We start from the raw sequence: 54,291 nt of genomic DNA on the forward strand, positions 1-54,291 counted from the left end.
GCTGAGTCAACCGGACGGTTCGGTGCTCTGGCACGGCCTGGTCACCGACATCACCGAACGCAAGGCCGAGCAACTCGAGCTGGACAAGCAGCAGGAGATGAACCGCCGCCTGCTCGAGGCGCTGTCCGAGGCCGTCATCGCCTGCGATGCCGCCGGCAATCTGACCCTGTTCAACGAAAAAGCCAAGCAGTGGCACCATGCCGATGTCCTGCCGATTTCGCCGGCGCAGTGGAGCGAGCGCTACAAGCTGTGCCTGGCCGATGGCGTGACGCCGATACCGGCCGAGCGGATTCCGCTGATGCGGGCACTGCACGGCGAGCACATCAGCAACGAGGAGATGGTGCTCAATGCCAGCGGCACCGCACGCCACGTGCTGGTCAACGCCGACCCGCTGTTCACCTCCGACGGCAAGCCGATGGGCGCGGTGGCGGTGCTGCACGACATCACCGAGCGCAAGCGCATCGAGCGGCTGCAGCGCGAGTTCATCTCCACCGTCAGCCACGAACTGCGCACGCCACTGACCTCCATCACCGGCTCGCTGGCGCTGATCGGCTCCAACGTCATGGGCGCCGTTCCGGGCGAGATGCGCGAACTGCTGGATATCGCCTACCAGAACAGCCAGCGACTCGGCGCGCTGATCGACGATCTACTCGACATGGACAAATTGGCTGCCGGCAAGATGCGTTTCGATCTGCAGTCGCAGCCGCTGCACCCGTTGCTGCAGCAAGCTCTGCGCAGCAACCAGAGTTATGCCGAGCATCATGGCGTGCGCTATCGGCTGAGCCACAGCGAGCCCGTGCGGGTTCGCGTCGATGGCATGCGCCTGCATCAGGTGCTGAGCAACCTGTTGTCCAACGCGGCGAAGTTTTCCCCGCCTGGGGAAACCATCGACCTGCGTGCCGATCTGCGTGACGATCGGGTACGTGTCAGCGTCCGAGACCGAGGGCCGGGAATCGCCGAGAACTTCCGCGAGCGGGTGTTCCAGAAGTTCGCCCAGGCCGACTCCTCCGACAGCCGTCAGCAGGGTGGCACCGGCCTGGGCCTGGCAATCAGCAAGGAGCTGATCGAACGCATGGGCGGGCGCATCGGCTTCGACTCCGTGCCCGGCCAAGGCGCCTGCTTCTGGTTCGAACTGCCTTGCGAGCGGCTCAACGCCGTCGATGGAAACGACCGATGAAACAGCTCAAGCGCATTCTGCATGTCGAGGACGTACCGTCGATCCAGGTGATCACCCGCATCGCCCTGGAGAAACTCGGCGGCTTCGAGGTGCTCAGCTGCCCCACCGGCCAGGCCGCGCTGGAGCAGGTCGAGGCTTTCGCCCCGCAGCTGATCCTGCTTGACGTCATGCTGCCGCAGATGGATGGCATCGAACTGTTGCGCCAGCTCGCCGAGCGCATCGACCTGAGCGAGGTGCCGGTGGTGTTCCTCACCGGCAACCTGCAACTGGACAACCGTGACGAACTGCAGCGGCTGGGCATGCGGGCGGTGCTGGGGAAACCCTTCGACCCGCTGCAACTGGCGAACCAGCTGCGCGAAATCTGGGAGGGCCGGGATGTCTGAGCATTCGCTCACCGAGCTGCAGCGCCAGCTGCAGCTGCAGAACGAGCAATTTGCCGAACGCCTGCGCAGCGAGCTGCCGGTGCTCGCCGAGCTGGCCAGCGAACTGCAGCAGACCCGCGCGCCCGAGTCGCGGCGCCTGCTGGTGGTGAAGATCCGCGAGCGGTTGCACAAGCTGGCCGGGGCTGCCGGCACCTTCGGCTTCGCCCGCCTCGGCGAGCGCGCCCGCGTGCTCGAACAGCGTGCCAGTCGCTGGCTCGACAGCAGCAAGCCCAGCGTCCAGGCCGTCGCCGCCTTTGCCCGCGCCACGCGCCAGTTCGCCAGCGCGGTACCGCTCGACGAACACACCGGAACCAGCCAGGAACCTCACGAACTGCCGGACGAACTGCAACCGGGCTGCCGCATCTACCTGCTCGGCAGCGATGCCAAGGCCGGCGCAAGCGTGACGCAGACCTTGCGCAACTTCGGCTACGAGGCGCTGCTCTATGCCGACTTCAGCGCCCTGCAAGAGGCCATCGCGCAGCAGTTGCCCGATGCGCTGATCGTCGGCGTGCAACACGACGACGAACTTGCACCGATCGCCGCCCTGCAACAGCAGCTGGACACCCCGCTGCCGCTGCTGGTGATCCATGATCGCTTCGATTTCTCCAGCCAGCTCGCCGCCGTGCGCGCCGGCGCCCAGGGCTTCTTCTGCCGGCCGCTGGACATCACCCAACTGGAAAACAGCTTGGAGCGCTGCCTCAACCGGCAACAGGGCGAACCGTACCGGGTGATGATCGTCGACGACGATGCCAGGCTGGCCGAACGCTACGGTCTGGTGCTACGCAACTCGCAGATGCAGGTGCAAACCCTGTCCGAACCGCAGCGCGCGCTGGACATGATGCATGCCTTCAACCCCGAGGTGCTGGTACTGGACGTGGACATGCCCGGCTGCAGCGGTCCGGAGCTGGCGCAGATGATCCGCCTGCATGACGAGTGGCTACGCGTGACGATCATCTACCTGTCCGCCGAGACCGACATCAACCGGCAGATGGCCGCCCTGCTCAAGGCCGGCGACGACTTCATCACCAAACCGATCAGCGACAGCGAGCTGATCGCCTCGGTGTATTCCCATGCCCAGCGCGCCCGATCGCTGAGCACCGCGCTCTCGCGTGACAGCCTGACCGGGCTGCTCAAGCACGCCGACATCAAGGACCAGCTGGCGCTCGAAGTACAGCGCGCCAGCCGCAGCAGCAAGCCGACCAGTGTGGTGATGCTCGACCTCGACCACTTCAAGCAGGTCAACGACCGCTACGGCCACGCCGCCGGTGACAACGTGATTCGCGCCCTCGCCAACCTGCTGCGCCAGCGCCTGCGGCGGATCGACAGCCTGGGCCGCTATGGCGGCGAGGAGTTCGTCGCGGTGCTGCCCGAGTGTTCGGCCGAGGAAGCCCGGCGCATCTTCGACGAGATCCGCGAGCGCTTCGCCGCCCTGAGCTTCAACGGCTTCAACGCCAGCGATGCGCGCACCTTCAGCGTGTCGTTCAGTGCCGGTATCAGCGAAACGGACGGCAAGACGGCGCCCGGCGCGCTGCTCGATCATGCCGACCAGGCGCTCTACGTTGCCAAGCACCACGGCCGCAACCGGGTACACCTGTACGTCGAATGAACCGGGCAGGCGCCACGCTGGCGCCAGCGTGGCTGTCCGTCAGAGCTTGATCCAGGTCGCCTTCAGCTCGGTGTACTTGTCGAAGGCATGCAGCGACTTGTCGCGGCCGTTGCCGGACTGCTTGAAGCCGCCGAACGGTGCGGTCATGTCGCCGCCGTCATACTGGTTGACCCATACGCTGCCGGCCCGCAGCGCCCGGGCGGTGCGGTGCGCCTTGGACAAGTCGGCAGTCCACACGGCAGCAGCCAGGCCGTAGGGCGTGTCGTTGGCGATGGCCACCGCTTCCTCGGCGCTGTCGAAGGTGATCACCGACAGCACCGGGCCGAAGATCTCCTCCTGGGCGATCTTCATCGCGTTGCTGACGCCGTCGAAGATGGTCGGCTCGACGTACAGCCCGCCGGTTTCCTCGAGCGTACGCTGACCGCCGATCAGCACCTGCGCCCCCGCCGCGCGGCCGGCCTCGATGTAGCCGAGCACGGTGTTGAGCTGCTGGGTGTCCACCAGCGCGCCGACATTGGTCGCCGGATCCAGCGGGTTGCCAGGCTTCCAGGCCTTGAGCGCCTCGACCACCAGCGGCAGGAAGCGCTCCTTGATCGAACGCTCCACCAGCAGCCGCGAGCCGGCGGTGCACACCTCGCCCTGGTTGAAGGCGATGGCGCCGGCCGCGGCCTGGGCCGCCGCCTGCAGGTCGGGCGCATCGGCGAAGACGATGTTCGGACTCTTGCCGCCGGCCTCCAGCCAGACGCGCTTCATGTTCGATTCGCCGGCATAGATCATCAGCTGCTTGGCCACCCGGGTGGAGCCGGTGAAGACCAGGGTATCGACATCCATGTGCAGCGCCAGCGCCTTGCCGACGGTATGGCCATAGCCCGGCAGCACATTCAGCACGCCGGCCGGGATGCCGGCGTCGATCGCCAGCTGGGCGATGCGGATCGCCGTCAGCGGCGACTTCTCGGACGGCTTGAGCACCACCGAGTTGCCGGTGGCCAGCGCCGGACCGAGCTTCCAGCACGCCATCATCAACGGGAAGTTCCACGGCACGATGGCCGCCACCACGCCGACCGGCTCGCGGGTAACCAGGCCGAGCTGGTCATGCGGCGTGGCCGCCACCTCGTCGTAGATCTTGTCGATCGCCTCGCCACTCCAGCGCAGCGCCCGCGCCGCGCCGGGGATGTCGACCGCCAGCGAATCGCCGATCGGCTTGCCCATGTCGAGGGTTTCCAGCAGCGCCAGCTCTTCGCGATTGGCTTCCAGCAGGTCGGCGAAGCGGATCAGCACTGCCTTGCGCTTGGCCGGTGCCAGCCGCGCCCACACCCCCGCCTCGAACGCCGCCCGCGCGCTGGCCACCGCACGCTCGGCATCGGCCTGCTCGCAACTGGCCACTTGCGCCAGCAGCCGCCCGTCGATCGGGCTCAGGCAGTCGAACTGGCCGCCGCCAGCCGCCGCGGTGTATTCGCCCTGGATGAAGGCGCGACCTTCGATGCGCAGGTCACGGGCACGCTGTTGCCAGTCGGCGAGGGTCAGGGTGGTCATGGAGCATCCTCTCGTAGGTCTTCGGCTGCGGGAAAAGGCACCCTAAACCAGCGGCGCAGGGCGTATCAATATTTTTTACGAACGCGGGCTTTTGAGCCTTGTTTTGTTCGTTTTATTAAACATAGACTCGAGTGACGTTGTGCGCGCGGTTCCGCCGCACGCCAGCCAGCCGCCGAACCTGTCGCCCTGCCGGAGCCCATCATGGCCAACGATTTTCATCCGACCGCTTCGCCCGATCACTTCTGGATGCCGTTCACCGCCAACCGCCAGTTCAAGGCCAGCCCGCGTCTGCTGGAGAGTGCCGAGGGCCTGTATTACACGGCCAGCGATGGTCGGCAGATTCTCGACGGCACCGCCGGTCTGTGGTGCTGCAACGCCGGCCACGGTCGCAAGGAGATCAGCGAGGCGGTGAGCCGGCAGATCGCCAAGATGGATTTCGCGCCGACCTTCCAGATGGGCCATCCGCTGCCGTTCGAGCTGGCGGAACAGCTGAGCACCATCACCCCGCCGGGGTTGAGCCGGGTGTTCTTCACCAACTCCGGCTCGGAATCGGTGGATACCGCCCTGAAGGTCGCCCTCGCCTACCAGCGCGCCATCGGCCAGGGCACCCGCACCCGGCTGATCGGTCGCGAGCTGGCCTACCACGGCGTCGGCTTCGGCGGCATCTCGGTCGGCGGCATGCCGAACAACCGCCGCGCCTTCGGTGCGCTGCTGCCGGGTGTCGACCACCTGCCGCACACCCTCGACCTGCAGCGCAACGCTTTCAGTCGCGGCCTGCCGCAGCATGGCGTTGAGCGCGCCGACGAGCTGGAGCGGCTGGTGACGCTGCATGGAGCGGAGAACATCGCCGCGGTGATCGTCGAACCGATGTCCGGCTCGGCTGGGGTGATCCTGCCGCCGGTGGGCTATCTGCAGCGCCTGCGCGAGATCACCGCCAAGCACGGCATCCTGCTGATCTTCGACGAGGTAATCACCGGCTTCGGCCGTGTCGGCAAGGCCTTCGCCGCCGAGCGCTGGGGCGTGACGCCGGACCTCATCACCTGCGCCAAGGGGCTGACCAACGGCTCGGTGCCGATGGGCGCGGTGTTTGTCGCCGATCACCTGTTCGAGGCCTTCATGAGCGGCCCGGAAAGCGCCATCGAGTTCTTCCACGGCTACACCTATTCCGGCCATCCGGTGGCCTGCGCGGCGGCGTTGGCGACCCTGGATATCTACCGCCGCGAGCAGCTGTTCGAGAAGGCCATCGCGCTGGAAAGCTATTGGCAGGACGCGCTGTTCAGCCTCAAGGACCTGCCCAACGTGATCGACATCCGCACTGTCGGTCTGGTGGGCGGCGTGCAGTTCGCGGCGCATGCCGACGGCGTCGGCAAGCGCGGCTACGAGGTGTTCCGCCAGTGCTTCGAGAATGGTCTGATGGTTCGCGCCAGTGGCGACACCATTGCGCTGTCGCCGGCGCTGATCATCGACAAACCGCAGATCGACGCGATGATCGAGCGCTTCGCCGATGGCATCCGCAAGGCCGGTTGAACCCACGTTCAGTCGTTGCCAGAAACGAAAAAACCCGCCGAATGGCGGGTTTTTTCTTCAAGGGCCGATCAATTACTTGATCTTGGCTTCCTTGTAGATCACGTGCTTGCGTACGACCGGATCGAATTTCTTGATTTCGATCTTGTCGGGGGTGGTGCGCTTGTTCTTGTCGGTGGTGTAGAAGTGGCCGGTACCGGCGCTGGACACCAAACGGATCAGGTCACGCATGATTGCTCTCCTTAAACCTTTTCGCCGCGGGCGCGCAGCTCGGCCAGAACGACGTCGATGCCACGCTTATCGATAACGCGCATGCCCTTGGCGGAAACGCGCAGACGCACGAAGCGCTTCTCGGACTCGACCCAGAAGCGGTGATGCTGCAGGTTCGGCAGGAAACGACGACGGGTTTTGTTGTTCGCGTGGGAAATGTTGTTCCCGGTTACCGGACCCTTACCGGTAACTTGACAGACTCTCGACATGCCTCAGCCCTCTAAAACCACATGCCCAACCCGGCATGGGTTGGCCGCTTGAATTCACTTGTCAGTTCGGCGCTCAGCGCCACGTTTCATGGGGGTCTTACCGGTCACGTTGCGAACGAAGATACCGGGCCCCTAGAAAAGAGCGCTGCTTTATATCAGAAACACCCCGGAGCAACAAGCGCGGAATCATTTTTCCGCCCGGCTGCCGCGGGTTTGCGGAGCGCGGCTTAGCGCCAGCGGCGGCCTCGCCGGGCAGCACACCATTCGTCGCGGAATCACCTTCATATATAGAGGTAGCGCTCAGCCCGCGGCCGCCTACCTCACGATGATCGCCAATGGCCGCACTGCCCGGCGTCGGGCGATCTGCTATCGTTCGCCACCGCTGCCCACTAGCCAGAAAGATCGACACCATGAGCGACGACATCGAAGACACCAGCCCCCCCAAGGACCGCAAGTTCGTCGAGGCGCTGGCCCGCGGGCTGGACGTGCTGCGCGCCTTCACCCACGGCTCGGTGGTGATGGGCAACCAGGACATCGCACGCATCACCGGGCTCCCCAAGCCCACGGTGTCGCGCATGACCTACACCCTGACCAAGCTCGGCTACCTCAGCTACTCCCAGCAGCTGGAGAAATACCAGCTCGACTCCGGCGTGCTGGCGCTCGGCTACGCCTACGTCTCCAACCTGCGGGTGCGCCAACTGGCCAAGCCGTACATGGACGAATTCGCCCGCCGCACCAACACCACCGTGGGCCTGACCTGCCGCGACCGGCTGTCGATGATCTACGTGGAAAACTGCCGTCCGGCCGAGGTCACAACCCTGCGCATGGACGCCGGCGTGCGCCTGCCACTGGCCACGACAGCCGCCGGCCGCGCCTTTCTGGCGGCCACCCCGGAGAAGGAACGCGAACACCTGATGGCCGCGCTGGCCACCAAGTACGGCGATGGCTGGGCGCCCATCCAGGCTTCGCTGCAGGCGTCGTTCGAGGAATTCGCCCAGCATGGCTTCTGCCTGTCGTTGGGCGACTGGGATCGCAACGTGATGGCGGCCGGCGTGCCGCTGCATCTGGCCGATGGCAGCATCATGGTGCTGACCTGCGGCGCGCCGTCGTTCCAGCTGACCGAGGAAACGCTGCGCACCTCACTGGCGCACCAGCTGGAAATGCTTGCCCGCGATATCGAAAGCCTCGGCGTCTGACCGTCAGGCACGCACGCTGTCCCAAGCGATCTGCGCCAGCAGATCGCGATATTCGGCCAGCGGCCGCTTGCTGCGTCCGGCCAGCCAGTTGCGCGCCATATCCTGCGCCGGACCGATCACCACAGAGACGAAGCATTCGCCCGGAATGGCTTTGAACGCCCCGGCTTCGCGGTGCCGCCGCAGAATGGCGGCGATGCAAGCGCCATGCGCCTGGTTGAACTCGCGCAAACGCTCGCCCATCTCCCCCGCCTCGACCCGTCCGCGGTTGTGCAGGATGAACCGGGCCCACTCGGGGTTGGCCACCACCCAGTCGATGTAACCAGTGACGAACAGCTTGACGCAGGCCTCGGCCTCCAGCGAGTCGAGCAGGCCGGCTTCGAGCAGCGCGGCGTATTCGCCGATGCCCTCCAGATAGAGCGCAGCGATGATCCGTTCACGATTGCCGAAGTGATGGTAAAGGCTGCCGATACTGGCCCCGGAGCGGTCACGAATCATCTCGATCGTGGTGGCGTCCACGCCGGATTCGGTGAAACAGGCGAGCGCTGCCTGGAGGATTTCCTGCTTGCGGGCACTACGGGCCATGCGGCCTCCATTCATACTAGAATATTTTTCTAGAATTATCTTCTGTCGTTCGTATACTGCACCAAGCGCGGTCAACCAAGCACAGCGGAGAACAACAAAAATGGCGACGATACAGCCTGAAGCCCGTGGGATCGACAACGGCAATGGCCACCTGCTGGCCAGCCACTGGTATCGACCGGCCGGCGATCCGCGCGGTGCCGTGCTGATCGCTCCGGCCATCGGCGTGAAGCAGCGCTTCTACAGCGATTTTGCCGCCTGGCTCGCCGAGCAGGGTTTCCTGGCGGTGACCTTCGACTACCTCGGCATCGGTCAGTCCCGCCGCACGCCCCTGCGCCGGCTCGATGTCGACATCTTCGCCTGGGCCCGCCACGACTGCAGTGCGGTACTCGCGCAAGTCGCCGATGCGGCCGATGGCGCGCCGCTTTACTGGCTCGGCCACAGCCTGGGCGCACAGGTGCTGCCGCTGGTCGAGGGTCATGAGCGGCTGACACGCATCATCACCATCGCTGCCGGCAGCGGCTACTGGCGAGAGAACAGCCCGCAGATTCGCCGCCAGGCCTGGCTGCTCTGGCGCGGCCTGGCCCCAGCGTTGACCGCCGTCGCGGGTTACTTTCCGGGTGAACGCATCGGTGCGGTTGGCGACCTGCCAGCCGGCGTGATTCGTCAATGGCGACGCTGGTGCCTGCATCCCGATTACCTCGTCGGCGCCGAGGGCGAGCCGGTGCAGCGCGCCTTCGCCGCGGTAAAGACGCCGCTGCTGTCGCTGTCCTTCACCGACGACGAGATGATGTCGGCACGCAATACCGAATCGCTGCATGGGTTCTACAGCGCGGCACCGAAAACCATGCGGCGCATCGCGCCTGAGGACGTCGGCGCACCGCGGATCGGCCATTTCGGCTTCTTCCGCCGCAGCTTTCAGCCCAGCCTGTGGGAAGACTGCCTGCTACCAGAGCTGCTCGGCCGACGAGAAAGTCTGATGACTACTCAACAGTAATTTCGCACAGCAGAACATAACCAGCATATTTCGAAACATATACGCAGGTTATTCACCTTGCCGGATGGCTGATCTCCGACAAAAGTGAGGACGGACTGGCTACAGTCCTCTCGCTAATCGGAGCTTGCCATGCACAACAATAACAATGGCTACCCCTCGAGCACCCGCGCCTGGTTGACGGTCGCCATCCTGATGCTCGCCTACGTGCTGTCCTTCGTCGACCGGCAGATTCTCAACCTGCTGGTGGAGCCGATCCGCCGCGATCTGGATATCACCGACACCCACATGAGCCTGCTCATGGGCTTCTCCTTCGCGGTGTTCTACACCATCTGCGGCGTGCCCATCGGACGCCTGGCCGACCGCAAGAGCCGCCGCGGCATCATCGCCATCGGCGTGCTGGTGTGGAGCCTGATGACCGCGCTGTGCGGCACGGCGCGGACCTTCTGGCAGTTTCTCGTATTCCGCATCGGCGTCGGGGTCGGGGAGGCAGCGCTATCGCCCTCGGCCTATTCGCTGATCGCCGACAGCTTCCCGCCCAAGCTGCGCGGCACTGCGATGAGCGTCTATTCGATGGGCATCTACATCGGCTCCGGCCTGGCCTTTCTGCTTGGCGGGCTGGTGGTCAAGTTTGCCTCGGCACAGGGCGACGTGGAGCTGCCGGTGCTCGGCATGGTGCGCCCCTGGCAGCTGATCTTCCTCGTACTCGGTGCAGCCGGCGTGCTGTTCACCGCCGTGCTCTTGCTGATCCGCGAACCATCGCGCAAAGGCGTCGGCGCCGGCGTCGAGGTCCCACTCAGCGAGGTGGCGGGCTATATCCGCCAGAACCGCCGCACCGTGCTGTGCCACAACTTCGGCTTCGCCTGCCTGGCGTTCGCCGCCTACGGCAGTTCGGCGTGGATTCCGACGTTCTTCATCCGCACCTACGGCTGGTCGGCCAGCGACGTCGGCGTGCTCTACGGCTCGGTGGTCGCAGTGGCCGGCTCGATCGGCATCATCGCCGGCGGGCGGCTGTCGGACCTGTTGCACCGCCGCGGCTATCGCGACGCACCGCTGCGTGTCGGCATCATCTCCGCCGCGCTGACCCTGCCGCTCAATCTCGCCTACCTGGCCGGCACCGGCGAACTGGCGCTAGCGCTGATCGCCCTGCACGTCTTCACCATCGCCATGCCCTTCGGCGTCGGCCCGGCGGCGATCCAGGAAATCATGCCCAACTCCATGCGCGGTCAGGCGTCGGCGGTGTACCTGTTCGTCATCACCCTGGTCGGCCTCGGCATCGGCCCGACCGCCGTGGCGCTGGGCACCGACTTCGTCTTCGGCGATGACAACGCCCTGCGCTACTCGCTGCTGATCGTCACCGGCGTTGCGCTGGTCGGCGCGATAGTCCTGCTCGGCATGGGGCTCAAGCATTACCGCGGCAGCCTGGACCGCCTGCAGGAGTGGAAGCCGCAGGGTACAGCGCCAGCCGGGGCAGAGGCGAAACCGGCCTGATCGGACGCGGGGCGTCCGGCGCAGGGTGGATCACGCTGCACCGATCCACCAAGCCACGGGCGCCGACCCAACCGCGTGGATGTGAACAGCGACATCCACCCTACGAACCCGAACCAGCAGCGTAGGGCGGATCACGCTCCACCGATCCACCAAACCACGGGCGCCGACCCAACCGCGTGGATGTGAACAGCGACATCCACCCTACGAACCCGAACCGGCAGCGTAGGGTGGATCACGCTCCACCGATCCACCGTGCCGACCCACCGCGTGGATGTGAAACGCGCCATCCACCCTACCGGGCTGTTCGCGTACCTGGCCCAACACCGGAGCCAGGAAGCTTCGCGAACAAATCCGCTGCCACAACACAACCACCGCTACGGTATCCAACCCCAAAAAAACCCGCTCCGGGGAGCGGGTTTTCGGGTTGCAGGCGGGACGATCAGGCCACCTGCAGCAGCTTCGCGTAGGCCTTCAGGTGATGGTCATCGTCGCCGAACTGGTGGGCGATCATCACCAGGCGCTTGGCGTGGTGGGCGAGGTTGTATTCCCAGGTCATGCCGATGCCGCCGTGCAGCTGGATGGCTTCCTCGGCGACCTTGCGCGCGGCGCGGGCGCAGATGTACTTGGCGGCGGCAATGATACGGCTGCGCTCGTCGTTGTCCTCGCCATCGGCAAAGGTCGCGGCGAGGATTGCCATGCTGGTGGCCTGTTCCAGCTCGGTCTGCATGTCCACCATGCGGTGCTGCAGGACCTGGAACTTGCCGATCGGCACGCCGAACTGCTTGCGCGTCTTCAGGTAGTCGAGGGTCAGCTTGCAGGCCTCATCCATGCTGCCGAGGGCATCGGCACACTGCGCGGCGATGGCGCGGCCCTGCTGGTAGCGCAGCGCCGGAAGCCCGTTGCCGATTTCGCCGAGCACGGCGTCAGCGCCGACCTGCACGTTGTCGAGGAACAAATCGCAGCCCTTGCGCCCGTCGATGGTCGGGTAGACGCGACGGCTGACGCCCTGGGCGTTCGGGTCGATGAGGAACAGGCTGATGCCGGCCTCGTCGCGGCTGTCGCCGGACGTGCGCGCCGACACGATGATCTGCCCGGCGCTGTGACCGCCGATGACCACGGCCTTGCGTCCGGAGAGCCGATAGCCGCCGTCGACCGCTTCGGCGCGGGTCTGTACATCGTTCAGGTTGTAGTGGCTCTGCGGCTCGTCGAACGCGACCGCCAGTTGCAGCGAACCGGCGGCGACCTGGGGCAGCAGGTCCTGCTTCTGCGCGTCGGAACCGAGCTGGTCGATCAGCCCACCGGCGAAGATCACTGATTGCAAGTAGGGTTCGAGCGTCAGACCGCGACCCAGTTCGGTCATGACCAGCATGGTTTCCACGCCGCCGCCACCGAAGCCGCCGATCTCTTCGGAGAACGGCACGGCGGTCAGGCCCAGCTCACCCAGCTGCGACCAGAATTCGGCGGAAAAGCCCAGTTCCGACTCGCTGAATTTCTCGCGCTGTTCGAACGGATAGGCGTCGCGCACCAGACGCGCCGCGGTGTCTTGCAGCATTTGCTGCTCTTCAGTCAGTTTGAAGTCCATGGCGGTGCCCCCTTACAGCTCGAGAATCATCTTCGAGACGATGTTCTTCTGGATTTCGTTGGAGCCGCCGAAGATCGACAGCTTGCGCATGTTGAAGTAGTCGCCGGCCAGCGACGCGCTGTAATCGGCGTGCAAAAGCTCACCGTCGTAGTCCAGCTGCATTTCCTCTTCGAGGAACGGCAACGCGTAAGGACCGATGACCTTGCGCAAGAGGTGAGTGATCGCCTGTCGGATCTCGGTGCCCTTGATCTTGAGGATCGAGGACTCGGCGCCGGGTACGCCGCCCTCCTTCGCCGCCGCGAGGATGCGCAGGGTGCTCATCTCGATGGTCATCAGCTGCATCTCGACCTCGGCGACCTGAGCGCGGAACAGCGGGTCTTCGAGCATCGGCTTGGCGTCGCAGACTTCCTTCATGGCGATGCGCTTGAGGTGCGCCAGCACCGCCTTGGACGAGCCGATGCCGGCCAGGCCCGTGCGCTCGTGGGTCAGCAGGTACTTGGCGCAGGTCCAACCCTGGTTTTCCTCACCGACAAGGTTTTCCACCGGCACGCGGACATTGTCGAAGAAGACCTCGTTGACCTCGTGGTCGCCGTCCAGGGTGATGATCGGCCGCACACTGATGCCCGGGCTCTTCATGTCGATCAGGAGGAAGCTGATGCCGCGCTGCTGCTGGGCCCCGGGGTCGGTGCGCACCAGGCAGAAGATCATGTTCGCGTGCTGACCAAGGGTGGTCCAGGTCTTCTGGCCGTTGACCACGTAGTGGTCGCCGTCACGCACGGCGCGGGTCTTGAGGCTGGCCAGGTCGGAACCGGCACCGGGCTCGGAATAGCCCTGGCACCACCAGTCCTCACCGGAGAGGATGCGCGGCAGGTAATAGTCGATCTGCTGCTGGGTGCCGAACTTGATGATCACCGGAGCGACCATGTTGACGCCGAAGGGCACGGTACGCGGTGCCCCGAAGGCGGAGCACTCCTCGTCGAAGATGTGCTTTTCCACCGGACCCCAGGTGGTGCCGCCCAGCTCCACCGGCCAGCCCGGCGCATACCAGCCGCGCTTGACCAGGATCTGCTGCCAGCGCTCATGATCCGCTTTGGACATGTGCTTGCCGAGCTTGACCTTGGCGGCGATATCCGCCGGCAGCTCGCTCTTCAGGAAGGCACGCACTTCGTCGCGGAAGGCGAGCTCTTCGGCCGTGTAGTTGACGTTCATGGGAAGGTCCTCATGCTGCGTTCGGTTTGCAGGCGGGCGGGGTTCATTGTCCGGCCTGCCAGTCGGTGAAGGTGCGGCCTTCGGCGGCCAGTTTTTCCAGCAGTGGCGCTGGCTTCCACCAGTCGCCGCAACGTGCGTGCAGTTCCCTGATCCGCGCCAGCACCCGGTCCAGACCGACGCAGTCGGCATAGAACATCGGCCCACCGCGGAAGGCCGGGAAGCCGTAGCCGTTCAGGTAGATGACGTCGATGTCGCTGGAGCGCTGGGCGATGCCCTCCTCGAGAATCTTCGCGCCCTCGTTGACCAGCGCGAAGATGCAGCGCTCGACGATGTACTGCTCGTCCAGCGTCTGCCGCTCGATGCCCTTTTCCCGCGACGCGGCTTCCAGCATGAGCGCAAGCTCGGAGTTCTCCTGCGGGGTGCGGTTGCCGGGTTCGTAGCGGTAGTAGCCGGCGCCGGTCTTCTGCCCGAGCATGCCGGCGGCGCAAAGCTTGTCGGAGACGGTGGGGAAATCCAGGTGCGCCGGCAACGTCGCGCGCTGGCGCTTGCGGATCGCCTGGCCGATATCCAGGCCGGACAGGTCACGCATGGCGAACGGCCCCATGGCCATACCGAAGTTGCGCAGGGCGCCGTCGACCTGTTGTGGCGTGGCGCCCTCCTCCAGCAGGAATTCCGCTTCGCGGCCGTACTGGAAAACCATGCGGTTGCCGACGAAGCCGTCGCAGACGCCGACCACCACCGAAACCTTCTTCAGCTGCTTGCCGATGGCCATGGCGGTGGCGAGCACTTCATTGCTGGTCTTCTCGCCGCGCACCACTTCCAGCAGGCGCATGACGTTGGCCGGGCTGAAGAAATGCTGGCCGACCACATCCTCGGGGCGTTTGGTGAAGCCGGCGATGGCGTTCAAATCGAGTGACGAGGTGTTGGAGGCGAGAATCGCACCCGGCTTGCACACCGCATCCAGTTGCTCGAAGACCTGCTGCTTGACGCCCATCTCTTCGAACACGGCCTCGACCACCACGTCGGCATCAGCCAGAGCGCCGTAGTCGGTGACGCCCGCGATCAGCGCAAGGCGCTGCTCCATTGCATCCTCGGTCAGGCTGCCGCGCTTGACGCTCGCCGCGTAGGTTTCGCGGGCGCGCTGCAGGCCGCGTTGCAACGCCTCGTCGTTGATTTCCAGCAGTTTCACCGGCACCCCGGCATTGGCGAAGCTCAGCGCGATACCGACCCCCATGGTGCCGCCGCCGATCACCGCGGCGGTCTTGATCGGGCGCGGTTTAACGTCTGCCGGCAGATCGTTGATCTTGCCCGCCTGGCGCTCGGCGAAGAACGAATGGACCAGTGCACCACGCTGAGGCGAGTTCAGACATTCGGCAAACAGTTCACGCTCGCGCTTGAGGCCTTCGGCCAGGGGCAGCTTCGTCGCCGCCTCGACCGCCGCGATGCAACGCAGCGGCGAGAACAGCCCCGGCATGCGCTTGGCCACTTCAGCGTGCTTGGCGCGGATCAGCGCCTCGTTGTCGGCGCTCACAAGGCCTTGGGTCTGCTCGCCGCTGCGGCGCGGGCCGCGGCGCTCGTCGAGCAGGCGACGCGCATAGGCCAGACCGGCGTCGATCAACTCGCCTTCGAACAGTTCGTCGACGATATGGTGCTCGACCGCCTCGGCAGCACTGATCGGCTGACCGCTGACGATCATCTCCAGCGCCATCTCGACACCGGCCAGCCGCGGCAGCCGCTGGGTGCCGCCGGCGCCCGGCAACAAACCCAGCTTCACTTCGGGCAGGCCGACCTTGGCATCCTTGCGGGCGATGCGGTAATGACAGCCCAGCGCGACTTCCAGCCCACCCCCCAGGGCGGTGCCATGAATGACCGCGACGCTCGGCTTGCTGCAACCTTCGATGACCTCGATCACCTCGGGCAGGCTCGGCGCCTGCGGCGGCTTGCCGAACTCCTTGATGTCAGCGCCGGCAATAAAGGTATTGCCCTCGCACACCAGCGCCACGGCGCGCACCTGCGGGTCCGCTTCAGCACGCTGAAAGGCCTTCAGCAGCCCCTCGCGCACCGCCTGGCCGAGGGCGTTGACCGGTGGATTGTTGACCGTGATCAGCGCGATTGCGCCCTGAACTTCGAGCCGTACGACATCTGTCATGACTGGCCTCCGCTGTGTGAAATCTGATTTGGAATTGTTGTTTCACGGAACCATGTTTCGCACAGCAGAATAAACAACTCGTTTATACGTGTCGATACAGCAGCGTGGGCGCGGAAAAATCACGGGAAATGCCCGTATAGCGGCGCCGGGCATGGCGCAGGCCGGTTGCTGCGCTCGGGAGGATCGCCACTATCAACCAGCGGAATATCGGCGCCAAAGCGGGCGCGGCAGCGTCAGCCCGGAATGGCGTGGCGCGGTGCGCGGGCGAGCAGCTCGGGATCGAGCCGCAACAGGCGCACCGTCCGCTCGCCGGCCAGGCTGGTCGGCGCGGCGTCGCATGGCAACTCGAGCAGCAGACGCGTCAGGTTGAGCACCAGCGCCTCACGGCTGAGCACGCCGGCGCCAAGCGCATAGTAGGCACTGATCACCTGGCGCAGCCCCAGCGGCAGGCGCCACTGCGTACGCAGCGCCGAGCCGAAGCCCGCGGCCCGCTCACGCAGGCAACGCTGCAGGCTCGGCTCATCCAGCTCGCCGCCACTGTCGAGCCAGTCCTGCAGGCTGCGCAGCAGTGCCAGTTCGCCGATGTTCTGCAGCAGTCCGGCGCTGAAACACAGCTCGCTGTCCAGTTTCAGCTGCTGCGCCAGCCAGCTCGCCAGGCGTGCGGTGCGCAGCGCCTGTGCGCCGAGCTGTGCGGCCAGCTCGGCGAGACGCGGCTCGGCCAGGCGGGCGTTGTGCTGCAGCGCCAGCTCGGTCACCAGCTGAAGGCTACGCGCAAGACCCAGGCGCTGTTGCGCCTGCGCCAGGCTCAGGCATGAGCCGCTCTGCTGCGACCCACTGCCGTTGGCGATGCTGATCAGCCGCGCCGTCACCTGCGGATCGCGCGTCAGCAACTCGTCCAGCTCGCCGAGATCCTGATCGCCACCCTGCAGACGGTGCAGCGCTGCCAGTACCGCGTCCTGCAGCGGCGCGCCGCGGTTGTGCTGGCGCATGCGCTCGAGGAAGTCGTCCAGGCTGTCCGCCGGCACGGCCAGCGGCGCCACACCACGCCCGGCCGAGCGCGGCAGCAGGCGGTCCAGGCGTCGGCGCAGGTCGTCGAGCTCGTAGGGTTTGCCGAGATAGGCCGCCGGGGCCAGCGGCAGCACCGTGCGCACACTGGCGGTATCGGTGCGCGCGCTGATCAGCACGCAGGGCAGCCGTTGTGTTGGTCCGTGTCGACGCAGCTCGCGCAGCAGCTGGCGACCATCGAGGCCGTCAAGCTCGCCGTCGACGATCAGCAGGCTGGGTACCTGGCGCTTACAGGTCGCCAGCGCCGCATGCCCGTCACCCACCGGCAGCACGCGCATGCCCGGGCGCAGTTCGCGCACCAGCTGGCAGAGCTGGTCCGCCCGCCAGGGTTCGTTGTAGGCGACGAGGACGAAGGAAACTTGGGCCGAGATGCTCACTGCGCTGCTCGCTGGACAAACCACTGCCAGCCTAGCAAGCGGACGGGCAGCTGCAGCGCGCCGCCGATGACAGGCAACGGCGCGCTGCGGGCGGCGATTCTGACCGGATGGATAGCAAAGTGCCAGCCCCGTGACCGGGACCGGCTGTCGCAGGGCTCAGATGCCCATGCAGAGATACTTGATCTCCAGGTAATCCTCGATGCCGTACTTGGAGCCTTCGCGGCCAAGGCCGGACGACTTCACGCCGCCGAACGGCGCCACTTCGGTGGAGATCAGTCCGGTGTTGATGCCGACCATGCCGTACTCCAGCGCCTCGGCGACGCGGAACACCCGGCCCAGATCGCGGGCATAGAAGTAGGAAGCCAGGCCGAACTCGGTGTCGTTGGCCTTGGCGATCACCTCGGCCTCGTCCTTGAAGCGGAACAGCGGCGCCAGCGGGCCGAAGGTCTCTTCCTTGGCCACCTTGGCGCTGTCCGGCACATCGACCAGCACGCTCGGCTCGAAATAGCTGCCGCCCAGCGCGTGCGCCTGACCACCGGCGACCAGCCGCGCGCCCTGGGCAACGGCATCCTCGATGTGCTCGCGGACCTTGGCAGCAGCGCGGTCGTCGATCAGCGGGCCGATGTCGGTGCCCTCTTCCAGGCCATTGCCGATCCGCAGCTTGGCCACCGCCGCCTGGAATTTCTCGGCGAAGGCGTCATACACGCCGTCCTGCACGTAGATGCGGTTGACGCACACGCAGGTCTGCCCGGCGTTGCGGTACTTGGACTGCATGGCGCCCTTCACCGCCTCGTCGAGGTCGGCGTCGTCAAAGACGATGAACGGCGCGTTGCCGCCCAGCTCCAGAGACACCTTCTTGATTCCCGGCGCGCACTGTTCCATCAGCTTGGCGCCGACTTCGGTGGAGCCGGTGAAGGAAATCTTGCGCACCTTGGGGTTGGCGGTCAGCTCGTTGCCGATGTCGCCGGCCGAGCCGGTGACCACGCTGAGCACGCCCTTAGGAATGCCGGCGCGCTCGGCCAGCGCGACCAGCGCCAGCGCCGAGAATGGCGTCTGCGAAGCCGGCTTGATCACCATGGTGCAACCGGCGGCCAGCGCCGGGCCGGCCTTGCGGGTGATCATCGCCGAGGGGAAGTTCCACGGGGTGATCGCCGCGGTCACGCCGATCGGCTGCTTGATGACGATGATGCGCTTGTCTTTCTGATGGCCGGGAATGGTGTCGCCGTAGATGCGCTTGGCTTCCTCGGCGAACCACTCGATGAAGGAGGCGGCGTAGGCGATCTCGCCCTTGGCCTCGGCCAGCGGCTTGCCCTGCTCCAGCGTCATCAGCCGGCCCAGGTCGTCCTGGTTCTCCATCAGCAGCTCGAACCAGCGCCGCAGCTTCTGCGAGCGCTCCTTGGCGGTCAGCTCGCGCCAGGCCGGCAGCGCGCGCTCGGCGGCATCGATGGCGCGGCGGGTTTCCGCAGCGCCCATCTTCGGCACCGTACCGAGCGTCTCGCCGGTGGCCGGATTGTTCACGTTGATGGTCTGGCCGCTGTCGGCATCCAGCCAGGCGCCATCGATATAGGCCTGCTGGCGGAACAGCGCGGGGTCTTTGAGTTGCATGGCAGTCTCCTCGGGCATCGTAGCGGCAGGCCCGCTGCGGAAAGTTTGGCTAACGCGACGATGATCTGAACCGTCCTCGGGCGTCCGGTTCCTGCCGCTTCGTTACGGCGAATGGTCATGCTAGGACCGCGGCCAGCCGGCCGGCAAGTTCATGGCGCACGGCGTTGTCCTGCCATTGACCGGTCTGATGCACGGGCGCGCCTGTTACGCCTTGTTACCCATTGCCCGCCACCCCGCACGGTATAGTCACGCGCCGGCGGCCAGGCCGCCGCATCCCGTTGACCGATAAAAGGAGCTATTCGTGAAAGCATTGATGACAGGCGTCGCGACTGCCGTTCTGCTGCTCAGCACCGCCGCGCAGGCGCAGTTGAAACCGGAAGAAATGGTCGAAACCCGCCAGGCCGGCTACCAGTTCATGGCGTGGAACATGGGCAAGATCAAGGCGCAGGTAGTCGACGGCAAAGAGCCCTACGACCAGGCCAAGGTGGCTGCCGCCGCCAATGCCATCGCCGCCATCGCCAACTCCGGCATGGGCAGCCTGTACAGCCCGGACACCACCACCGCGCAACTGGGCAAGGCGACCCGCCTGAAGCCGGAGTTCTTCCAGAACCTCGACGAAGCCGGGCAAATCGGCCGCAACTTCACCGCCGCCGCCAACCAGCTCGCCAAGGTGGCCGCGGAAGGCGATCAGGCCGCTATCAAGAAGGCCTTCGGTGACGTTGGCGGCAGCTGCAAATCCTGCCACGACAAATTCCGCGCCGAATAAGCGCTCCGGCCTGCCGGTCGCCTGCCGCGACCGGCCGTGCCCCCTACCAGTCCAGGCTGGGCGCCGCGGCGGCGGGTGCCGGCTTCATCCGCTCCGCCACCGCCTGCACCGCCCATACGCTCCCCACCGCCACGATAACCGCCAGCGCGGCCGCCAGCAGCGAGCCACCCCTGGCATCCTGCTGTGCCGGGTGCTCACGCCGTGCCCGCCCGCCGATCATCGCCCGCACCAGCGGCTTGCGCTTGATCAAGCCGTACCAGGCGATCGCCGCGAGATGCAGGCCGATCACTCCGAGCAGCAGCCACTTCGCCTGTCGATGCAGGCCGCTCAGCCAGTCACCGGTCTCGCTGCTGACCAGCGCATAAAGCGGCCCCTGAAAAGCGATGTCGTCGGTCGCCATCAGTCCGCCGACGACCTGGAAGCCCACCAGCGCCAGCATCGCCAGCACCGAAAGTGCCCCCAGCGGGTTATGCCCCGCCTCGCGCCAGTTGCCCTGCAGATAGTCCCGCACGCCCAGCGTCGCCGCAAAGATGCGCGACCAGCGCGCGTAGGTCGAACCGACGAAGCCCCACAACAGGCGGAACACCAGCAAGCCCAACACCAGCAAGCCGAGCCGCCCGTGCCAGGGCATCAGATTGCCGCCGATCCAGCCCGTGACGATGGCGGCGCTCACCGAAGCGGCGAACGCCCAGTGGAAGAGCCGAAGTGGCGCATCCCAGAGTTTGATATGACCCGACATTCCGTTCCCCCTGACGACTCGAACACGCACGGCCCAGGGCCGCGCGTCGGCAAGGGTAACAGCGGTCGGTACCGCTGGCAGCCGCTGAACCGCCGCACCAACGGCATCCGCCCCGCATTGACCAGGCGCCCGGCCGCCGGCATGGACGCCCGCAGACGACATGGGTATGATTGCGCCCCGCAACGCATCCGTAGCTCAGCTGGATAGAGTACTGCCCTCCGAAGGCAGGGGTCGTGGGTTCGAATCCCGCCGGATGCGCCAAATACCTGTTTCTACCTGTCTCCAGCAGTCTACGAAACCCCCTGAAAAGCCCGCCCCGTGCGGGCTTTCTTGTTTCTGGCTGTATCTCCCTGTCTACCCCTAGCGCTTCCCGCCGTGTATGCCAGCTTGTATGCTGGCCTAAAATTCGAACCGAGGCATACAAGGGATGAAGCGCAGCGATATCAAGCGCCGCCCGCTGGCGGATACCACCCTGGCTGGGCTGGAGCCAGAGCAGACGGCCTACAGGGAACATGACGGCCAAGGGCTTTACTTCCGGGTTAAGCCCAACGGCGGGAAGTCATGGGAGCTGAGGTACAAGAAACCTGACGGTAAGTGGTCATGGATCGGCCTAGGGAGCTACCCCACCGTTGGCGGATCGGTAGCCCGTGCCAAGGCTGCTGAGCTGCGGGCGGACGCCAGCGAGGGAAAGAACCCCATCACCACGAAGCAAGCCCGTCAGGCTTCATCCTTGGAGGCCGCTGGGCACACATTCGAGACGCTGGGCCGCGAGTGGATCGAGATTCGCCGGCCCGGCTGGGCCGACAGCACAGCGAAACGAACCATTGGTGCGCTGGAGCTGCATGCCTTCCCGGTGTTCGGCAAGCGACCCTTTGCCGAGATAACGCCCATCGAGTGGATGGAGTTCCTGCGTGGAATGGAGAAGCTGGGCATTGTCGAGCAGATGGGCCGAGTGCGCCGATCCTGCAAGGAAATCTATGACCTGGCCCGCGTCACAGGCCGCGCAGTGCATAACCCCCTGGACGGACTGAGCCGCTTTCTCCAAACCAAGCCAGCCGAGAACTATGCACACGTTTCGGCCAAGGATCTGCCCGCCCTGCTGCGATCGATCAGCGCCTATCCACACGCTGATGACCTGCGCCACGGCCTGCGCTTACTCATGCTTACCGGCGCCCGCCCCAGCGAACTGAGGGAAGCCACCTGGAGCGAGTTCGACCGCGAAGCCGGCCTATGGGTCGTGCCGGCCGAGCGCATGAAGAAGCGGAGAACACACACCGTCCCGCTTTCGCGCCAGGCCCTCGAAGCACTCAAGGCGCTGCATGCCATCACCGGCGCTTATCCATTGCTGTTCCCTGGCCGGAACGACCGCACTAAGCCGCGTAGCAACATGGCCTTCAACATGGCGCTTCGCCGCATGGGTTACGAAGGCCGGCAGACTGCCCACGGCTTCCGCCACATCGCTTCGACCACGCTGCGCGAACACGGCTTCGCCAAGGAGCATGTAGAGGCGCAGCTATCCCATGCGGAGGATGGGGTGGCCGGCGTCTACAACAAGGCCATCTACCTGGAGCAGCGGCGCACCATGATGCAGTGGTATGCCGATTACCTGGATGGCTTGGAGAACGGAACCGTGGTGCAAGGCCAGTTCGGGAAGGCAGTCTGACGATGCTTATCCAACCCACCCGAAAAACCGGTGTTCTTGGTGTTCTTGGTGTTCCTGAATCGCTGAAAGCCAGTAACGACGCGGCCTACAGCGATGGAACACGAACCGTAACCGGGCGGAACACATGGTGTGCAGAACACCTAATGTGTTCCGGGAATCAGCGAACACCGACCCCGCACTTACCTGCTGGCCCGGCGTGTTTGACGGCACGCTGGAGAACAAAAGCGCGCCTTGCCGCATTCATGGGTGCGTTTAATGGGGCGGGGGGTGACAGATGAGAGACAATCCGGGAGAGAGCCGGTCAGCGTTAATCGAGCTGCATGATATTGATTGGCTGATAGCTAATATCGAAGCGCACTGGGAGGCGCTATGTGGTGAATGTCCGGACGAAGTATTCCGGCGCGACTGGGTGTCGATGCCAAACCTTATCAGCCCAGCGCGGCATATCGTTGATGCCCTTATGCCGGCCTACGGGGCCAATGAGCAAGGCAGCACCGAATACGACTATGAAACGGAGGCCAAAAAAGCGGCGATTTCAACTGCGTTATTACTAGCCGCGCAGGCCTGCCGTGAACCGTTGACGGAATCAGACCTTAACCGTCTTGGATGGCAGTTGACCCGATTGGTCGCTCTGGATATTCAGCCTTTGAAAGATGGGCTTCGCGCTGCGCGCCAAGCCGGAGGTGTTGCCTCCGGCGAATCAAGGCGCGCAGCCAATGCTGCCCGTGACGCCGCTATCTGCTCCGAAGCCCGACGCTTACTAGCCGCTGGCCGCAACAAACGTGATCTGGTTGGGATTATCGCTACTCAGAAGTCAGGAGGGGGGCTATCGAAAAAGCGGATCAATCAAATCCTTGTAGCCGGAGGCATCAAAGGGAACTGAACAAAGCGCGGTTCCCGTCTGATTAATACCGTTATCCCTGTCTCAACCAGTACAGGGAACGCTCCATGACGACGCAAGCCAACCCGGCAGCCAACCTACTGCCGTTCTCTCCTTCCGATCTGCTCACAGCTGACCAAGTAGCCGCCGCGCTCGGTCTCTCGCATCGCACCCTTGCCGCCTGGCGCAGCACTCGCCGAGGAGGCCCCGCCTGGGTCAAGTGTGGGTCGGCGGTGCGCTACCGCCGCCAGGATGTGGCCGCCTGGCTGGAAAGCCAGACCCGCGCAGGTAAGCAGGCATGAAGGCCGTGCCGATGACCGGCAAGAACACCGCAGCGCCTGCCGGCCCGCTCCCGCTCGACCCCGCCACCACCCTGATTCGCATGCCCGAAGTCGTGGCAATCGTCGGGCTGGCGCGGCCGACGATTTACAAGCTGATGAAGCAGGCAGGCAGCGGCTTTCCCCAGCCGGTGAAGCTGAGCAACAGCACCGCGCGGGGTGCGCCGGTCGCGTGGGTGCTGGCCGAGGTGCAAGCCTGGGTCAAAAGCCGGATCGCCGCCCGTGGGAGTGCTGCCGCATGAGCTTCCCCCGCGTCCCTTTCGATACGCCTTACTTCGATCCAACCGGCCTCGGCTTCGCGCCGCCGAAGCTGGCGGGCCTTGTGTGGCGCGCCTTCACCATCGTCACGATCTGCTTTGACCCGCAGGAGCGCGAAGCGCTGTTCATCAACGCTGACGGCTACGCCGTGCCGCTGGAACCGCACCCGTACGAGCTGCGCCGGCTGCTGGAACACGCAATCGCCCGCGAGTACGGCCAGGTGTGTGGCGCCGGCCAATTCGCCATGAAGCCCGGGCGGATCTCTGCGCTGCAGAGTTCCGGCCAGCTCAAGCGCTGGGTGGTTTACCACCTGGAGCAGCCGGCGCACTACGCCAACGAGCCGACCGCTTGGCATGCCTACGTGGAAAGCGATCTCGCAGAAGAGCGGCGCGCCGCCGAAGCAACGGCCGATGCGGTTGCGCACCTGGTACGCCTGCCTTGGCAGGAGACGCCGGCGCCATGCGCTGCGCGCGTGGTCGAGGAACGCCGCGCCGAGCTGATGGCGCAGTACCGGAGGCGCAAGGCAGAGAACGATGCCGTAAACGCCTGGCTGCGCGGAGACGCGCCAAGCGCACCGTTGCTGCAGGCGCGCGCCAGCTAAGCGAGCCACAAACAAAAACGCCCCCGGCTGCAACCGGAGGCGTGGGGAGAACACAAAATGCCAACCGAATTTATTCCATGCCCTGTGTTCGCGCAAGCCTTGCGCACCCTCGAAGGGCTTGCACGCCTTCTGACAGGGCGCTACAGTCTGCCGGTCGCTGCCAATTCAGCGACCGGGTTTGACGGCCCGAGCAAATCAAGGCGCACAGGCGCCCCCATACCGATTGCAGGCGCTTTTTTTGCGTCTGCCGTTCCGTGTTATGGCGGCTGTGCGTGGGGCACCTTCGGGTGCGCCGGGTTCCTTGATTCCCGGTCCGTCAACCCGCGTACAGCTGCCACCCATAATCGTTTGACGGCGATTCGTGGCAGCTCCTCAAATCAAGGAGCCGCACCCATGAACCACCCGCACGCCCTCAGTCCGTCCGCAATTCAGCAACACGCCGCTGCCCTGAAGGCCCGCGCCTTCGCCGCGCTGCGCGCCGATTCTTCCCTTTCCGTCCGCCTGCGCCGCTACAACGAAGCGATGGCCAAGGCCCGCGCCCTGGAAGCGATCGGGGGTGCCCAATGAGCAGCCTCAATCAGTTGGTCATGACGCACGGCGACCAGATGATGAGCGCCGGTTATGCGCTGGAAACTCTCGCCGATCTGCTGGGCGGCGACGGGAGCGAACATCATCTGTCAGCGCAGGACCTGGACGGCCTCCGGCACGCTGTACGTGCCATCGGCTGCTATGCGCTGGCGGCCGGCGCAGAGCTACACCAAGCAGCGAGCAAAGGGGGTGCCCAATGAGCGCCACCCGACTTCGCACCGAGGCGCAGGACTTTTGCCACTTCCAGCGTCGCGCGCTTTTCTCGGTCAACAAGGGCTTCGATGTGATCGATGCGCTTGAGCATGCATCCTGTCTGCTCGATATCGCGAACAAGCTCACCTTGAACGTCGCCTGCGACACAGCCGGCTCTAACGAGGCGCATGCCGCGCAGCACCTAGGCGAGATGGCCAAGGCGCTGGTTGATGCGTGCATTGGCGGCGCCATTTCCGGCAAAAGGGGTGGCGTATGAGCGAGAGAAAGCCCAAGCGGCCAAGCTTTGCCGAAGTGAAGCGCGCTTCCCAGCTGGCTATCGACCAAGTGCTATCGCACTGGCTGCCCGGTGGCGAGCGGGTGGACGGCGGCAAGGAGTACACCGCGCCCAACCCGACCCGCGTCGACAAGCGTGCCGGCTCGCTGAAGGTGAACATCGCCAAGGGCACTTGGTGCGACTTCGCGACCGGCGACAAGGGCGGCGATCTGATTGACCTGGTGCACTATCTGGACGGCGGCAGCGAGGTTGATGCCTGCAACAAGCTGGCTGACTTCCTCAACGTCACGGCCGGCAGCCAGCCAGCGGCGGCAACGACCAGCAGCAAGGCACCGGAATGGGTGGCGATCCAGCCCATACCGGAAGCCGCGATGTCGAAGATTCCGTACAAGCACCGCACCCACGGCAAGCCCTCGAAGGTGTGGATCTACCGCGACGCTACCGGCGCGGCGCTGATGGTGCTGTATCGCTTCGACCTTGGCACAGACGCAAACGGCAAGCTGAAAAAGGCGTTCGCGCCGCTGACCTGGTGCCGATGCTCGTCCGATCAGTCCTTCCAGTGGCGCTGGCTGGGGCTGCCCGAACCGCGCCCGCTGCTGCGCCTGGATGAACTGGCGCAAAAGCCCGCTGCGCCGGTGGTGCTATGCGAAGGCGAGAAGTCCGCCGATGCCGCCGCCGAGCTGCTGCCGCACTACGTCGCGACCTGCTGGCCGAACGGGGCGCAGTCCCACCACAAGGCAGATTTTGCGCCGCTGGCCGGACGCGATGTGCTGCTCTGGCCAGATAACGACGCGGGCGGGCTGAGCTGCATGCAGGCCATCGCCGGCCAGCTCCAGCAGCTTGGCGCTACCGTTCGCACGGTGGCAATCGAGACGTTCGCACCGGCAGACGGCGAAGACGCGGCCGACGCTCTAGCCGCTGGCTGGACCGCCGAGCGGCTGGCAGAGCTGGAGGCCAGCGGACGCCTGTTCGCCAAGGCTGACACAGCCCCGATGCCGACGCAGGCGGAAAAGCCAGCTGCCGCGAAGAAGGACGCTCGCAAGCCAAAGCAGGCAAGCCGGTCGGGCGGGTTCAAGGTGAAAGCCGATGGCGTGTACTTCGCCGGCGAAGATGGCGAGTCTCGGATGGTCTGCTCACGCTTGGAAATCCTGGCTCGCACCCGCGACGAGAAGGGCCATAGCTGGGGCCTGCTGGTTGAGTTCGATGACCCGGACGGGGCGCCCAAGCGCTGGAACATTCCGGCGCGCTGCATGGCCGGCGAGTTCTCGAAAGAGGTGCTTGGGCCGCTGGTTGATATGGGGCTGCGCCTGGCGCCGACCCGTGACGTGCGCCATTCCCGCAACGACCTGCAGAGCTATCTGCAGAGCTACGACAGTGGCGAGCGGGCGCGGCTGGTTAGCCGTCTTGGCTGGCACGGCGCGGCCTTTCTGCTGCCCGATCAGCAGATTGGCAGCAGCGATGAACGCCTGCACTTCTACGAAGCCGGCGCGCAGCTCCCTCCGATCAGCCAGGGCGGCACGCTTGAGGAGTGGCAGCAGCATATTGGCGCGCTCTGCGTGGGCAATCATCGGGTCGCCTTTGCGGTGTGCATCGCGCTGGCGGGGCCGCTGCTGCATCTGCTTGGCTTGGAGTCGGGTGGCTTTCACTTCTACGGCGTGAGTTCCAGCGGCAAGAGCACGACCGGGCGCGTGGCGTGCTCGGTGTACGGCCCGCCAGCGTTCGAACGCTCGTGGCGCTCGACAGACAATGCGCTTGAATCCATCGCGGCGGCGCACTCGGACGGGCTGTTGGTGCTGGATGAAATCAGCCAGTGCGACCCGCGCATCGTCGGCGAAACCGTGTACATGCTGGGCAATGGCATCGGCAAGGCGCGCGCCAATGACCGGGGCCAGTCAGGCCGGCAGGTACAGGAATGGCGCTTGCTGTTCCTCTCGAGCGGGGAATACACCCTGGCGCAGCACATGGCCGAGGCGAACAAGGAGCTGAAGGCCGGTATGGATATTCGGATGCTCGCCGTCCCGGCCGACGCCGGCAAGGGCCTCGGCGTGTTCGACACGCTGCATGACTTCGACAGTGGGCAGGCGTTGGCCGACGAGCTGAAAGCGCGGGTGGGCATGTACTACGGCACGCCGCTGCTGGCCTTCCTGGTGGCGCTGTGCAATCCGGCCAAGCAGCGCGGTTATCTATCCATCATCCGGCGAAGCCTTGAGCAGTTCGCGCGCGAGGCGCTGCCGGCCAGCGCAAGCGGGCAGGCGCACCGCGCCGCTACTCGATTCGGGCTGGCTGCCGTGGCCGGTGAACTGGCGACGGGCCTCGGCGTCACGGGCTGGCCTGAGGGCACCGCAACGGCTGCGGCGCGCGCCTGTCTGGACGCTTGGCTGGCTGAGCGTGGCGGCGCTGGAAACCTCGAAGGTGAAGCCATCGTGCAACGGCTGCGCCTGGTGGTGGAGCGCTATGGCGAAAGCCGCTTCACGCGCTGGGACGGTATCGCTGCGAAAACCGACGACCATGCGCCGCGCACAGGCGACCGCCTGGGCTTCCGCCGAACGATAGAACACGGCTGCGGCGATCAGCTTTATACCAGCGTGACCTATTACTTCCTTGCAACGGCCTGGCGTGACGAAGTGTTCAAGGGCATGAACTTGCGCAACGTGAATCGGGAGTTGGTCAGCCGGGGGATTCTTGAGCGTGGAAGCGACGGCAAGGCAGCACAGGCACTGACGCTGCCAGGTATGCCGAAGAGCCGGGCTTATGTTGTTTCTGCATCTGCCCTTCTCGATGAACATACAAATTAACAGCCGTTTGCCGCATAACAAAAGTTCGTTTATATCTTGCGCTCAGGGCGCTCATGTTGATAATGGGATATATGCAGTGCGTGACGCGCTGCACTCCGTCCCAGATGCGCGTGATGCGTTCCCTGAGCGGCAAATGTTCCTATTTGCTACTTCTGGAGATACGTGCATGCGCACTTTCCGCACCGCCCCAATTCAATTCAAATTTTCCAGCGCAGATGAAGTCGGCAGCTTTTCAGGGATTGCATCGCCTTATGGCGGAGACCCTGATTCGTATGGCGATCTAATCGCGCCTGGCGCCTATACAAAATCATTAACTCACCACGAGAAAAGCGGCACACGCCCCGCGCTTTTATGGCAACACGACCAAACCAATCCGGTAGGCGTCTGGATAAAGTTTGAAGACTCTACCGAGGGGCTTATTGCCCACGGCAAACTGACAATGGAAGTCCCCCAAGCTAAAGCTGCCCATGCGCTAATGAAAGACGGCGCACTGGCCCTGAGTATTGGTTATTCCATCCCTTACGGCGGTGCAGAGCTTGTTGATGGGGCGCGCCTCCTCAAGGAAATCGACCTTCATGAAATATCCTTGGTTGCGATGCCAGCAAACCCTAGCGCCAAGATTACCAGCATGAAGTGCTTCGATCCTGATAACCCGAATCCGCGAGAATTTGAACGCGCCGCGCGTGATGCGCTGGGGCTTTCTGCCCGCGAAGCCAAAAGGCTAATGGCGGGAGGCTGGAGCGGCCTTGTTCGAGAAGAACAGCCTAACAACAGCACAGAACTAGCCGCTATAGCGGCAAAACTCCAAAACATCACCGCGTCTCTTATCGGGCGCTGAGGTAACTAATATGTCACTTGAATTGCTTACGAAATCTATTGAAGATCACAGCCGCGCAGTCGAATCGCTCAAGGGATCATTCGAGAAGGATATTCGCGAAGTTAAAACGCATCTGAGCGAGCTGGAACAAGAGTTTGCCCGTATTCCTGCTGGCGGTATTCGCACATCGCAACAAAAAGGCAGTGACATAGCAAATCGCTTCATTGAGTCCGATCAGTTTCAAGCGCTCACGAAAGGCGCGCCATCGACTGGCCGAGTTGCAATGAGTGATATTGCTATCAAGTCGATTACCAACTCCGGGGCTGGGATTGCCGGATCAACTGACTACGACATTGCCCCTCAGCGCGCGCAAGGGCTTTATAACGCACCGCTACAACCTCTTAGTTTGCTCGCTGCACTCCCGTCGTTGCCGGTCAGCTCTGGAGTCTTTGAGTATCTTCAACTAGGGGCATATACCAACGCGGCTGCGTTCCAAACTGAAGAAGGCCAGCTCAAGGCCGAAGCCGCAATGCCAACCGAACTGGAGCAGGCTCAGGTTGCGACCATTGCGCACTGGATTAAAGCGAGTCAGCAGGTATTGGACGATGCCCCTGCCCTCAGCCAGCAAATTGGAAACCTTCTCCAATATGGCCTAATGGCCAAGCTCGAAGCGTCCATTGTTGGCGGTGCTGGCGGCAAGGGGGAAATTAAGGGTCTTTTGTCCCACGCGGTGGCTTATACACCAACCGGAACACCCAAGGCGGCTGACGCTATTGGACAAGCGGCGCTTAGTCTTCAGGCTGCTGGCTGGAACGCTGGACTCATCATTCTTAATCCAACCGACTGGTTTTCGGTTGCGAGCGAGCGTGACGCAGCTGGCCAATACATTCTTGGTAGCCCACGCGACCCATCCCCGGCTGGTCTTTGGGGGATTCAAGTAGTCCTCACGCCAAGCCTGCCGACTGGAACCGCGCTTGTTATGGATCCGAAGCAAGTTGCGGTCCTTGATCGAATGCAACCGACTCTGGTTGCTAGCCGTGATGACGACAAGAACCTGACCAGTAACCTGGTAACGATCCTGGCTGAAATGCGGGCCGGGCTTGCGGTGTTTGCCAAAGGCGCTGTGCTCAGCGTCGCCATCTAACCCAGCCTGGAGCAGTTCAGTATGAGCAATCCGACCGATAAGCCTTTGACCCTGAAGGAGTTGCGACATCGGGTGTTCGGTGTTCTATCCGAGTACTACAGAATCGCCGCACAGGCTGAGCGCCAGAAGACCTAACGTGTAAAGCAACCACAAGAAGGCCCATCCACGGATGGGCCTTCTTGCATCTGCGAGAACACAATCAGCGCGATGAACACCAAGTGTTCCGGGTTCGATGGCTTGGTGTTCCTTGGCCCGAGGCCGCGCCATTCGTGGGCTGTAGCGATTCGGGAACACCAAGAACACCAAGAACACCGAATAACTTAGGACATGAGCGCTTATCGTCCCGCGCCCGGTTTTAGATGCGAACCATCAGCGATGCAATCAGCGCGAGCGCCACCGGGTAGGGTGGGTGAAAAGCTCAGAGCTTTTAACCTCCGAACGACGGGGGGAGCCATGTTTACCGTGAGTGCTGAAATCAAATAGGGGGGGTCAACTGTCATAGTGGGCTGTAGCCTGTATGCCCACATGTATGCCTGAGAATATTGAATTTATATTTTCCGAGTAATATCAGTAGTTTACTGAACAGGTTAGAGGCCCGCCGGAGCGCCATCTTCCTCGTCGAGGCTTGCTGAAAGCCCGTCGATCCGCTGCAGGGCTCAGCCCTTCTCCACTGAATATCCCCCGCTCGCGTCTTTCTCCGCTTGGCTGTCTGCGCTGGCCTTTGTGCTGCTCGACTTGGTCTCCGCGTAACGCACCGCGCCCAAGTACGCCATGAGCGGGGCGGTGGCTGCACCATTCCAGTTAGCTGCAGACCCGGTTGCGGCCTTGCCCTTTGGCCTGATAGAGCGCGCGGTCGGCGCGCTCTATCACCGTCGATACCGCCTCGCCGGCGACGAACTGGGCGACGCCCAGCGACAGGGTGATCCGGCCCACGTCCGGCAGCGACGTCCGCTCGATACGCTCGCGAATGCGTTCGGCCTGCTCGGCAGCCGCACGCAGTTCGCAATGCGGCAGGATGATCATGAACTCCTCGCCACCCCAGCGCACCACGCCGTCGGTCGAACGCACACAGGCGCGCAACAGGCGGCCGACGCGCTCCAGCACCCGGTCACCCGCTGGATGCCCCCAGTTGTCGTTGATGGCCTTGAAGTGATCGATATCCGCCAGGATCAGGCAGAAGGGCGCGCCACCTTCCCGCGCGCCGATGTAGGCGCGCTCCAGCAGGCCTTCTCCGCCACGACGGTTGTACAGGCCGGTCAGCGCGTCCAGCGACGCCGCCTCGCGCAGCGCCTGTTCGTCATGCACGCGCGCGGTCAGGTCGCGGATGATGCTGACGTAATGGGTACGGCGGTCATCGCGGCTGCGTACCGGTGAGATGGTCTGGTCGGCATGGAAGATATGCCCGTCCTTGTGCCGGTCGGCAAAGGTCGCGTGAAACGGCCGGCCGGCGCCGAGCGAGGCGTAGAGGTCGGCATAGAAGGCATCGTCATGTTCGCCGGAACGCAGAAAGGCCGGCGTGCGGCCCAGGATTTCAGCGATCCGGTAGCCGGTGATGGACTCGAAGGCGGGATTGGCGAATTCGATGATGCCGTTCTCGTCGGTGATCAGCACCCCATCATGCGAGGCGGCCAGCGCTTCGGAAAGCAGCAGGCTGGTGCTCTGCGCCGCGACCAGTTCGGAGAAGCTCCTCTGCACCGAAACGTAATGGGTGATCGTTCCCTGCGCGTCGCGGATCGGCGAGATGTTCCATTCGACCCAGTACGGCTCGCCGTCCTTGCGGTAATTGACCGTCGAGCCATGAAACAGGCGCCCCTCGTCCAGGCACTGGCGTAGCTCGTCGAGCACTTCGCGGTCCGTCAGCGGGCCCTGCAGGATGCGCGGCGTCTGGCCGAGCAGTTCCGTCGCGCTGTAGCCGGACAGTGTGCGGAACGCTGCGTTGGCATAGAGGATCCGCGGCCCCAGCGGCGCCGGCTGGGCGTCGGTGATGAGTACCGCATTGAAGGCCTGCTCGACTGCCTGGTAAAGCAACTCGAGGGAGAGATTGTCCGGAACGGCGCTCATAGAAGACGCTCTGCTGGGCCCAGAGGGACGCACATTCTAGAGGCAACCTGCAGCAACATGCTTGATCGAAATGAAGTTGCCTCGACGGTGCAGGCCGCAGGCGCCGCGCGCTTCAGCGGCGATGAATCGCCCGCGCCGCGTTGAGGATGCAGCGGGTCAGTTCCGGCGCCGAGAATTTGGTGAGGATCTCATCGGCGCCAGCCGCCTTCGCCTTCTCGGTACTGATGGTGCTGTCCAGCGAGGTGTGCAGCAGCACGTAGAGGCTGGCGTAGGTCGGATGCTTGCGCAGCGCCTGGGTAAACGCGTAACCGTCCATCTCCGGCATCTCGATATCGGAAACCACCACGTTGATCTCTTCGGGACCGCCGTGCAACGCATCGAGCTTGGCCAGCGCCGCCCGCGCGCCGGTGACGGCGTGGCAAGTCACGCCCATCTGGCTCAGCGCGGCCACCGACATGTTCCGCGCGACCTGGCTGTCATCGACGATCAGTGCACGCGTCTCGGTGAGCAGCTGCGCATCCTCGATGTCCAGACCGGAGAGATCGGCCTCGGCCGATACCGGCGAGATGTTGTGCAGCACCTTCTCGATGTCCAGCACCTGGATCAGCTCGCCGTCGACCTCGGCAGTGCCGGTGATGAACGAGCGTACCTTGGCGCCGTAGGGCGGCGGCAGGATCTTCGAGGTATCACAGGTGACGATCTTCGCCACCGCCTGCACGTGCAAGCCCTGCTTCTGCCGGCTGATCTCGGTGACGATAAGGCAGCCGCCGCGCGGGTCTTCCAGCGGCGCCATGCCGATCGCCTGGCTCAGATCGATCACCGACAGCGGCTCGCCGCGCAGCGTCGCGACGCCTTCCACGTGCGGATGCGCCTCGGGCAGACGCGTCAGCCGCGGCATCGGAATGATCTCGCTGACCTTCAGCAGATTGATCGCCATCTGCTTGCCGCTACGTAGGGTGAAGAGAAGAAGCGACAACGGATCGGCGGTGTATGAATTGGTCATGGCTTGCCCTGCAACTTCGATGGCCTTCGGCCGTTCGGCGGGTTATCGGCAGCATTCGAATTTCTTGCAGCCGTCGTGCGTCGATGGGCGCAGTAACGCACCAGGACCTGCCGTTCGGCGGCTGCTGGCGGCCGGACGATGAGTGGTCGGTCTCGCGGCCCGCCTAAATGTCACAATGACATCACGGCTGCAAAGTTCAAGAGCAGCCTCCCGCGATGACACGAGTCTTTCCGCCATGCAGTCCGCCACCCGCTATTCCATCATTCTCGAACGCACCGGGCAGGTTCTCCTCGCCCAGGCCAGCCTGTCTCAGCTCGAAGCGTTCTGGGACGCCCATGACGCGCAGTATTACGGCCTGCGCATCGAGGATGAACAAAGCCCGCACGCACGGGTGATCGTCACCGATGAGCTGCCCGACGACGATGACGCCGACCTGGCCTGACGGCCGGCGACTAGCGAATGCCCAGCCAGCGATCCAGTGCGACCCGGCCGGCGCCGCGGCCGATCAGCAGTAGCAGCAGTGCCGCCCAGCTCAAATGGGTCGGCCAGGCGTCGGGGTAGACGAACAGCTGGATCACCAGCGTCATCAGCAGCAACGCCAGCGCCGACAGCCGCGTGAACAGGCCGAGCACCAGCAATAGCGGAAACAGGTGCTCGGCATAGGTCGCCAGGTGCGCCGCGATAGACGGCGGTAGCAACGGCAACGCGTATTCGCTGCGAAACAGCTCGAAAGTGGCCGGGGTGATGTCCAGCACGCCGCTCACCTTGGTGCGTCCGGAGAGCAGGAAGATCGCCGCGATGGCCAGGCGTGCCGTCAGGCTAAGCAGCGAATCGCCGAGCAGCTGCTGCAAGTGCTGCGCGACCCCGTTCCATTGTTGACGCAGACGCAGCGGCACGCTGTGCATGGCGGTCATGGCGGTTTCCTCAGGTGGCTTGGGTCGACGGCACCAGCGCGGCGAACGCGCCCGCCGCCAGCAACCGGCCAAGCAGGTCGTTGAAGTCCAGTTGCGGCTGGATCGCCAGCGCCAGCTCCGCTGCCTGCTCCAGCGACCGGCCAGCGGCGCAGGCATCGAGAAAGACACACCCGGCGCGCTCCAGTGGCTGCCAGCCGATACGGCCGGCACCTCGGCTCAGCAGCACCCCTTCGCCCTGCCAGACCAGCGCCGTTGGCACCTCGCGCTGCTCGCGGGTGCAGCTCCAGATGCTGTACACCGGCAGTCCGGCGAACCACCGCCAACGCAGCGCCGCGCGCGGCACGAGCGTCTGCCGCGCCAGCCGCTCCGGGTTCTGTGTTGCCAAGGCGGCGAGGGCCACAACGGGTTGTTCCACGGCGCTGAATACCTCTAACCAGAGCCGGTCCAGCTGCGCGACGCCAGCCAGATAGGGCAGCGCGCGCGCCGGTTCGAAACCCTGCAGAAAGGCCGGAAAATCTTCACCGTACTCAAGCAACGGGCCACTACGCGGCGGCTTCTCGCGCGCGTACAGCGCCGCGGCGGCGGCAAACCACTCCTGCCCTACCAGCCTTTCGACGGCAGGGAAATTGGCGCGCAGCGCATCGACGCAGCCCTTGATCAGCGTGTTGCGGTACACCGCGAAACCGGGCTGCGCGACCAGCTCAGCGAGCGCGCCCGCCGCGCTGTCAGGCACGTCGGTCAGCGCCGCGACGAAGGCGTCCTGAAATGCCGCCAGCGAGCCGTTCATTGCCAGCCTCCCGCTTCATCGAGCACCTGCTGGGCACGGGTACGCTCGGCCAGCAGCGTCTCGAAGGCCGGCAGCTTGTCGTCGCGCTCGATCAGCGTCGGGCGTGGGCCGATACGCTCGATCAGTTGCCGATAGAGCGCCCACACCGCCGCGTCCACCGGCGCATCGTGGGAGTCGATCAGCAGCGAAGACGCGTCATCCTGGCTGTGCCCGGCCAGGTGGATCTCCATGATCGGCGCGGCCGGAAAGCGCTTCAGATAGGCCGCAGCATCGAAACCCAGGTTGTGCGCGCTGACCTGCACGTTGTTGACGTCCAGCAGCAGGCCGCAGCCGCTGCGTTGGCTGAGTTCGGCGAGAAAGTCGATCTCGTCCCACTCGTGCTGCTCGAAGCGCAGGTAGTGGCTGGGATTCTCGATGGCGATACGCCGTGCAAGCACCTCCTGGGCCCGCTCGATGTTCGCCGCGATTCGCCGCAGCGCCGCCGTGGTGCGCGGAAACGGCAACAGGTCGGGATGGTAATGGCCGCGCCAGCTCGACCAGGCCAGGTGTTCGGACATCAGCGCCGGCCGCACACGCTCGGCCAGCGCCTTGAGTCGCTGCAGATGCGCCTCGTCCGGTGCACAGTCGGCGGCCAGCGACAGCGATACCCCATGCAGCGACAGCGGGTGCCGCGCGCCCACCGCCTCCAGCCAGTCGAGCCGCGGACCACCGCCGACCATGTAGTTCTCCGGATGGACCTCGAACCACAGCCCGTCCGCCCCGCAGGCGCAGGCGTCCGCGTAATGCTCGGGTTTGAGCCCGAGGCCCGCTCCGAGAATCCTCATGGTCGGCACCGCTGCACTCAGCGCTCGACCGGGGTCAGCGAGCCCATGCCCTTGGGCGTCTCGATCGAAGTGCAGGTGCCGGCCGGCACCAGCTTCCAGGCGTTGCCCTGGTAATCACGCTTGGCAGTACCGGCGCAGCTGGTACCGGCACCGGCCTTGCAATCGTTCTGCCCGGCCAGCGCGACGCCATAGCATTTTTCCATGTCGCCTTTGTCGCTTTCGCCAGCCTGAGCGCCCGCAGCAATCGAAGCCAGGGCGAGGACGGCAGCCGCAAGGTTGAGAGTCTTCATGTTGGGTTCTCCGCAATCGTTGAGCGGCCATCGGCGAATCTGCAGATGGCTCGTCAGGTAATTCGCGGCACCAGCGACCCCGGTTACAGCGCAGAAGAATTTATTTCGGGATTTTCCGACTACACCTATCTGACCATCCCCGACGGGCGGCACGCCCGCGATGGTTCCTTCTGTAACCAGAGCAGCCGATGGAACGAACTACCTCTCAGGAGACACTCCAGGCCCGCGAGAACCAGCTCCGCGCGCTGCTGCTGCGCGGGCTCGATGGCGATGCGGGCGCCTATCGGGCATTTCTCGACCAGCTCGGCGGCCATCTGCGCGGTTTTCTGCGGCGCCGCCTGCAACAGTCGGGCGAGCTGGAAGACGTGCTGCAGGAGGTGCTGCTGGCCGTGCACAATGCGCGGCAGACCTATCGCGCGGAGCAGCCGCTGACGGTGTGGGTGCAGGCGATCTGTCGCTACAAGCTGGCCGACCACTACCGCGCCCGTGGTCGCCAAGCCGCGCAGACGGACTGGCTGGACGAGGCCGACGAGCTGCTCGCCGTCCAGGACAATGAGCACGCCGAGGCCCGCCGCGACCTGGGCAAGCTGCTGCAGCAGCTGCCGCCACGCCAGCGGCTACCCATCGTTCACGTCAAGCTGGAGGGCCGCTCGGTGGAAGAAACCGCACGTCTGACCGGGCTTTCCAGCTCGGCGATCAAGATCGGCATCCATCGCGGGCTCAAGGCCCTGGCGGCGAAGATTCGAGGTGGCGCATGAAAACCGATGACCTGATTGCCCTGCTTGCCAGCGAGGTTGCGCCGGTGGACCGCCACGTCGTTGCCAAGCGCTTCGCCACAGCGCTGCTGTGTGGGCTGGCCGGTGCGCTGTTGCTGATCGTGACCGCTTACGGCATTCGCGCCGACCTGGCGGTGATCGCCACCACGCCGCTGTTCTGGGCCAAGTTGGCCTTGCCGGCGACCCTGCTCGCCGGTGCGCTACTGCTGACCACACGCCTGGCGCGCCCCGGCACGCGGGTGGGTCGCAGCTGGGCGCTGCTGGCGGCGCCGGTGGTGATCGTCTGGGTCGCCGCGCTGGCGATCCTGATTGCCGCCCCGGCCGACGCGCGCATGCCGCTGCTGCTCGGCGACACCTGGCGCGAGTGCCTGGCGAATATCACGCTGCTGTCGATCCCCGCCTTCATCGCCGCGTTCTGGGCGTTGCGCGGGCTGGCACCGACGCGCCCGCGCCTGGCCGGCGGCGCGGCCGGTCTGCTCGCCGGCAGCGTCGCCGCGCTCGCCTACAGCCTGCACTGCCCGGAGATGGCGGTGCCGTTCTGGGCGCTCTGGTACCTGCTCGGCATGTGGCTGCCTGGCGTGCTCGGCGCCCTGCTCGGGCCGCGCCTGCTGCGCTGGTGAGGCGGCGCGGTGCACCCTCGTCCGGCATAATCGTCGACCCGCCCGCGGAGCCAAGGCCATGCAGATCGACGAAGAACTGACCCTGAAGAAGCTGGAAGTGTTTCTGGCCTTCATGCGCAGCGGCAATCTGGGCAAGGCGGCGGTGGAGCTGAACACCAGCAACGTCAGCGTGCACCGCGCCATCCACTCGCTGGAAAGCGCGCTGCGCTGTCCGCTGTTCAAGCACGAGGGGCGCAACCTGATTCCGCTGGAAAGCGCCTACGTGCTCGAGGAGCGCGCCCAGCAGCTGGTCAAGGACGTGCTCGAAACCGTACGCCAGACCCGCGAGGCCGCCGGTTTCTCGGCCGAGCGCTTCAAGCTCGGCGCGCTGTACTCGCTGACGGTCAAGACCGTGCCGCAGCTGATCATGGGCCTGAAGCTGCGCCGCAGCGAACTCAACATCGACCTGATCCTCGGCTCCAACGTCGACCTGCTCTACAAGCTGAAGAACATGGAGCTGGACGCGATCCTGGTGTCGCTCAACGAGAGCGTGGTCGACCCGGATTGCGAGCAGGTGCCGCTGTTCTCCGACGACATCTTCCTCGCCACGCCCATCGATTCACCGTTCGCCAACCAGCCGGAGGTGGATCTGAGCGACCTGCGCGACGCCACTTTCATCACCCTCACCCAGGGTTTCGCCACGCATCAGGACGGCAAGCGGGTGTTCGAACTGGCGGGCTTCGAGCCGAAGGTGGCGATGCAGGTGAACGACATCTTCACCCTGCTCAGCATGGTCAATTCCGGCGTCGGCTACGCGCTGCTGCCGGGACGCGTGGGCATGGTCTACGAATCGCGCGTGCGGCTGATTCCGCTGCAGGCGCGCTATCACCTGCAGCAGCATATCGGCGTGGTCTTTCTCAAGGCCAAGGAGCGCGACCCCAACCTGCTGGCGCTGCTCGCCGAATGCCGGATGTACAGCCTGAAACACCCGAGCTGAAGCGACGTAGGGTGGAAAACCCGCGCAGCGGTTTTCCACGCGTTGGCATATGGCCAGTCGGATCGGGATGATCGGCGCCGCAAAGGTGGAAGAGGCTTCGCCGTCTTCCACCCTACGACTGCATGACTAGGCGACGGCTGTCTGCCCGGACGCAACCGCTGCCGGCCGGCCCAGGCTTTGCGCCACCACGTCGCCGATCATGTCCGCGGTGATCGCGCTCAGCGTCCAGCCCAGATGACCGTGGCCGGTGTTGTAGAACACACACGGCGCGCTGCCGCGACCCACCTTGGGCATCATGTTCGGCATCATCGGCCGCAGCCCGGCCCAGGGCACCACGCTGCGGGTGTTCACGCCGGGGAAGCACTGGTTGACCCACTCCACCAGCGGGCGGATGCGATCGGCGCGGATGTCGCGGTTGTAACCGTTGAACTCGGCGGTGCCGGCGACGCGGAAACGATCATCGCCGAGGCGGCTGCTGACCAGCTTGGTTTCGTCGTCGAGCAGGCTGACGATGGGTGCCGAGGCGCGGCTGAGCTCGTCGGTCAGGTTGACCGTGATCGAGTAGCCCTTGACCGGGTAGATGTTCACCCGGTCGCCCAGCTGCGCTGCCAGAGCGCGGCTGGCGGTGCCGGCGCAGATCACCAGGCCGTCGAAATCCAGACGCTCGCTGCCGCCAACGCCACCCAGCGTCACGGTCGCGCGCTTGCCGTCAGTGGCCACCGCCTGCACGTCCTCGCCATACAGGCAGCGCACGCCGAGCCGCTCGATCGCCATGGCCAGGCCATAGGTGAACTTGTGGATGTCGCCGGTAGAGTCGCACTCGGTGAAGTAGCCACCGTAATAGCTGCCGGCCAGGGTTGGCTCGATGGCGCGCATCTCCTCCGGCGTCACGCTGCGCCGCGGCAGGCCGCCTTCGGCAAGCAGGCGTGAAACCTCAGCGGCATGCTCGAAGCCAGCCTTGTCGCGGTAGATGTGCAGGATGCCCTTCTTCTTCAGGTCGAAGTCGATGCCTTCGGCCTCGGCCCAGGCGAACAGGTGCTCGCGCGCGGCGATCGCCAGGCGTGCGGTTTCGATGGTGTTCTGCCGGTAATTGGGAATCGAGCCGATGAACTCGGCGAACCAGGACAGTTTGTGCCAGCTGGGCTTGGGATTGACCAAGAGCGGCGCATCACTCTTGAGCATCCACTTGAGGCCCTTGACGATGGTCGACCAGTGGTTCCAGACCTCGGCATTGGACGCCGACAGCTGGCCGCCGTTGGCGAACGAGGTTTCCATTGCCGCGTAGCGGTGCTTTTCCAGCAGGGTAACGGAGAAACCGCGCTTGGCCAGGGCATAGGCGGTGGTAACGCCGGTGATGCCGCCACCGATGACTGCGATTGTTTTCATTGTTGTCGCTCCAGAACGTCAGAGGGTCATAGCCCGTGCGCCCAACGCGCGGCGGGCGCCCCCTCTGTTCTGGACCTGAGAGATTCACGAGCGCATGACGGCTCGCTTGCTCCTTCGGTGCGCCCGGCGACGAAAACCGGGCGGCTCTTCAGAGTGTCAGCAGTGTTAGCGGTCCTTTTGCCTGAGAGTTTCCGGGGCGGTTGCTCCTTCGGCGCTGCCATACGGCAGTCTCTCCCGCTAGCACATCGATGCGCGCCAAATGCCTGCGGCAATCGGTCGCGAATCGAGGGTTACCCTGCCAGAAAAAAACGTTGCTGTAACCCCCGACTTTTGCCCGGGGCCACGCGGCGCTCTGGCGGGCCTTTGCCAGGGCGTGTAGCCGCCGGAGGGTGGATGGCCGCAGCCATCCACGCGGTGAGATGGTGGAGAGGATACGCGGTGCCTCAGGCTCGTTCCGGGTTCCGCGTGGAAAATCGCTTTGCGAGTTTTCCACCCCACGCATTCGTAGGGTGGAAAACGGCGGAGCCTTTTCCACCTTGGGCGATCAGCCCAGCAGCCCGCGCATGACGAAGAACAGCAGCGACGGCCCGAGCAGGCAGCCCAGCGCGGTGTAGAACGCCGCGGTCAGGCAGCCGTAGGGCACCAGCTTCGGATCGGTAGCCGCCAGACCGCCGGCGACGCCGCTGGAGGTGCCGATCAGGCCGCCGAAAATGACCGCCGAGCGCGGGTTGTTCAGGCCGATCATCGGCGCGACGAAGGGCGTGGCCACCATCACCAGGATCGCCTTGACCAGGCCGGCGGCGATCGACAGCGCCATGACCTCGGAGCTGGCGCCGATCGCCGCGCCGGTGACCGGGCCGACGATGTAGGTCACCGCACCGGTGCCGATGGTGGTCAGGCTGACCGCATCGGTGTAGCCGAAGGCGATGGCCACCGCGACACCGGCGATGAACGAGGAGAACACGCCGACGAACAGCGCCAGCACGCCCACCATCCCGGCGCGCTTGAGCTCTTCCACGCTGACACCGAAACCGGTGGCGACGATGGCGAAGTCACGCAGCATGGCGCCCCCGAGCAGGCCGATGCCGGAGAACAGCGCGATATCCACCAGGCCTTTCTGCCCGCCGGTCACCACGCCGCCGATGTAGGACAGCAAGAGGCCGATGAGGATGGCGACTGCCGAGCCGTGCAGACGGCCCTTGGTGAGCTTGTCCGACAGCCAGTAGGACAGCCACATGGTTGCGCCGATGAGGGCGAAGCCGCTGATCATGCCGTAGCCGGTGACCACTTTCATGAGCGATTCGTACATGGCCATTACCCCCGTGCGCTGCTGGTGGTGGGCTTGGCGGTGGCAACCGGCTCGGCCTCAGACTTTTTTCGGCCGATGCGGTCCAGCACCGGGACCAGGGCGAAGGCCAGGACCACCGCGGCGATGCCCGCGAGAATCGCCATCGGGCCGCCGGACAGCGCGCCGTAAACATTCTGCTGCGCGGCCATGGCGACCACGATCGGGATGTAGACGGCGCTCCAGAACTTCACACCCTGTTCGGTTTCCGGCTTGAACAGGCCGCGGTTCTTCAGATAACTGCCGACGAGGATGAGCAGCACCATGGCGATGCCGACGCCACCGACGTTGGCCGGTACGCCGATCAGCTTGCCGAGCAGCTCGCCGACGAAGATGCCGGTGAGGGTACACAAGGCCAGGAAGGCCACACCAAAGATGATCATTGTTCTTGTCCTTTTGGTTGCGCCGGCCTGCAGAGGGCGTGGCGCGTGTTGTCGAGGTCGTTGTTGTTATCCATCGATCAGCCGCGAGTAAGGCTTGCTCGCGCTGAATGTGCACGCGGTCTATTGGCTCTGGCTGCCCTCCTGACGCAGCAAGGCGTCCAGTGTGTCGAGCCGGGCGCCGTCGAAGGCGGCCAGCGTACCCTGTTCGAAAACCCGCCGCGCCAGGCCGGTGAGCACCTGGCCCGGGGGCAGTTCGATCTGCAGGCGCACACCACGTTCGTAGGCGGTGCGCAGGGTGCCGTGCCAGTCGACGACGCGGCACATGTTGAAGGCCAGGTCGTCGCGCAGGCGCGCCGGATCGGCGACGGGGCGCGCACTGCTGCTGCTCAGATAACGCAGGCGCGGCGCGCGCAGCTCAACCGTGGCGAACGCCTCGGCCAGCTGCCGCGCCGGCTGCTCGAGCAGCGCGCAGTGCGACGGCACGCTCATCGCCAGGCGCCGCGCGCAGGAGGCGCCCATGGCCTTGGCCCGCGCGGCGACCGCGGCCATGGCGGCGTCGTTGCCGGCGATGACGTACTGGTTGTCGGCGTTGATGTTGCCCAGGTACACCGGCCCCTCGGCTTCGGCCAGTAGCGACTCGACCGTGTCCAGCGACAGGCCGAGGATCGCGGTCATGCCGTAGCCCTCGGGGTAGGCCCGCTGCATCAGCTCGCCACGAAGGGCGACCAGGCGCAGGGCGTCGGCGAAGTCCAGCGACTCGGCGACCACCGCCGCGGCATAGGCGCCGATGGACAGCCCGGCAACATAGTCCGGCCGCACACCACCACGCATCAGCAGGCGCGCCCCGGCGACCCCGGCGATCAGCAGGCAGAGCTGCACGGCGCGGGTCGATTGCAACGCGTCGGCCGAATCGAGCAGCAGCGCATCCTCGCCCAGCACCGCACTCGCCTGCGCCAGGCATTCGTGCACTTCAGGCTCCTGCGGCAGACGCTGGAGCATGCCGGGCTTCTGCGCGCCCTGGCCGGGAAAGGCGAACAGGCTGCTCATGCGGCACGCTCCGCGACCCAGGGATCGCTGACCAGGCGCGGCCCGGCGGCGGTCTTGAGCAGCACCCGCGCCGCGCCGCCGGCCCATTCGCTGAGCGCCACACCGCCGAGCGGGGTTTGCAGTTGCAGGTCGACACGGCAGGCACGGCCGTCCAGCAGCTGCAACAGCGGCCGTGCCTCGCTGCGTGGCAGTGGGCGCTCGGCTCTGAGCAGCAGATCGAGATCGCTGTCCGCGTGCGCCGCCGGCAGTCCGCTGGCCAGCTGGAAGCCCGCCGAGCCGGTGACGCCCCAGCGATGGCCGAGGGCGTCGAGCAGCGGCCGCAGTTCGGCCAGCACGCGGAACACCGGCAGGTCCTCGCCAGCCTGGCGCCCGCGCAGATCCTCCGGCGCAAGCCGGCGGCTGATCGCCGTGAGCGGCAGCGTTGCGGCCAGACGCTGATCGCGTGTGGCACCACGCAGGCCGACCGCCACCCGTCCCGGCGCGACGACCGCACGCCGCACCACCACCGGCTGGCCGGCAGCGAGCACCGCGAGCGCCCAGGCCGGGGCATCGGCGGGCAACTGCTCGGGGCGCATGCCCCAGAGCAGGTCGTGGGGCCGCGGATGTTCAGGCTGGTACATGGCAGTCTCCTGCTCTTGTTGTTGGTTGCCGGGTTACCGACGGGGCCGGCGGCCGCTTCGACGGCCGCCAGCCGTTACCACTGCGCGCGCAACAGCTCGCGCACCCTGGACGACGCGGCGCGGTTCGCCGCACCGAGGCGGCCGCGCAGGTCGGTGCTGCTGCCAATGTCCTCGACGGCCTTGATCAGGCAGTCGCGCACACGCTGCAGGTCGTCCGCCGCGGGCTGCTCGATGTTCGCCACCGAAAGGGTTTCCCAGAGCAGGCCGAGGGTCGCGTAGTTGTCGATGTCGTAAGCCATGGGCGGCACCGATTCGGCCAGCGCTTCCAGCTCCTCGACGCTGCGCAGGGTGATGCGCGCCGCGGCGGCCTTGCCCATGGCGTGCACCATCACGCCCGGATCGCGCAGGGCGATGATCCGCTGGGCCTGATAGCCATGAGCGAGAAAGGCGCCGGACATGGCCTTGCCCACCAGCAGCGCGATCACCGGGTGCCCGGCCAGCCGCGCACGGGCATAGCCGTCCACGGCACCGGCTAGCGCCTGGTGAATGCCCAGCGCCTCCTCGCGGCGGCCATAGGCCTGGCTCGGCACGTCGACCACGGCGACCACCACACGCTTGTCCGCCTTGTCGCGATCGGCGGCGATCACCTCGTCCAGCGCCTGGCCCAGGGCCCAGCCTTCGAGCAGACCAACCTCGCCATTGCGCGCGCGCGGGAAGGGATTCTCGGCGTCCGGCACCACGGCGATATAGCGGGCGGCGCGCTCACCGAGCGTGCCGTCGACCACCTTCACCGAGGCCGGATAGCCCGCCAGTGCCTGGCCGCCGGCCAGGGCTTGCAACCAGTTCAGTCCACGGCTCATTGGGCATCTCCTTCGTAGAGGGCACGCACGGCGGCGGCATCGAGCTGCGTGCGGGTGTCGACGTCGGCCAGGCGCTGGAGGTACCAGGCGTGGCGGCGGCTGCGCAGCTGCGGCGGCTTGCCGAGGGCGAACAGTTCGTGCAGTTGCGCGCGGATGGCGTCGGTGTCGTCGGCGACGTAGGCGTCCACCAGATCCGAGGCGTAGCGTTGCTCGCCACCGGTCAGGCTCCAGATGAACGGGCGGTCGCGCGAGTCGTACTCGTCGAGCCCGGCTTCCTGCTCGATCACCTGCGGGCCATTGAGGCCGACGCGGGCTTCGCGGGTGACGACCAGGTAGCTGCACAGCCCGGCGGCGATGGACATGCCACCGAAGCAGCCGACGGAACCGGCGACCACGCCGATCACCGGCTGGTAGTCGCGCAACTCGACGATGGCCGCCTGGATCTCGGCGATGGCAGCCAGGCCCAGGTTGGCTTCCTGCAGACGTACGCCACCGGTTTCCAGCAGGAGCACGGCGCGGGTCGGGATGCCGTTGCGGTTGTCTTCGGCAGCCAGTTCCAGCGCGCCGGCGATCTTCGCGCCGCCGACTTCGCCCATGCTGCCGCCCTGAAAGGCGCCTTCGATGGCGGCGATCACCGCTGGCTGGCCGTCAATGGTGCCCTTGGCGACCACCACGCCGTCGTCGGCCTGGGTGACGATGCCCTGCTTGGGCAGCCACGGCGAGGTGACGCGATCGAACGGATCGAGCAGTTCGCGGAAGCTGCCTTCGTCCAGCAGTGCGCGGGCACGCTGGCGGGCACCGAGTTCGACGAAGCTGCGCGACTCGAGTAAACGGGCCACGGTGTTAGCGGACACATCAGTCATGGCCGACCTCCTCCAGTCCCTGCTCCAGGCGCAGACGCACTACGCCGGGTGTGGCCCCAAAATCGTGAATATCGATGTTCAATGCCGGTGGCGTCTGCTCGCGGAACATCCGCTCGAACAGGCTCTTCCAGCGCTGCTCGGCGCCATTGACCGAGGTGACTACCTGGATCGCCAGCTTGCCGGCCTGGCCGGGTTCCAGCAGCACCTCCAGATCGCCCGAGCCGACCACGCCGACCAGGGCCTTGCCGCGGGCGGGTTGCCCGGCGGCGAATTCGAAAGACAGAGTTTCCACGTTCAGTTGCTCCCAGTCGGCGCCGGCGCATGCGGCGCCAGACGGTCGAGGAAAAGGGTGGCGGCCAGGAGGTCGGCGGCGCCCCCCGGCGAGGCGTTGAGGGCGAGCATGTCGCGATCGAGCAGGCGCAGCTGGCGACGACCGGCGAGGCTGGCGGCACCACCGGCTTCGAGCACGGCGCGGGCACCGGCCTGCATGCGGGTCAGCCCTTCCAGACCGGCGCGATGCAGCACGCAGGTGTCGGTCAGGCTGCTCATGATCGCCAGCAGTGCATCGAGCCTGGCGTTCTGCTCGCCGGCGCCGGCGCGGCGACTGGCCAGGAGTTGCGGCAAGCCGTGCTCGATGACCGCGGGAAAGCCGTATTGCGCCTGCTCGCGGGCGCCGAGCACGCCGTAGCGACGGCAGACCCGCGCGCCGTGGCTGTCCGGGTTGCGCGGCGCGGTCGGGTCGTCCAGCCGTGCCAGGGCGGCCGCGCTGGCGGCGATCCCGCCGGCCGAAGCGCCGCTTTCCAGCATGGCCGCCGCGCTGAGCAGCCCCAGCGCCCAGATCGCGCCGCGATGGGTGTTGACCCCGGCGGTGACGCGCAGCATCTCCGCTTCGCCGTCGCGGCCCAGCTGGCCGAGGGTTTCACGCAGCGCCTGGCTGACCCGACCTTCGCTCCGCGCGGCATCGGCCATGGCGGCGAACGCCGGCCACAGCGACTGCGCCGAGGCGTGCATCAGCCCCAAGTGCAGATCGCTGTGCGCGCCACTGCCGCGCCGGTCGACCAGCCCCGGCTTGGGCGACAGGTCGGCCTCGTCGACCAGCGCCTGCACCGCCAGATCGGCCAGGCGCTCGGCCGCGGACGGCGCCTGTCGTGCAATGAGTGCGCTCATCACCAGCTCCTGAACTTGGCAGGCGGGTTGTAGAGGCCGCCGGACCACTCCACCAGCTCGGCGATGCTCTTAGCGGCGAGCAGCTCGCGGGTGGCGTCGTTGCGGCGGATGCCGAGGTCTTCCGGCAGGGCGATCAGCCCTTCGCGGCGCATGCGCTCGGTGTCCTTCGGGTTGTGCCGCAAGCCGATGCTGGTGACGCCGGCCACCGCGGCGATCATCGCCTGGCGTTCCTCCAGCGAGCGGGCCTTGTACAGGTAGGCGATGCCTTCCTCGGTGAGCAGATGGGTGACGTCATCGCCGTAGATCATGATCGGCGCCAGCGGCATGCCGCTCTTCTTCGCCACCTCCACCGCATCGAGCTGCTCGACGAAGGTGGGTTTGCCGCCTTCCTGGAAGGTCTCGACCATCTGCACCACGAGCTTCTTGCCGCGCTCGAGCATGGTCACCGGGGCTTCGCCGCCGGGCATGGCCATGTCCAGCCAGGCCGGGGTCGGGTGACGACGGCCGCGCGGGTCGTGGCCCATGTTCGGCGCGCCGCCGAAGCCGGCCAGGCGGCCGCGGGTGACGGTAGAGGAATGGCCGTCGCCATCGACCTGCAGGGTGGCGCCGATGAACAGGTCCACGGCGTACTGCCCGGCCAGCTGGCACATCATGCGATTGGAGCGCATCGAGCCGTCGCGGCCGGTGAAGAACACGTCCGGGCGCTGGGCGATGTAGTTCTCCATGCCCAGCTCGGTGCCGAAGCAGTGCACGCTCTCGACCCAGCCGGTCTCGATCGCCGGGATCAGCGTCGGGTGCGGGTTGAGCGTCCAGTTGCGGCAGATCTTGCCTTTCAGGCCGAGGGATTCGCCGTAGGTCGGCAGGATCAGCTCGATGGCCGCGGTGTTGAAACCGATGCCGTGGTTGAGCGACTGCACGTTGTGTTTTTCGTAGATGCCGCGGATCGCCATCATCGCCATCAGCACGTGCACCGGCTTGATGTGGCGCGGGTCGCGGGTGAACAGCGGCTCGATGTAGAAGGGCTTGTCCGCCACCACGACGAAATCGACCCAGCTCGCCGGGATGTCCACCCGCGGCAGTTCGTCGACGATCTCGTTGACCTGGACGATGACGATGCCGTCGCTGAAGGCGGTCGGCTCGACCAGCGCCGGGGTGTCTTCGGTGCTGGGGCCGGTGTAGATGTTGCCGTGGCGGTCGGCCTGGAAGCCGGCCACCAGCGCGACGTTGGGGATCAGGTCCACCAAGAGGCGCGAGTAGAGTTCGATGTAGGTGTGGATGGCGCCGACTTCCAGCAGGCCGTCTTCGAGCAGCTGGCTGATGCGCAGGCTCTGCGGGCCGGCGAAGGAGAAGTCGAGCTTGCGCGCGATCTGCCGCTCGAACAGATCCAGGTGCTCGGCGCGGCTGACGCTCGGCATGATCATGTGCAGGTCATGCAGCTTGCCGGGGTCGGCCTTGGCCAGGGAGCGGGAGAGAAAGTCCGCCTGCTTCTGGTTGTTGCCCTCGAGCACCACCCGGTCCCCAGGGGCGATCAGCAGTTCCAGGGCCTCGACGATCCGCTCGCTGGGCAGCACCACGCCATCGGCGAGGCTGCGCACCTGATCGAGACGACGGGCTTTTTCAGCGCGACGACGCGACCACTGCGGCGGTGGGGAGATTGTTGTTGTCATGGCGACTCCACAGTTTTTCCGCTTGTGGAGCGCACAGTAGGGACGTGACCGAAGGGTCATCAATCAAGCAGCGGATGCAATCGTTACGCTTGGGTTAACGATACGTCTGAACGGCCGGTTTGCAAGGCATGCAGGAGGCGCGGCGCGTTGCACGCCACGCCTCCTGGAGCCGATTACTTGTCGCGATCGATGTTGAACGGCGACCAGGCCTGGCGCGTCGGCATCACTTCCAGACGGTTGATATTGATGTGATCCGGCAGCGTGGCGACGTAGAAGATCTGCTCGGCGATGTCTTCGGCGGTCAGCGGCGTGGTGCCGCGATAGAGCTTGTCGCTGGCGGCCTGATCGCCCTTGGTGCGAACCAGGGTGAATTCGGTTTCGGCCATGCCCGGGGCGATGTCGGTGACGCGCACGCCGGTGCCGAGCAGGTCGCAGCGCAGGTTGTAGCCGAACTGCTCGACGAAGGCCTTGGTCGCACCGTAGACGTGGCCGCCCGGATACGGCCAGTGGCCGGCCACCGAGCCGATGTTGACGATGCTGGCGCCCTTGCCGGTGGCGATCAGCGTCGGCAGCAGCGCGTGGGTGACGTTGACCAGGCCGGTGATGTTGGTGTCGATCATGGTGTGCCAGTCCTGCAGGTCGACCTGCTGCGCCGGCTGCGGCGCCAGCGCCAGGCCGGCGTTGTTGACCAGGCAATCGATCTGGCGGAACTCGGCGGGCAGCTGCTCGACCACCTCCTTCACCGCGCCGGCATGGCGCACGTCGAGGGTGGCGATGTGCACCGGCACCTTCGCCGACAGCTCGCTCTGCAGCGCTTCCAGGCGCTCGCTGCGCCGCCCGGTGAGGACCAGCGCCCAGCCGGCCTCGGCGAAGCGGCGGGCAGTGGCGCGGCCGAAGCCGGAGGTGGCGCCGGTGATGAATACGATCTTCTGTTTCATGCTCTTCCTCTTTTCTGACAGGCCCGACCGTCGTGTAGGCGACGCGGCAGCTCGCTGACCAGCTTAGGGGCGCGCGCCGCGAAGGCAAAGCCTTGCGTGCGCCGACTGGCCGCCGCGCTCACCGTCGAAGCTTCACCGAATGGTCATCGCAGGTTCACGGACGCTTAGCGGGACTGCAACAGAGCCTGACTACCTTCTCGTCTAGACAAGTTGGCCGACCTCCCCGGCCGCGCAAACGAGAGGGCAAGACATGAATGCGGCTATTCGAGTCGAGCGACTGAACAAGACCTTCGCCGGCAAGCAGGCGCTGTTCGACCTGGGCCTGGCGGTGCAGCCGGGTGAAATGGTGGCGCTGATCGGTGCTTCCGGTTCCGGCAAGTCCACCCTGTTGCGCCATCTGGCCGGGCTGGCCTGCTGCGACCGCACCGCGGGTGGACGCATCGAGGTGCTCGGCCGCGAGGTGCAGGCCACCGGCCAGCTGCATGGCGAGGTGCGCCGCCTGCGTGCCGACATCGGCTACATCTTCCAGCAGTTCAACCTGGTCACCCGGCTCAGCGTACTGGACAACGTGCTGCTCGGCTTTCTCGGCCGCATGCCGCGCTGGCGCGGTTCGCTGGGCATGTTCAGCGACGAGCAGAAGCGTCAGGCCATGGCCGCACTGGAGCGCGTCGGCCTTGGCGAACGCGCCGCGCAGCGCGCCTCGACGCTCTCCGGCGGCCAGCAGCAGCGGGTGGCGATCGCCCGTGCGCTGACCCAGCAGGCCGAGGTGATCCTCGCCGACGAACCCATCGCCTCGCTCGACCCGGAGTCGGCGCGCAAGGTCATGGAAATCCTCGCCGACATCAACCGCCAGGACGGCAAGACCGTGGTGGTGACCCTGCATCAGGTCGACTACGCCCTGCGCTACTGCTCCCGCGCCGTGGCGCTCAAGGGCGGCCGCATCCATTACGACGGCCCCTCGGCGGCACTCAGCGACCACCTGCTCAACGATCTCTACGGCGCCGATCTGGACGCCAGCCTGCTGTTCTCCGACCGCGCCCGCAGCGCCGAGCCGCGGCAGCTGCAGCTGGTCAACGGCTGAGCCGCAGGTCAACCCGACAACCAACGCCACACCTCAGGAGTGACCTCCATGTTGAAACGCTTCAGCCGCGCCCTCGCCGCCTCCACACTGCTTGCCGGTGCGATGTTCGGCACCGCGCAGGCCGCCGAGACCATCACCTTCGGCATCATCTCCACCGAGTCCTCGCAGAACCTGCGCAGCGTCTGGGACCCCTTCCTCGCCGATATGAGCAAGCAGACCGGCTACGAGGTGAAAGCCTTCTTCGCCCCCGATTACGCCGGGGTGATCCAGGGCATGCGCTTCGACAAGGTCGACCTGGCCTGGTACGGCAACAAGTCGGCGATGGAAGCGGTGGACCGCGCCGGCGGTGAAGTCTTCGCCCAGACCGTCGCCGCCAACGGCAGCCCGGGCTACTACAGCCACCTGATCGTGCACAAGGACAGCGCCCTGAACTCGGTCGAGGACGTGCTGAAGAACGCCAAGAGCCTGACCTTTGCCAACGGTGACCCGAACTCCACCTCCGGCTACCTGGTGCCCGGCTATTACGTTTTCGCCAAGAACAAGGTCGACGCCAGCCTGGCCTTCAAGCGCAGCCTCAACGGCAGCCATGAAGTGAACGCGCTGTCGGTGGCGAACAAGCAGGTCGATGTCGGCACCTTCAACAGCGAAGGCATGGAGCGTCTTGAGATCACCGCGCCGGACAAGGCCGCGCAACTGAAGATCGTCTGGACCTCCCCGCTGATCCCGGCCGACCCGCTGGTGTGGCGCAAGAACCTGAGCGACGAGCAGAAGAACAGGCTGCGCGAGTTCTTCATGAGCTACGGCGCCCAGCCGGCCGAGAAGGAAATCCTCGCCGGCCTGCAGTGGGCACCGTTCCGCGCCTCCGACAACGACCAGCTGTTGCCGATCCGCCAGCTGGAGCTGTTCAAGAAGCGCAGCGAAGTCGCCGCCGACAGCAAGCTCTCCGACAGCGACCGCCAGGCACAGCTGCAAGGCATCGACCAGGAGCTGGCCAAGCTGGAGCAGCGCATGGCCGAGCGCGAGCAGAAGAACGCCGCCGTCAAGGCCAGCTGATCCCGCCGCCGGGCGTGGTGCTGCGGCGCCACGCCCGCGTCGTCCATGCCGCGAGAGAACGACATGAGCACTCTGACTACCACACCGCCGCTGGCGGGCAACGACAAGCGCAGCTGGTTGCGCCTGCTCGGCTGGGGCCTGTGCCTGGCCGTACTGGCCTGGTCCTGGCAGGGCGCGGAGATGAATCCGCTGCTGCTGATCCGCGACAGCGCCAACATGGCCACCTTCGCCGCCGACTTCTTCCCGCCGGACTTCAGCAACTGGCAGCTGTACCTCAGGGAGATGGTCACCACGGTGCACATCGCCCTCTGGGGCACCCTGCTGGCGATCGTCTGCGCCATCCCGCTGGGCATCCTCAGCTCCGAGAACATCGTGCCCTGGTGGGTCTACCAGCCGGTGCGCCGGCTGATGGACGCCTGCCGCTCGATCAACGAAATGGTCTTCGCCATGCTCTTCGTCGTCGCCGTCGGCCTCGGCCCCTTCGCCGGCGTGCTGGCGCTGTGGATCAGCACCACCGGCGTGCTCGCCAAGCTGTTCGCCGAGGCGGTGGAAGCCATCGAGCCGGGCCCGGTGGAAGGCGTGCGTGCCACCGGCGCCAGCGCATTGCAGGAAGTCATCTTCGGGGTGATTCCGCAGGTGCTGCCGCTGTGGATTTCCTACTCGCTGTATCGCTTCGAATCCAACGTGCGCTCGGCCACGGTGGTCGGCATGGTCGGCGCCGGCGGCATCGGCGTGATCCTCTGGGAAGCCATCCGCGGTTTCCAGTTCGGCCAGACCGCCGCCCTGCTGCTGATCATCATCGCCGTGGTGAGCCTGATCGACCTGCTCTCCCAGCGCCTGCGCAAGCTCTTCATCTGACGGAGTGAGGGCCTGCGCGGCCTTCGAAAAAACCATGCAGTTGTCTAGACAACCCAGCGAACCGCTCTACCTCGAACTGGCCCAGGTGCTGCGCGGCGAGTTGCGCCACTACCGAATCGGCGACTTCCTCCCCGGCGAGATTCAGCTGGCGCGCCGCTTCGCGGTCAACCGCCACACCCTGCGCCGCGCCGTCGACGAGCTGGTACAGGAAGGCCGCCTGCTGCGCCGCCAGGGCAAGGGCACCCAGGTGCTGCGACGCCCGCTGGTCTACCCGCTGCAGGCCGACAGTGCCTACAGCGATGCATTGGCCGCCCTCGGCGTGCGCACCGAAGCGCGGCTGCTCGCGCGTCGCCAGCTCAGCGCCAGCGCCGAGGAAGCACGCCACCTGCAACTGGCCGAAGGCGCCGCGCTGATCGAGCTGAGCACCCTGCGCCTGCTCGACGGCGAGCCGGTCAGCCTGATCCGCCACCGCTACTGCGCCAGCCACGCCGAACGCCTCGCCGACTATCAGGGCGGCTCGCTGCGCCGCTACCTCGGCGAACGCGGCCTGCCGCTGACGCGCCGTTTCAGCCTGATCGGCGCACGCCTGGCCGATCGCGACGAGGCCGCACAGCTGCTGATGCCCCTGCGCATGCCGCTGCTGTCGGTATTCACCCTGTCCTGCGATGCCGCCGGGCGACCGGTGGAGATCGCCCTCTCGGCCAGCCGTTCCGACCGCTTCCAGTACCAGGTCGCCACCTGATGGAGAACCCCATGCACACCCGCGAACAATCCCCACGCCAGCGCTGGATGGCCGTGCTGGCCCGCGCCAGCGCCGCCGACCTGGCGCCTTTCGAGAGCGCCCTGCGCGACTGCGCCTACCAGTTGATCCGTCCCGCGGAAATCGGCATGACCCTGGTGCGCGGCCGCATGGGCGGCACCGGCGCGCCGTTCAACCTCGGCGAGATGAGCGTCACCCGCTGCGTGGTGCGCCTGGCCGACGGCAGCACCGGCTACAGCTACCGCGCCGGCCGTGACAAGCGCCAGGCCGAGCTCGCCGCCCTCGCCGATGCCCATCTGCAAGGCCCGCAACAAAGCCGCTGGCTCGCCGAGCTGATCGAACCGCTGGCCGCCGCGCAGGCCCGACGCGCCGCGCAAAAGGCAGCCGAAACCGCCACTACCCGCGTGGAGTTCTTCACGCTGCTGCGAGGAGAAGACTGATGAATCGCGCCCCATCCGACCTGTTGCAAGCCGCCTTCGCCGACCCGGTGCTGGACGCGCAGAAGTGCTTTCGCGCCGCGCTCAAGGCGTTGTCCGAACCGGGCACGCACCAGCCGCTGGTCAGCGTCGCCGCCATCGAGCCGCTGCAGGCCGCCGGCTATGCGCTGTGCCTGAGCCTGCTGGATAACGACACGCCGCTGTGGCTGGCGCCGGCCTTCGACACCCCGGCGATTCGCGCCAACCTGGCCTTCCACTGTGGCTGTCCGATCGTCGACGCACGCGAGGAGGCGATGTTCGCCCTGCTTGATGCCGCTGCGCTGGACGACCTCTCCGGCTTCTACGCCGGCAGCGAACGCTACCCGGACCAGTCCTGCACGCTGCTGATCCAGCTCGACCGCCTCGACCGCGGCCCGGCGCTGAGCTGGCAGGGCCCGGGCATCGACGGCAGCCGCCTGGTCGGCCTGCCGCTGAAACCGGCCTTCTGGCAGCAGCGCGCCGCACGCAACGACTTCCCGCGCGGGCTGGATGCGCTGTTCTGCGCCGACGGCGAAGTGCTCGGCCTGCCGCGCAGCACCCGCATCGGCGATTCGCTCAAGGAGGTGGCCTGATGTACGTCGCGGTCAAGGGTGGCGAACAGGCGATCGACAACGCCCACGCGCTGCTGGCGATGAAGCGCCGCGGTGACACCGGCATCGCCGAACTCGGCGTCGAGCAGATCCGCCAGCAGCTCCCGCTCGCCGTGGCGCGGGTGATGAGCGAAGGCTCGCTGTATGACGAGGAACTCGCCGCGCTGGCGATCAAGCAGGCTGCCGGCGATCTGGTCGAGGCGATCTTCCTCCTGCGCGCCTACCGCACCACGCTGCCGCGCTTCGCCGAAAGCCTGCCGCTGGACACCGGCGCCATGCAGCTCAGCCGGCGCATCTCGGCGACCTTCAAGGACGTGCCCGGCGGCCAGCTGCTCGGCCCGACCTTCGACTACACCCACCGCCTGCTCGATTTCGCCCTGCTCGCCGAAGGCGAACGCCCCGGCCCGCCGGTGGACGAAAGCGCCACGCTGAACCACTGCCCGCGGGTACTCGGCCTGCTCGGCGAGGAAGGCCTGATGACCCCGGAAATCGACCGCGGCGAGCCGGTGCCGGACCTCACCCGCGAACCGCTGGAGCTGCCCTGCAGCCGCGCCGAGCGCCTTCAGGCGCTGGCCCGTGGCGACGAGGGCTTTCTCCTGGCGCTGGGCTATTCGACCCAGCGCGGCTACGGCCGCAACCACCCGTTCGCCGGCGAGATTCGCATCGGCACCGCCGAGGTGTGGATCGAGCCACAGGAGCTGGGCTTCCCGATCTGCCTCGGCGAGATCGAGCTGACCGAGTGCGAGATGGTCAACCAGTTCGTCGGCGAGAGCGCCGCACAGGCGCAGTTCACCCGCGGCTACGGCCTGGCCTTCGGCTACGCGGAGCGCAAGGCGATGGGCATGGCGCTGGTCGACCGCGCGCTGCGTGCCGGCGAGTACG

Annotated in this window: 57 protein-coding genes, 1 tRNA gene and 1 riboswitch (2 of these 59 running past the window's edge); of the genes, 31 read left to right on the top strand and 27 right to left on the bottom strand. The window is 65.9% G+C overall.

All coding sequences use genetic code 11. From position 1 onward, the window contains the following. The 3 genes in view from N8H22_RS03490 to N8H22_RS03500 are tightly spaced (each overlapping or abutting the next) and all read left to right on the top strand, a layout consistent with a single transcriptional unit that may run on beyond the window. Positions 1-1,177, top strand: partial view of a PAS domain S-box protein gene (locus N8H22_RS03490; RefSeq protein WP_264589219.1) — the 3' end only. Its footprint begins 1,244 nt before the window's first position; the window shows 1,177 of its 2,421 coding nt (coding positions 1,245-2,421); its start codon lies off the left edge, out of view; the stop codon is at positions 1,175-1,177. Next, positions 1,174-1,560 (top strand): response regulator, encoded by a 387-nt coding sequence (locus tag N8H22_RS03495; RefSeq protein ID WP_264589220.1) that lies wholly within the window; start codon positions 1,174-1,176, stop codon positions 1,558-1,560. The genes N8H22_RS03490 and N8H22_RS03495 overlap by 4 nt, the downstream gene beginning before the upstream one ends. Continuing rightward, positions 1,553-3,205 (top strand): diguanylate cyclase, encoded by a 1,653-nt coding sequence (locus N8H22_RS03500; RefSeq protein ID WP_264589221.1) that lies wholly within the window; start codon positions 1,553-1,555, stop codon positions 3,203-3,205. The genes N8H22_RS03495 and N8H22_RS03500 overlap by 8 nt, the downstream gene beginning before the upstream one ends. Before the next feature lie 39 nt (positions 3,206-3,244). On the opposite strand, the gene N8H22_RS03505 is transcribed toward N8H22_RS03500, so the two are convergent. Then, positions 3,245-4,738: an aldehyde dehydrogenase gene (locus tag N8H22_RS03505; protein WP_264589222.1), complete on the bottom strand. Its 1,494-nt coding sequence runs from the start codon at positions 4,736-4,738 to the stop codon at positions 3,245-3,247. A 201-nt stretch (positions 4,739-4,939) separates the two neighbouring features. Between N8H22_RS03505 and N8H22_RS03510 the strand changes: the two genes are divergently transcribed. Then, a complete protein-coding gene (locus N8H22_RS03510) occupies positions 4,940-6,265 on the top strand; it encodes an aspartate aminotransferase family protein (protein ID WP_264589223.1) in 1,326 nt (441 codons plus the stop codon). Between the two features lie 72 nt (positions 6,266-6,337). On the opposite strand, the gene rpmG is transcribed toward N8H22_RS03510, so the two are convergent. Continuing rightward, positions 6,338-6,493 (bottom strand): 50S ribosomal protein L33, encoded by a 156-nt coding sequence (gene rpmG / locus N8H22_RS03515; RefSeq protein ID WP_003284185.1) that lies wholly within the window; start codon positions 6,491-6,493, stop codon positions 6,338-6,340. Between the two features lie 11 nt (positions 6,494-6,504). Then, the gene (gene rpmB / locus N8H22_RS03520; protein ID WP_003242523.1) at positions 6,505-6,741 is read right to left on the bottom strand and encodes a 50S ribosomal protein L28; all 237 of its coding nucleotides are present in this window, start codon (positions 6,739-6,741) and stop codon (positions 6,505-6,507) included. A gap of 410 nt (positions 6,742-7,151) precedes the next feature. Between rpmB and N8H22_RS03525 the strand changes: the two genes are divergently transcribed. Beyond that, the gene (locus tag N8H22_RS03525) at positions 7,152-7,937 is read left to right on the top strand and encodes an IclR family transcriptional regulator (protein ID WP_264589224.1); all 786 of its coding nucleotides are present in this window, start codon (positions 7,152-7,154) and stop codon (positions 7,935-7,937) included. A 3-nt stretch (positions 7,938-7,940) separates the two neighbouring features. Here the strand turns inward: N8H22_RS03525 and N8H22_RS03530 are convergent, their stop codons facing one another. Then, positions 7,941-8,519, bottom strand: coding sequence for a TetR/AcrR family transcriptional regulator (locus tag N8H22_RS03530; RefSeq protein ID WP_264589225.1), 579 nt, complete (start codon positions 8,517-8,519; stop codon positions 7,941-7,943). A 100-nt stretch (positions 8,520-8,619) separates the two neighbouring features. On the opposite strand from N8H22_RS03530, the gene N8H22_RS03535 reads away from it, so the two are divergent. Beyond that, entirely contained in the window at positions 8,620-9,513 is an 894-nt protein-coding gene (locus N8H22_RS03535) for an alpha/beta hydrolase (protein WP_264589226.1), read from the top strand. A gap of 129 nt (positions 9,514-9,642) precedes the next feature. Further along, positions 9,643-11,001, top strand: coding sequence for an MFS transporter (locus tag N8H22_RS03540; protein WP_264589227.1), 1,359 nt, complete (start codon positions 9,643-9,645; stop codon positions 10,999-11,001). Positions 11,002-11,440: 439 nt separating this feature from the next. Here the strand turns inward: N8H22_RS03540 and N8H22_RS03545 are convergent, their stop codons facing one another. The 5 genes from N8H22_RS03545 to gabD form a co-directional block, all read right to left on the bottom strand. Beyond that, on the bottom strand, positions 11,441-12,583 hold the full coding sequence (locus N8H22_RS03545; RefSeq protein WP_264589228.1) for an acyl-CoA dehydrogenase: 1,143 nt from the start codon (positions 12,581-12,583) through the stop codon (positions 11,441-11,443). 12 nt (positions 12,584-12,595) lie between these two features. Then, positions 12,596-13,792 carry an acyl-CoA dehydrogenase family protein gene (locus N8H22_RS03550; RefSeq protein ID WP_264589229.1) on the bottom strand — a complete coding sequence of 399 codons (1,197 nt, stop codon included), beginning with the start codon at positions 13,790-13,792 and terminating at the stop codon, positions 12,596-12,598. Positions 13,793-13,835: 43 nt separating this feature from the next. Further along, a complete protein-coding gene (locus tag N8H22_RS03555; protein WP_264589230.1) occupies positions 13,836-15,941 on the bottom strand; it encodes a 3-hydroxyacyl-CoA dehydrogenase NAD-binding domain-containing protein in 2,106 nt (701 codons plus the stop codon). Positions 15,942-16,174: 233 nt separating this feature from the next. Continuing rightward, entirely contained in the window at positions 16,175-17,383 is a 1,209-nt protein-coding gene (locus N8H22_RS03560) for a response regulator (protein WP_264589231.1), read from the bottom strand. A 156-nt stretch (positions 17,384-17,539) separates the two neighbouring features. Next, complete coding sequence (gene gabD / locus N8H22_RS03565; RefSeq protein WP_264589232.1) at positions 17,540-18,988, bottom strand: NADP-dependent succinate-semialdehyde dehydrogenase; 1,449 nt, start codon at positions 18,986-18,988, stop codon at positions 17,540-17,542. A 313-nt stretch (positions 18,989-19,301) separates the two neighbouring features. On the opposite strand from gabD, the gene N8H22_RS03570 reads away from it, so the two are divergent. After that, complete coding sequence (locus N8H22_RS03570) at positions 19,302-19,754, top strand: cytochrome c (protein ID WP_264589340.1); 453 nt, start codon at positions 19,302-19,304, stop codon at positions 19,752-19,754. Positions 19,755-19,797: 43 nt separating this feature from the next. Here the strand turns inward: N8H22_RS03570 and N8H22_RS03575 are convergent, their stop codons facing one another. Next, a complete protein-coding gene (locus N8H22_RS03575) occupies positions 19,798-20,493 on the bottom strand; it encodes a cytochrome b/b6 domain-containing protein (RefSeq protein ID WP_264589233.1) in 696 nt (231 codons plus the stop codon). Between the two features lie 184 nt (positions 20,494-20,677). On the opposite strand from N8H22_RS03575, the gene N8H22_RS03580 reads away from it, so the two are divergent. The 12 genes from N8H22_RS03580 (at position 20,678) to N8H22_RS03635 (ending at position 30,064) form a co-directional block, all read left to right on the top strand. Then, a tRNA-Arg gene (locus tag N8H22_RS03580) sits at positions 20,678-20,754 on the top strand. A 166-nt stretch (positions 20,755-20,920) separates the two neighbouring features. Further along, positions 20,921-22,156 (top strand): tyrosine-type recombinase/integrase, encoded by a 1,236-nt coding sequence (locus N8H22_RS03585; protein WP_264589234.1) that lies wholly within the window; start codon positions 20,921-20,923, stop codon positions 22,154-22,156. Between the two features lie 274 nt (positions 22,157-22,430). Then, positions 22,431-23,039, top strand: a complete 609-nt coding sequence (locus tag N8H22_RS03590) for a hypothetical protein (RefSeq protein ID WP_264589235.1) — start codon at positions 22,431-22,433, stop codon at positions 23,037-23,039. Between the two features lie 65 nt (positions 23,040-23,104). Next, complete coding sequence (locus N8H22_RS03595) at positions 23,105-23,338, top strand: helix-turn-helix domain-containing protein (RefSeq protein WP_264589236.1); 234 nt, start codon at positions 23,105-23,107, stop codon at positions 23,336-23,338. Further along, the gene (locus N8H22_RS03600) at positions 23,335-23,616 is read left to right on the top strand and encodes an AlpA family transcriptional regulator (protein ID WP_264589237.1); all 282 of its coding nucleotides are present in this window, start codon (positions 23,335-23,337) and stop codon (positions 23,614-23,616) included. The genes N8H22_RS03595 and N8H22_RS03600 overlap by 4 nt, the downstream gene beginning before the upstream one ends. After that, positions 23,613-24,233 (top strand): hypothetical protein, encoded by a 621-nt coding sequence (locus N8H22_RS03605; RefSeq protein WP_264589238.1) that lies wholly within the window; start codon positions 23,613-23,615, stop codon positions 24,231-24,233. Before N8H22_RS03600 ends, N8H22_RS03605 begins: the two co-directional genes overlap by 4 nt. Before the next feature lie 393 nt (positions 24,234-24,626). Beyond that, positions 24,627-24,800, top strand: a complete 174-nt coding sequence (locus N8H22_RS03610; protein ID WP_264589239.1) for a hypothetical protein — start codon at positions 24,627-24,629, stop codon at positions 24,798-24,800. Beyond that, a complete protein-coding gene (locus N8H22_RS03615) occupies positions 24,797-25,021 on the top strand; it encodes a hypothetical protein (RefSeq protein WP_264589240.1) in 225 nt (74 codons plus the stop codon). Before N8H22_RS03610 ends, N8H22_RS03615 begins: the two co-directional genes overlap by 4 nt. Next, entirely contained in the window at positions 25,018-25,290 is a 273-nt protein-coding gene (locus N8H22_RS03620) for a DUF3077 domain-containing protein (RefSeq protein ID WP_264589241.1), read from the top strand. Before N8H22_RS03615 ends, N8H22_RS03620 begins: the two co-directional genes overlap by 4 nt. After that, positions 25,287-28,103 (top strand): DUF927 domain-containing protein, encoded by a 2,817-nt coding sequence (locus N8H22_RS03625; protein WP_264589242.1) that lies wholly within the window; start codon positions 25,287-25,289, stop codon positions 28,101-28,103. The genes N8H22_RS03620 and N8H22_RS03625 overlap by 4 nt, the downstream gene beginning before the upstream one ends. Beyond that, positions 28,060-28,941, top strand: a complete 882-nt coding sequence (locus tag N8H22_RS03630) for an HK97 family phage prohead protease (RefSeq protein ID WP_264589243.1) — start codon at positions 28,060-28,062, stop codon at positions 28,939-28,941. Before N8H22_RS03625 ends, N8H22_RS03630 begins: the two co-directional genes overlap by 44 nt. Positions 28,942-28,951: 10 nt before the next feature. Beyond that, positions 28,952-30,064: a phage major capsid protein gene (locus N8H22_RS03635; RefSeq protein WP_264589244.1), complete on the top strand. Its 1,113-nt coding sequence runs from the start codon at positions 28,952-28,954 to the stop codon at positions 30,062-30,064. Between the two features lie 801 nt (positions 30,065-30,865). On the opposite strand, the gene N8H22_RS03640 is transcribed toward N8H22_RS03635, so the two are convergent. Both N8H22_RS03640 and N8H22_RS03645 read right to left on the bottom strand, forming a co-directional pair. After that, a complete protein-coding gene (locus N8H22_RS03640) occupies positions 30,866-32,125 on the bottom strand; it encodes a diguanylate cyclase (RefSeq protein ID WP_264589245.1) in 1,260 nt (419 codons plus the stop codon). A 112-nt stretch (positions 32,126-32,237) separates the two neighbouring features. After that, a complete protein-coding gene (locus N8H22_RS03645) occupies positions 32,238-33,128 on the bottom strand; it encodes a chemotaxis protein (protein WP_264589246.1) in 891 nt (296 codons plus the stop codon). Positions 33,129-33,363: 235 nt separating this feature from the next. Here N8H22_RS03645 and N8H22_RS03650 point away from each other — a divergent pair, with 235 nt between their 5' ends. After that, the gene (locus N8H22_RS03650; RefSeq protein WP_264589247.1) at positions 33,364-33,570 is read left to right on the top strand and encodes a hypothetical protein; all 207 of its coding nucleotides are present in this window, start codon (positions 33,364-33,366) and stop codon (positions 33,568-33,570) included. Between the two features lie 10 nt (positions 33,571-33,580). Here the strand turns inward: N8H22_RS03650 and N8H22_RS03655 are convergent, their stop codons facing one another. From N8H22_RS03655 to N8H22_RS03670, 4 genes are read right to left on the bottom strand one after another with little or no spacing between them, the layout of a single operon-like run. Continuing rightward, a complete protein-coding gene (locus N8H22_RS03655; protein WP_264589248.1) occupies positions 33,581-34,042 on the bottom strand; it encodes a DoxX family protein in 462 nt (153 codons plus the stop codon). 10 nt (positions 34,043-34,052) lie between these two features. After that, positions 34,053-34,829: a DNA-binding domain-containing protein gene (locus tag N8H22_RS03660; protein ID WP_264589249.1), complete on the bottom strand. Its 777-nt coding sequence runs from the start codon at positions 34,827-34,829 to the stop codon at positions 34,053-34,055. Then, positions 34,826-35,653 carry a DUF692 domain-containing protein gene (locus tag N8H22_RS03665; RefSeq protein WP_264589250.1) on the bottom strand — a complete coding sequence of 276 codons (828 nt, stop codon included), beginning with the start codon at positions 35,651-35,653 and terminating at the stop codon, positions 34,826-34,828. Before N8H22_RS03665 ends, N8H22_RS03660 begins: the two co-directional genes overlap by 4 nt. 17 nt (positions 35,654-35,670) lie before the next feature. Beyond that, positions 35,671-35,943, bottom strand: coding sequence for a DUF2282 domain-containing protein (locus tag N8H22_RS03670; protein ID WP_264589251.1), 273 nt, complete (start codon positions 35,941-35,943; stop codon positions 35,671-35,673). Between the two features lie 188 nt (positions 35,944-36,131). On the opposite strand from N8H22_RS03670, the gene N8H22_RS03675 reads away from it, so the two are divergent. The 3 genes from N8H22_RS03675 to N8H22_RS03685 are packed head-to-tail and all read left to right on the top strand — an operon-like array spanning position 36,132 to position 38,315. Further along, positions 36,132-36,701, top strand: a complete 570-nt coding sequence (locus tag N8H22_RS03675; RefSeq protein ID WP_264589252.1) for a sigma-70 family RNA polymerase sigma factor — start codon at positions 36,132-36,134, stop codon at positions 36,699-36,701. Beyond that, complete coding sequence (locus N8H22_RS03680) at positions 36,698-37,339, top strand: DUF1109 domain-containing protein (RefSeq protein ID WP_264589253.1); 642 nt, start codon at positions 36,698-36,700, stop codon at positions 37,337-37,339. The genes N8H22_RS03675 and N8H22_RS03680 overlap by 4 nt, the downstream gene beginning before the upstream one ends. A gap of 58 nt (positions 37,340-37,397) precedes the next feature. After that, positions 37,398-38,315, top strand: a complete 918-nt coding sequence (locus N8H22_RS03685; RefSeq protein WP_264589254.1) for a LysR substrate-binding domain-containing protein — start codon at positions 37,398-37,400, stop codon at positions 38,313-38,315. 126 nt (positions 38,316-38,441) lie between these two features. Here N8H22_RS03685 and N8H22_RS03690 read toward each other — a convergent pair whose 3' ends face one another. The 11 genes from N8H22_RS03690 to N8H22_RS03740 all read right to left on the bottom strand — a co-directional run bounded on the left by N8H22_RS03690 (position 38,442) and on the right by N8H22_RS03740 (position 48,591). Next, positions 38,442-39,701 (bottom strand): D-amino acid dehydrogenase, encoded by a 1,260-nt coding sequence (locus N8H22_RS03690; protein ID WP_264589255.1) that lies wholly within the window; start codon positions 39,699-39,701, stop codon positions 38,442-38,444. A gap of 159 nt (positions 39,702-39,860) precedes the next feature. Then, positions 39,861-39,948: riboswitch (glycine riboswitch) on the bottom strand. Positions 39,949-40,245: 297 nt separating this feature from the next. Next, a complete protein-coding gene (madM, locus tag N8H22_RS03695) occupies positions 40,246-41,010 on the bottom strand; it encodes a malonate transporter subunit MadM (protein ID WP_264589256.1) in 765 nt (254 codons plus the stop codon). A 5-nt stretch (positions 41,011-41,015) separates the two neighbouring features. Beyond that, a complete protein-coding gene (gene madL / locus N8H22_RS03700; RefSeq protein ID WP_023444066.1) occupies positions 41,016-41,429 on the bottom strand; it encodes a malonate transporter subunit MadL in 414 nt (137 codons plus the stop codon). Positions 41,430-41,549: 120 nt separating this feature from the next. Then, positions 41,550-42,476: a malonate decarboxylase subunit epsilon gene (gene mdcH / locus N8H22_RS03705; protein WP_264589257.1), complete on the bottom strand. Its 927-nt coding sequence runs from the start codon at positions 42,474-42,476 to the stop codon at positions 41,550-41,552. Then, on the bottom strand, positions 42,473-43,096 hold the full coding sequence (locus N8H22_RS03710) for a malonate decarboxylase holo-ACP synthase (RefSeq protein ID WP_264589258.1): 624 nt from the start codon (positions 43,094-43,096) through the stop codon (positions 42,473-42,475). The genes mdcH and N8H22_RS03710 overlap by 4 nt, the downstream gene beginning before the upstream one ends. A gap of 74 nt (positions 43,097-43,170) precedes the next feature. Beyond that, a complete protein-coding gene (gene mdcE, locus N8H22_RS03715; RefSeq protein WP_264589259.1) occupies positions 43,171-43,956 on the bottom strand; it encodes a biotin-independent malonate decarboxylase subunit gamma in 786 nt (261 codons plus the stop codon). After that, positions 43,953-44,819: a biotin-independent malonate decarboxylase subunit beta gene (locus tag N8H22_RS03720; RefSeq protein ID WP_264589260.1), complete on the bottom strand. Its 867-nt coding sequence runs from the start codon at positions 44,817-44,819 to the stop codon at positions 43,953-43,955. Before N8H22_RS03720 ends, mdcE begins: the two co-directional genes overlap by 4 nt. Beyond that, on the bottom strand, positions 44,812-45,111 hold the full coding sequence (locus N8H22_RS03725) for a malonate decarboxylase subunit delta (protein WP_003281886.1): 300 nt from the start codon (positions 45,109-45,111) through the stop codon (positions 44,812-44,814). The genes N8H22_RS03720 and N8H22_RS03725 overlap by 8 nt, the downstream gene beginning before the upstream one ends. A gap of 2 nt (positions 45,112-45,113) precedes the next feature. Continuing rightward, entirely contained in the window at positions 45,114-45,986 is an 873-nt protein-coding gene (locus N8H22_RS03730) for a triphosphoribosyl-dephospho-CoA synthase (protein WP_264589261.1), read from the bottom strand. Continuing rightward, the gene (gene mdcA / locus N8H22_RS03735; protein WP_102839027.1) at positions 45,986-47,653 is read right to left on the bottom strand and encodes a malonate decarboxylase subunit alpha; all 1,668 of its coding nucleotides are present in this window, start codon (positions 47,651-47,653) and stop codon (positions 45,986-45,988) included. Before mdcA ends, N8H22_RS03730 begins: the two co-directional genes overlap by 1 nt. 173 nt (positions 47,654-47,826) lie before the next feature. After that, positions 47,827-48,591 carry an SDR family oxidoreductase gene (locus tag N8H22_RS03740; RefSeq protein ID WP_264589262.1) on the bottom strand — a complete coding sequence of 255 codons (765 nt, stop codon included), beginning with the start codon at positions 48,589-48,591 and terminating at the stop codon, positions 47,827-47,829. A gap of 250 nt (positions 48,592-48,841) precedes the next feature. Between N8H22_RS03740 and phnC the strand changes: the two genes are divergently transcribed. From phnC to N8H22_RS03775, 7 genes are all read left to right on the top strand, one after another. Then, positions 48,842-49,672: a phosphonate ABC transporter ATP-binding protein gene (gene phnC, locus N8H22_RS03745; protein WP_264589263.1), complete on the top strand. Its 831-nt coding sequence runs from the start codon at positions 48,842-48,844 to the stop codon at positions 49,670-49,672. 48 nt (positions 49,673-49,720) lie between these two features. Beyond that, positions 49,721-50,725: a phosphonate ABC transporter substrate-binding protein gene (gene phnD, locus N8H22_RS03750; RefSeq protein ID WP_264589264.1), complete on the top strand. Its 1,005-nt coding sequence runs from the start codon at positions 49,721-49,723 to the stop codon at positions 50,723-50,725. Between the two features lie 63 nt (positions 50,726-50,788). Beyond that, positions 50,789-51,583: a phosphonate ABC transporter, permease protein PhnE gene (gene phnE, locus N8H22_RS03755; RefSeq protein ID WP_264589265.1), complete on the top strand. Its 795-nt coding sequence runs from the start codon at positions 50,789-50,791 to the stop codon at positions 51,581-51,583. Positions 51,584-51,617: 34 nt separating this feature from the next. Next, positions 51,618-52,325, top strand: a complete 708-nt coding sequence (gene phnF / locus N8H22_RS03760; RefSeq protein WP_264589266.1) for a phosphonate metabolism transcriptional regulator PhnF — start codon at positions 51,618-51,620, stop codon at positions 52,323-52,325. Between the two features lie 11 nt (positions 52,326-52,336). Beyond that, positions 52,337-52,783: a phosphonate C-P lyase system protein PhnG gene (gene phnG / locus N8H22_RS03765; RefSeq protein WP_264589267.1), complete on the top strand. Its 447-nt coding sequence runs from the start codon at positions 52,337-52,339 to the stop codon at positions 52,781-52,783. After that, positions 52,783-53,391 carry a phosphonate C-P lyase system protein PhnH gene (gene phnH, locus N8H22_RS03770; RefSeq protein WP_264589268.1) on the top strand — a complete coding sequence of 203 codons (609 nt, stop codon included), beginning with the start codon at positions 52,783-52,785 and terminating at the stop codon, positions 53,389-53,391. The genes phnG and phnH overlap by 1 nt, the downstream gene beginning before the upstream one ends. Continuing rightward, positions 53,391-54,291: the 5' portion of a carbon-phosphorus lyase complex subunit PhnI gene (locus tag N8H22_RS03775; protein ID WP_264589269.1), read on the top strand. The gene runs 209 nt beyond the window's last position; 901 of the gene's 1,110 nt are visible here — the first part of the coding sequence; it begins with the start codon at positions 53,391-53,393; the stop codon falls past the right edge of the window. Before phnH ends, N8H22_RS03775 begins: the two co-directional genes overlap by 1 nt.

The sequence above is a fragment of the Stutzerimonas sp. S1 genome (genome assembly GCF_025966695.1).
Taxonomy (GTDB): Bacteria; Pseudomonadota; Gammaproteobacteria; order Pseudomonadales; family Pseudomonadaceae; genus Stutzerimonas.

What these genes read in the sequence shown, in the direction of transcription:
- N8H22_RS03495 (WP_264589220.1), top strand. Translation starts at nt 1,174, where the DNA reads ATGAAACAGCTCAAGCGCATTCTGCATGTCGAGGACGTACCGTCGATC.
- N8H22_RS03500 (WP_264589221.1), top strand. Translation starts at nt 1,553, where the DNA reads ATGTCTGAGCATTCGCTCACCGAGCTGCAGCGCCAGCTGCAGCTGCAG.
- N8H22_RS03505 (WP_264589222.1), bottom strand. Translation starts at nt 4,738, where the DNA reads ATGACCACCCTGACCCTCGCCGACTGGCAACAGCGTGCCCGTGACCTG.
- N8H22_RS03510 (WP_264589223.1), top strand. Translation starts at nt 4,940, where the DNA reads ATGGCCAACGATTTTCATCCGACCGCTTCGCCCGATCACTTCTGGATG.
- rpmG (WP_003284185.1), bottom strand. Translation starts at nt 6,493, where the DNA reads ATGCGTGACCTGATCCGTTTGGTGTCCAGCGCCGGTACCGGCCACTTC.
- rpmB (WP_003242523.1), bottom strand. Translation starts at nt 6,741, where the DNA reads ATGTCGAGAGTCTGTCAAGTTACCGGTAAGGGTCCGGTAACCGGGAAC.
- N8H22_RS03525 (WP_264589224.1), top strand. Translation starts at nt 7,152, where the DNA reads ATGAGCGACGACATCGAAGACACCAGCCCCCCCAAGGACCGCAAGTTC.
- N8H22_RS03530 (WP_264589225.1), bottom strand. Translation starts at nt 8,519, where the DNA reads ATGGCCCGTAGTGCCCGCAAGCAGGAAATCCTCCAGGCAGCGCTCGCC.
- N8H22_RS03535 (WP_264589226.1), top strand. Translation starts at nt 8,620, where the DNA reads ATGGCGACGATACAGCCTGAAGCCCGTGGGATCGACAACGGCAATGGC.
- N8H22_RS03540 (WP_264589227.1), top strand. Translation starts at nt 9,643, where the DNA reads ATGCACAACAATAACAATGGCTACCCCTCGAGCACCCGCGCCTGGTTG.
- N8H22_RS03545 (WP_264589228.1), bottom strand. Translation starts at nt 12,583, where the DNA reads ATGGACTTCAAACTGACTGAAGAGCAGCAAATGCTGCAAGACACCGCG.
- N8H22_RS03550 (WP_264589229.1), bottom strand. Translation starts at nt 13,792, where the DNA reads ATGAACGTCAACTACACGGCCGAAGAGCTCGCCTTCCGCGACGAAGTG.
- N8H22_RS03555 (WP_264589230.1), bottom strand. Translation starts at nt 15,941, where the DNA reads ATGACAGATGTCGTACGGCTCGAAGTTCAGGGCGCAATCGCGCTGATC.
- gabD (WP_264589232.1), bottom strand. Translation starts at nt 18,988, where the DNA reads ATGCAACTCAAAGACCCCGCGCTGTTCCGCCAGCAGGCCTATATCGAT.
- N8H22_RS03570 (WP_264589340.1), top strand. Translation starts at nt 19,302, where the DNA reads ATGACAGGCGTCGCGACTGCCGTTCTGCTGCTCAGCACCGCCGCGCAG.
- N8H22_RS03575 (WP_264589233.1), bottom strand. Translation starts at nt 20,493, where the DNA reads ATGTCGGGTCATATCAAACTCTGGGATGCGCCACTTCGGCTCTTCCAC.
- N8H22_RS03585 (WP_264589234.1), top strand. Translation starts at nt 20,921, where the DNA reads ATGAAGCGCAGCGATATCAAGCGCCGCCCGCTGGCGGATACCACCCTG.
- N8H22_RS03590 (WP_264589235.1), top strand. Translation starts at nt 22,431, where the DNA reads ATGAGAGACAATCCGGGAGAGAGCCGGTCAGCGTTAATCGAGCTGCAT.
- N8H22_RS03595 (WP_264589236.1), top strand. Translation starts at nt 23,105, where the DNA reads ATGACGACGCAAGCCAACCCGGCAGCCAACCTACTGCCGTTCTCTCCT.
- N8H22_RS03600 (WP_264589237.1), top strand. Translation starts at nt 23,335, where the DNA reads ATGAAGGCCGTGCCGATGACCGGCAAGAACACCGCAGCGCCTGCCGGC.
- N8H22_RS03605 (WP_264589238.1), top strand. Translation starts at nt 23,613, where the DNA reads ATGAGCTTCCCCCGCGTCCCTTTCGATACGCCTTACTTCGATCCAACC.
- N8H22_RS03610 (WP_264589239.1), top strand. Translation starts at nt 24,627, where the DNA reads ATGAACCACCCGCACGCCCTCAGTCCGTCCGCAATTCAGCAACACGCC.
- N8H22_RS03615 (WP_264589240.1), top strand. Translation starts at nt 24,797, where the DNA reads ATGAGCAGCCTCAATCAGTTGGTCATGACGCACGGCGACCAGATGATG.
- N8H22_RS03620 (WP_264589241.1), top strand. Translation starts at nt 25,018, where the DNA reads ATGAGCGCCACCCGACTTCGCACCGAGGCGCAGGACTTTTGCCACTTC.
- N8H22_RS03625 (WP_264589242.1), top strand. Translation starts at nt 25,287, where the DNA reads ATGAGCGAGAGAAAGCCCAAGCGGCCAAGCTTTGCCGAAGTGAAGCGC.
- N8H22_RS03630 (WP_264589243.1), top strand. Translation starts at nt 28,060, where the DNA reads ATGTTGTTTCTGCATCTGCCCTTCTCGATGAACATACAAATTAACAGC.
- N8H22_RS03635 (WP_264589244.1), top strand. Translation starts at nt 28,952, where the DNA reads ATGTCACTTGAATTGCTTACGAAATCTATTGAAGATCACAGCCGCGCA.
- N8H22_RS03640 (WP_264589245.1), bottom strand. Translation starts at nt 32,125, where the DNA reads ATGAGCGCCGTTCCGGACAATCTCTCCCTCGAGTTGCTTTACCAGGCA.
- N8H22_RS03645 (WP_264589246.1), bottom strand. Translation starts at nt 33,128, where the DNA reads ATGACCAATTCATACACCGCCGATCCGTTGTCGCTTCTTCTCTTCACC.
- N8H22_RS03650 (WP_264589247.1), top strand. Translation starts at nt 33,364, where the DNA reads ATGCAGTCCGCCACCCGCTATTCCATCATTCTCGAACGCACCGGGCAG.
- N8H22_RS03655 (WP_264589248.1), bottom strand. Translation starts at nt 34,042, where the DNA reads ATGACCGCCATGCACAGCGTGCCGCTGCGTCTGCGTCAACAATGGAAC.
- N8H22_RS03660 (WP_264589249.1), bottom strand. Translation starts at nt 34,829, where the DNA reads ATGAACGGCTCGCTGGCGGCATTTCAGGACGCCTTCGTCGCGGCGCTG.
- N8H22_RS03665 (WP_264589250.1), bottom strand. Translation starts at nt 35,653, where the DNA reads ATGAGGATTCTCGGAGCGGGCCTCGGGCTCAAACCCGAGCATTACGCG.
- N8H22_RS03670 (WP_264589251.1), bottom strand. Translation starts at nt 35,943, where the DNA reads ATGAAGACTCTCAACCTTGCGGCTGCCGTCCTCGCCCTGGCTTCGATT.
- N8H22_RS03675 (WP_264589252.1), top strand. Translation starts at nt 36,132, where the DNA reads ATGGAACGAACTACCTCTCAGGAGACACTCCAGGCCCGCGAGAACCAG.
- N8H22_RS03680 (WP_264589253.1), top strand. Translation starts at nt 36,698, where the DNA reads ATGAAAACCGATGACCTGATTGCCCTGCTTGCCAGCGAGGTTGCGCCG.
- N8H22_RS03685 (WP_264589254.1), top strand. Translation starts at nt 37,398, where the DNA reads ATGCAGATCGACGAAGAACTGACCCTGAAGAAGCTGGAAGTGTTTCTG.
- N8H22_RS03690 (WP_264589255.1), bottom strand. Translation starts at nt 39,701, where the DNA reads ATGAAAACAATCGCAGTCATCGGTGGCGGCATCACCGGCGTTACCACC.
- madM (WP_264589256.1), bottom strand. Translation starts at nt 41,010, where the DNA reads ATGTACGAATCGCTCATGAAAGTGGTCACCGGCTACGGCATGATCAGC.
- madL (WP_023444066.1), bottom strand. Translation starts at nt 41,429, where the DNA reads ATGATCATCTTTGGTGTGGCCTTCCTGGCCTTGTGTACCCTCACCGGC.
- mdcH (WP_264589257.1), bottom strand. Translation starts at nt 42,476, where the DNA reads ATGAGCAGCCTGTTCGCCTTTCCCGGCCAGGGCGCGCAGAAGCCCGGC.
- N8H22_RS03710 (WP_264589258.1), bottom strand. Translation starts at nt 43,096, where the DNA reads ATGTACCAGCCTGAACATCCGCGGCCCCACGACCTGCTCTGGGGCATG.
- mdcE (WP_264589259.1), bottom strand. Translation starts at nt 43,956, where the DNA reads ATGAGCCGTGGACTGAACTGGTTGCAAGCCCTGGCCGGCGGCCAGGCA.
- N8H22_RS03720 (WP_264589260.1), bottom strand. Translation starts at nt 44,819, where the DNA reads ATGACTGATGTGTCCGCTAACACCGTGGCCCGTTTACTCGAGTCGCGC.
- N8H22_RS03730 (WP_264589261.1), bottom strand. Translation starts at nt 45,986, where the DNA reads ATGAGCGCACTCATTGCACGACAGGCGCCGTCCGCGGCCGAGCGCCTG.
- mdcA (WP_102839027.1), bottom strand. Translation starts at nt 47,653, where the DNA reads ATGACAACAACAATCTCCCCACCGCCGCAGTGGTCGCGTCGTCGCGCT.
- N8H22_RS03740 (WP_264589262.1), bottom strand. Translation starts at nt 48,591, where the DNA reads ATGAAACAGAAGATCGTATTCATCACCGGCGCCACCTCCGGCTTCGGC.
- phnC (WP_264589263.1), top strand. Translation starts at nt 48,842, where the DNA reads ATGAATGCGGCTATTCGAGTCGAGCGACTGAACAAGACCTTCGCCGGC.
- phnD (WP_264589264.1), top strand. Translation starts at nt 49,721, where the DNA reads ATGTTGAAACGCTTCAGCCGCGCCCTCGCCGCCTCCACACTGCTTGCC.
- phnE (WP_264589265.1), top strand. Translation starts at nt 50,789, where the DNA reads ATGAGCACTCTGACTACCACACCGCCGCTGGCGGGCAACGACAAGCGC.
- phnF (WP_264589266.1), top strand. Translation starts at nt 51,618, where the DNA reads ATGCAGTTGTCTAGACAACCCAGCGAACCGCTCTACCTCGAACTGGCC.
- phnG (WP_264589267.1), top strand. Translation starts at nt 52,337, where the DNA reads ATGCACACCCGCGAACAATCCCCACGCCAGCGCTGGATGGCCGTGCTG.
- phnH (WP_264589268.1), top strand. Translation starts at nt 52,783, where the DNA reads ATGAATCGCGCCCCATCCGACCTGTTGCAAGCCGCCTTCGCCGACCCG.